Annotated in this window: 50 protein-coding genes (2 of these 50 only partly in view); 28 read left to right on the top strand and 22 right to left on the bottom strand. The window is 72.3% G+C overall.

Going from position 1 to position 57,406, the window contains the following annotated elements; genetic code table 11:
• Positions 1–482 carry the 3' portion of an isocitrate lyase gene (gene aceA, locus AB0K28_RS08800; protein WP_345402404.1) on the top strand. The gene continues 805 nt to the left of window position 1, outside the view, so the window shows 482 of its 1,287 coding nt (coding positions 806–1,287); the start codon falls outside the window, past its left edge; its stop codon occupies positions 480–482.
• A gap of 102 nt (positions 483–584) precedes the next feature.
• Here the strand turns inward: aceA and AB0K28_RS08795 are convergent, their stop codons facing one another.
• From AB0K28_RS08795 to AB0K28_RS08785, 3 genes are all read right to left on the bottom strand, one after another.
• Complete coding sequence (locus AB0K28_RS08795; RefSeq protein ID WP_364366868.1) at positions 585–2,198, bottom strand: protein kinase; 1,614 nt, start codon at positions 2,196–2,198, stop codon at positions 585–587.
• 202 nt (positions 2,199–2,400) lie between these two features.
• Positions 2,401–3,237 (bottom strand): siderophore-interacting protein, encoded by an 837-nt coding sequence (locus tag AB0K28_RS08790; RefSeq protein WP_364366865.1) that lies wholly within the window; start codon positions 3,235–3,237, stop codon positions 2,401–2,403.
• 93 nt (positions 3,238–3,330) lie between these two features.
• A complete protein-coding gene (locus AB0K28_RS08785) occupies positions 3,331–4,308 on the bottom strand; it encodes an alpha/beta hydrolase (protein WP_364366862.1) in 978 nt (325 codons plus the stop codon).
• Between the two features lie 313 nt (positions 4,309–4,621).
• Here AB0K28_RS08785 and AB0K28_RS08780 point away from each other — a divergent pair, with 313 nt between their 5' ends.
• The 3 genes from AB0K28_RS08780 to AB0K28_RS08770 are packed head-to-tail and all read left to right on the top strand — an operon-like array spanning position 4,622 to position 6,847.
• A complete protein-coding gene (locus AB0K28_RS08780; protein ID WP_364366859.1) occupies positions 4,622–5,317 on the top strand; it encodes an ABC-2 family transporter protein in 696 nt (231 codons plus the stop codon).
• On the top strand, positions 5,310–6,098 hold the full coding sequence (locus tag AB0K28_RS08775) for an ABC-2 family transporter protein (RefSeq protein ID WP_364366856.1): 789 nt from the start codon (positions 5,310–5,312) through the stop codon (positions 6,096–6,098). Before AB0K28_RS08780 ends, AB0K28_RS08775 begins: the two co-directional genes overlap by 8 nt.
• Before the next feature lie 2 nt (positions 6,099–6,100).
• A complete protein-coding gene (locus tag AB0K28_RS08770) occupies positions 6,101–6,847 on the top strand; it encodes an ATP-binding cassette domain-containing protein (protein WP_364366853.1) in 747 nt (248 codons plus the stop codon).
• Here the strand turns inward: AB0K28_RS08770 and AB0K28_RS08765 are convergent.
• Positions 6,841–7,323 (bottom strand): hypothetical protein, encoded by a 483-nt coding sequence (locus tag AB0K28_RS08765; RefSeq protein WP_364366850.1) that lies wholly within the window; start codon positions 7,321–7,323, stop codon positions 6,841–6,843. The two genes, AB0K28_RS08770 and AB0K28_RS08765, sit on opposite strands and share 7 nt — an antisense overlap.
• Positions 7,324–7,442: 119 nt before the next feature.
• Here AB0K28_RS08765 and AB0K28_RS08760 point away from each other — a divergent pair, with 119 nt between their 5' ends.
• Positions 7,443–7,979: an MFS transporter gene (locus AB0K28_RS08760; RefSeq protein ID WP_345402385.1), complete on the top strand. Its 537-nt coding sequence runs from the start codon at positions 7,443–7,445 to the stop codon at positions 7,977–7,979.
• A gap of 48 nt (positions 7,980–8,027) precedes the next feature.
• Positions 8,028–8,780, top strand: coding sequence for a YcnI family protein (locus AB0K28_RS08755; protein ID WP_364366847.1), 753 nt, complete (start codon positions 8,028–8,030; stop codon positions 8,778–8,780).
• 51 nt (positions 8,781–8,831) lie between these two features.
• Here AB0K28_RS08755 and AB0K28_RS08750 read toward each other — a convergent pair whose 3' ends face one another.
• From AB0K28_RS08750 to AB0K28_RS08740, 3 genes are read right to left on the bottom strand one after another with little or no spacing between them, the layout of a single operon-like run.
• Positions 8,832–9,947 (bottom strand): ABC transporter permease subunit, encoded by a 1,116-nt coding sequence (locus AB0K28_RS08750; RefSeq protein ID WP_364366844.1) that lies wholly within the window; start codon positions 9,945–9,947, stop codon positions 8,832–8,834.
• A complete protein-coding gene (locus AB0K28_RS08745; RefSeq protein WP_364366841.1) occupies positions 9,934–10,911 on the bottom strand; it encodes an ABC transporter ATP-binding protein in 978 nt (325 codons plus the stop codon). The genes AB0K28_RS08750 and AB0K28_RS08745 overlap by 14 nt, the downstream gene beginning before the upstream one ends.
• Positions 10,908–12,071, bottom strand: coding sequence for a DUF2092 domain-containing protein (locus tag AB0K28_RS08740; RefSeq protein ID WP_364366839.1), 1,164 nt, complete (start codon positions 12,069–12,071; stop codon positions 10,908–10,910). Before AB0K28_RS08740 ends, AB0K28_RS08745 begins: the two co-directional genes overlap by 4 nt.
• Positions 12,072–12,216: 145 nt before the next feature.
• On the opposite strand from AB0K28_RS08740, the gene AB0K28_RS08735 reads away from it, so the two are divergent.
• The gene (locus tag AB0K28_RS08735; protein WP_364366836.1) at positions 12,217–12,891 is read left to right on the top strand and encodes a response regulator transcription factor; all 675 of its coding nucleotides are present in this window, start codon (positions 12,217–12,219) and stop codon (positions 12,889–12,891) included.
• On the top strand, positions 12,884–14,230 hold the full coding sequence (locus AB0K28_RS08730; RefSeq protein ID WP_364366833.1) for an ATP-binding protein: 1,347 nt from the start codon (positions 12,884–12,886) through the stop codon (positions 14,228–14,230). Before AB0K28_RS08735 ends, AB0K28_RS08730 begins: the two co-directional genes overlap by 8 nt.
• Before the next feature lie 394 nt (positions 14,231–14,624).
• Here AB0K28_RS08730 and AB0K28_RS08725 read toward each other — a convergent pair whose 3' ends face one another.
• Positions 14,625–15,494, bottom strand: coding sequence for a LysR family transcriptional regulator (locus AB0K28_RS08725; RefSeq protein WP_364366831.1), 870 nt, complete (start codon positions 15,492–15,494; stop codon positions 14,625–14,627).
• 460 nt (positions 15,495–15,954) lie between these two features.
• Between AB0K28_RS08725 and AB0K28_RS08720 the strand changes: the two genes are divergently transcribed.
• Positions 15,955–17,091 carry a neutral zinc metallopeptidase gene (locus AB0K28_RS08720; protein WP_364366828.1) on the top strand — a complete coding sequence of 379 codons (1,137 nt, stop codon included), beginning with the start codon at positions 15,955–15,957 and terminating at the stop codon, positions 17,089–17,091.
• Between the two features lie 824 nt (positions 17,092–17,915).
• Positions 17,916–19,265, top strand: a complete 1,350-nt coding sequence (locus AB0K28_RS08715; protein ID WP_364366825.1) for an LCP family protein — start codon at positions 17,916–17,918, stop codon at positions 19,263–19,265.
• A gap of 38 nt (positions 19,266–19,303) precedes the next feature.
• Here the strand turns inward: AB0K28_RS08715 and AB0K28_RS08710 are convergent, their stop codons facing one another.
• From AB0K28_RS08710 to AB0K28_RS08690, 5 genes are all read right to left on the bottom strand, one after another.
• Positions 19,304–20,515, bottom strand: a complete 1,212-nt coding sequence (locus AB0K28_RS08710) for a cytochrome P450 (RefSeq protein WP_364366822.1) — start codon at positions 20,513–20,515, stop codon at positions 19,304–19,306.
• A gap of 27 nt (positions 20,516–20,542) precedes the next feature.
• Positions 20,543–20,932, bottom strand: coding sequence for a hypothetical protein (locus tag AB0K28_RS08705; protein WP_364366820.1), 390 nt, complete (start codon positions 20,930–20,932; stop codon positions 20,543–20,545).
• Between the two features lie 208 nt (positions 20,933–21,140).
• Positions 21,141–23,180 (bottom strand): spermidine synthase, encoded by a 2,040-nt coding sequence (locus AB0K28_RS08700; protein WP_364366817.1) that lies wholly within the window; start codon positions 23,178–23,180, stop codon positions 21,141–21,143.
• 259 nt (positions 23,181–23,439) lie between these two features.
• Positions 23,440–24,168 carry an ABC transporter permease gene (locus AB0K28_RS08695; RefSeq protein ID WP_364366814.1) on the bottom strand — a complete coding sequence of 243 codons (729 nt, stop codon included), beginning with the start codon at positions 24,166–24,168 and terminating at the stop codon, positions 23,440–23,442.
• Complete coding sequence (locus AB0K28_RS08690; RefSeq protein WP_364366811.1) at positions 24,165–24,920, bottom strand: ATP-binding cassette domain-containing protein; 756 nt, start codon at positions 24,918–24,920, stop codon at positions 24,165–24,167. The genes AB0K28_RS08695 and AB0K28_RS08690 overlap by 4 nt, the downstream gene beginning before the upstream one ends.
• Before the next feature lie 55 nt (positions 24,921–24,975).
• Here AB0K28_RS08690 and AB0K28_RS08685 point away from each other — a divergent pair, with 55 nt between their 5' ends.
• Positions 24,976–25,617 carry a TetR/AcrR family transcriptional regulator gene (locus AB0K28_RS08685; RefSeq protein WP_364366808.1) on the top strand — a complete coding sequence of 214 codons (642 nt, stop codon included), beginning with the start codon at positions 24,976–24,978 and terminating at the stop codon, positions 25,615–25,617.
• A 53-nt stretch (positions 25,618–25,670) separates the two neighbouring features.
• On the opposite strand, the gene AB0K28_RS08680 is transcribed toward AB0K28_RS08685, so the two are convergent.
• Complete coding sequence (locus tag AB0K28_RS08680; protein ID WP_345402327.1) at positions 25,671–25,979, bottom strand: DUF4190 domain-containing protein; 309 nt, start codon at positions 25,977–25,979, stop codon at positions 25,671–25,673.
• Positions 25,980–26,095: 116 nt separating this feature from the next.
• On the opposite strand from AB0K28_RS08680, the gene AB0K28_RS08675 reads away from it, so the two are divergent.
• Positions 26,096–26,989: an ion transporter gene (locus AB0K28_RS08675; RefSeq protein ID WP_364366805.1), complete on the top strand. Its 894-nt coding sequence runs from the start codon at positions 26,096–26,098 to the stop codon at positions 26,987–26,989.
• Between the two features lie 28 nt (positions 26,990–27,017).
• Here the strand turns inward: AB0K28_RS08675 and rpsD are convergent, their stop codons facing one another.
• Complete coding sequence (gene rpsD / locus AB0K28_RS08670) at positions 27,018–27,632, bottom strand: 30S ribosomal protein S4 (RefSeq protein ID WP_345409737.1); 615 nt, start codon at positions 27,630–27,632, stop codon at positions 27,018–27,020.
• 78 nt (positions 27,633–27,710) lie between these two features.
• Between rpsD and AB0K28_RS08665 the strand changes: the two genes are divergently transcribed.
• A complete protein-coding gene (locus tag AB0K28_RS08665) occupies positions 27,711–28,412 on the top strand; it encodes a DUF2470 domain-containing protein (RefSeq protein ID WP_345402321.1) in 702 nt (233 codons plus the stop codon).
• Positions 28,413–28,414: 2 nt separating this feature from the next.
• Here the strand turns inward: AB0K28_RS08665 and AB0K28_RS08660 are convergent, their stop codons facing one another.
• Entirely contained in the window at positions 28,415–29,035 is a 621-nt protein-coding gene (locus tag AB0K28_RS08660; protein ID WP_364366802.1) for a TetR/AcrR family transcriptional regulator C-terminal domain-containing protein, read from the bottom strand.
• A 72-nt stretch (positions 29,036–29,107) separates the two neighbouring features.
• Between AB0K28_RS08660 and AB0K28_RS08655 the strand changes: the two genes are divergently transcribed.
• Entirely contained in the window at positions 29,108–30,682 is a 1,575-nt protein-coding gene (locus AB0K28_RS08655) for an ATP-binding cassette domain-containing protein (protein WP_364366799.1), read from the top strand.
• Here the strand turns inward: AB0K28_RS08655 and AB0K28_RS08650 are convergent, their stop codons facing one another.
• On the bottom strand, positions 30,683–31,894 hold the full coding sequence (locus AB0K28_RS08650) for an ROK family transcriptional regulator (protein ID WP_364366797.1): 1,212 nt from the start codon (positions 31,892–31,894) through the stop codon (positions 30,683–30,685). It lies immediately after the preceding gene.
• Between the two features lie 142 nt (positions 31,895–32,036).
• On the opposite strand from AB0K28_RS08650, the gene zwf reads away from it, so the two are divergent.
• The 5 genes from zwf (at position 32,037) to AB0K28_RS08625 (ending at position 40,452) form a co-directional block, all read left to right on the top strand.
• Positions 32,037–33,530: a glucose-6-phosphate dehydrogenase gene (gene zwf / locus AB0K28_RS08645; RefSeq protein WP_364366794.1), complete on the top strand. Its 1,494-nt coding sequence runs from the start codon at positions 32,037–32,039 to the stop codon at positions 33,528–33,530.
• The gene (gene edd / locus AB0K28_RS08640; protein WP_364366791.1) at positions 33,527–35,470 is read left to right on the top strand and encodes a phosphogluconate dehydratase; all 1,944 of its coding nucleotides are present in this window, start codon (positions 33,527–33,529) and stop codon (positions 35,468–35,470) included. The genes zwf and edd overlap by 4 nt, the downstream gene beginning before the upstream one ends.
• 120 nt (positions 35,471–35,590) lie before the next feature.
• Positions 35,591–36,556 (top strand): glucokinase, encoded by a 966-nt coding sequence (locus AB0K28_RS08635; RefSeq protein ID WP_364366788.1) that lies wholly within the window; start codon positions 35,591–35,593, stop codon positions 36,554–36,556.
• Positions 36,557–36,648: 92 nt separating this feature from the next.
• A complete protein-coding gene (eda, locus tag AB0K28_RS08630) occupies positions 36,649–37,260 on the top strand; it encodes a bifunctional 4-hydroxy-2-oxoglutarate aldolase/2-dehydro-3-deoxy-phosphogluconate aldolase (RefSeq protein WP_364366785.1) in 612 nt (203 codons plus the stop codon).
• A 39-nt stretch (positions 37,261–37,299) separates the two neighbouring features.
• Positions 37,300–40,452, top strand: a complete 3,153-nt coding sequence (locus AB0K28_RS08625) for an NACHT domain-containing protein (RefSeq protein ID WP_364366783.1) — start codon at positions 37,300–37,302, stop codon at positions 40,450–40,452.
• On the opposite strand, the gene AB0K28_RS08620 is transcribed toward AB0K28_RS08625, so the two are convergent.
• Complete coding sequence (locus tag AB0K28_RS08620; protein WP_345402300.1) at positions 40,453–41,361, bottom strand: LysR family transcriptional regulator; 909 nt, start codon at positions 41,359–41,361, stop codon at positions 40,453–40,455. It lies immediately after the preceding gene.
• Positions 41,362–41,446: 85 nt separating this feature from the next.
• Here AB0K28_RS08620 and AB0K28_RS08615 point away from each other — a divergent pair, with 85 nt between their 5' ends.
• The 7 genes from AB0K28_RS08615 (at position 41,447) to AB0K28_RS08585 (ending at position 50,339) form a co-directional block, all read left to right on the top strand.
• On the top strand, positions 41,447–42,310 hold the full coding sequence (locus AB0K28_RS08615) for a xanthine dehydrogenase family protein subunit M (protein ID WP_345402297.1): 864 nt from the start codon (positions 41,447–41,449) through the stop codon (positions 42,308–42,310).
• A 1-nt stretch (position 42,311) separates the two neighbouring features.
• Positions 42,312–42,779, top strand: a complete 468-nt coding sequence (locus AB0K28_RS08610) for a (2Fe-2S)-binding protein (RefSeq protein ID WP_345402294.1) — start codon at positions 42,312–42,314, stop codon at positions 42,777–42,779.
• Complete coding sequence (locus tag AB0K28_RS08605; RefSeq protein WP_364366778.1) at positions 42,776–45,124, top strand: aerobic carbon-monoxide dehydrogenase large subunit; 2,349 nt, start codon at positions 42,776–42,778, stop codon at positions 45,122–45,124. The genes AB0K28_RS08610 and AB0K28_RS08605 overlap by 4 nt, the downstream gene beginning before the upstream one ends.
• Positions 45,121–45,867, top strand: a complete 747-nt coding sequence (locus AB0K28_RS08600; protein ID WP_364366775.1) for an XdhC family protein — start codon at positions 45,121–45,123, stop codon at positions 45,865–45,867. The genes AB0K28_RS08605 and AB0K28_RS08600 overlap by 4 nt, the downstream gene beginning before the upstream one ends.
• Before the next feature lie 135 nt (positions 45,868–46,002).
• Positions 46,003–46,794 carry an IclR family transcriptional regulator gene (locus tag AB0K28_RS08595; RefSeq protein WP_364366773.1) on the top strand — a complete coding sequence of 264 codons (792 nt, stop codon included), beginning with the start codon at positions 46,003–46,005 and terminating at the stop codon, positions 46,792–46,794.
• 136 nt (positions 46,795–46,930) lie between these two features.
• A complete protein-coding gene (locus AB0K28_RS08590; RefSeq protein WP_364366770.1) occupies positions 46,931–48,076 on the top strand; it encodes a cytochrome P450 in 1,146 nt (381 codons plus the stop codon).
• 184 nt (positions 48,077–48,260) lie between these two features.
• Positions 48,261–50,339 (top strand): protein kinase, encoded by a 2,079-nt coding sequence (locus tag AB0K28_RS08585; RefSeq protein WP_364366767.1) that lies wholly within the window; start codon positions 48,261–48,263, stop codon positions 50,337–50,339.
• 24 nt (positions 50,340–50,363) lie between these two features.
• On the opposite strand, the gene AB0K28_RS08580 is transcribed toward AB0K28_RS08585, so the two are convergent.
• Positions 50,364–51,269, bottom strand: a complete 906-nt coding sequence (locus AB0K28_RS08580) for a D-isomer specific 2-hydroxyacid dehydrogenase family protein (protein WP_364366764.1) — start codon at positions 51,267–51,269, stop codon at positions 50,364–50,366.
• 230 nt (positions 51,270–51,499) lie between these two features.
• Here AB0K28_RS08580 and AB0K28_RS08575 point away from each other — a divergent pair, with 230 nt between their 5' ends.
• Positions 51,500–52,699 carry an MFS transporter gene (locus AB0K28_RS08575; protein ID WP_364366761.1) on the top strand — a complete coding sequence of 400 codons (1,200 nt, stop codon included), beginning with the start codon at positions 51,500–51,502 and terminating at the stop codon, positions 52,697–52,699.
• Here the strand turns inward: AB0K28_RS08575 and AB0K28_RS08570 are convergent.
• From AB0K28_RS08570 to AB0K28_RS08560, 3 genes are read right to left on the bottom strand one after another with little or no spacing between them, the layout of a single operon-like run.
• Positions 52,691–53,557 (bottom strand): PfkB family carbohydrate kinase, encoded by an 867-nt coding sequence (locus tag AB0K28_RS08570; protein WP_364366758.1) that lies wholly within the window; start codon positions 53,555–53,557, stop codon positions 52,691–52,693. The two genes, AB0K28_RS08575 and AB0K28_RS08570, sit on opposite strands and share 9 nt — an antisense overlap.
• Entirely contained in the window at positions 53,554–54,579 is a 1,026-nt protein-coding gene (locus AB0K28_RS08565) for a LacI family DNA-binding transcriptional regulator (protein WP_364366755.1), read from the bottom strand. The genes AB0K28_RS08570 and AB0K28_RS08565 overlap by 4 nt, the downstream gene beginning before the upstream one ends.
• The gene (locus tag AB0K28_RS08560; protein ID WP_364366752.1) at positions 54,576–56,057 is read right to left on the bottom strand and encodes a glycoside hydrolase family 13 protein; all 1,482 of its coding nucleotides are present in this window, start codon (positions 56,055–56,057) and stop codon (positions 54,576–54,578) included. Before AB0K28_RS08560 ends, AB0K28_RS08565 begins: the two co-directional genes overlap by 4 nt.
• Before the next feature lie 242 nt (positions 56,058–56,299).
• On the opposite strand from AB0K28_RS08560, the gene AB0K28_RS08555 reads away from it, so the two are divergent.
• Positions 56,300–57,406: the 5' portion of an ATP-binding cassette domain-containing protein gene (locus AB0K28_RS08555; RefSeq protein ID WP_364366749.1), read on the top strand. Its footprint extends 186 nt past the window's final position; only the first 1,107 of its 1,293 coding nucleotides appear in the window; its start codon is at positions 56,300–56,302; its stop codon lies off the right edge, out of view.

Genomic DNA, 57,406 nt, shown 5'->3' with positions numbered 1-57,406 from the left:
CGCGCGGCCTGGCGTACGCGCCCTACTCCGACCTGCTCTGGATGGAGACCGGCACGCCCGACCTCGACGTGGCCCGCGCGTTCGCCGAGGCGATCAAGGCCGAGTACCCCGACCAGATGCTCGCCTACAACTGCTCGCCGTCCTTCAACTGGAAGGCGCACCTGGACGACTCCACCATCGCCAAGTTCCAGCGCGAGCTGGGGCACATGGGGTACAAGTTCCAGTTCATCACGCTGGCCGGGTTCCACGCGCTGAACTACGGCATGTTCGACCTGGCCCAGGGGTACGCGACCGACGGCATGAGCGCGTACGTCGAGCTGCAGGAGGCCGAGTTCGCGGCCGAGGCGCGCGGCTACACCGCCACCCGGCACCAGCGCGAGGTCGGCACCGGCTACTTCGACCTGGTCAGCACCGCCGTGGCGCCCGACTCCTCGACGACGGCGCTCAAGGGGTCGACGGAAGAGGAGCAGTTCGCCCGCTGACTCCACACAGGCTCGCCGGCACACGTCCTAGGGCATGGGACGGTTCCCCGGCGACCGGGCCGCGCCGGCCCCACCACCGGCGCGGCCCTCACCCCTTCGGCGTCACGGGGTGGGGGTGCTGGTCGCCGGGGTCTCCGAGGGGGTCGGGGACGGGCTTTCCTGCTCGCCGGGGCCGTCCTGAGGGATGGTGCTGATCGAGGACGACGGAGTGGGGCAGGCGCGGCGAGGGACCGGGCGGCGGCCAGGGCCTGCGCAGGTCTGCGGCTCGTCGGCGCTGCCGCCGTCGCCGCCCCCGCCCCTGCCGCCGTCCCTGCCGCCGTCGCCGTCCCGGCCGCCGGGGCCGAAGGTGCGGGTGCGGGGTTGCCTGAACGGGCTGCCGGAGGACGGCATGAGCGTTCTGACCGGGCCCTTCGTCATCGTCTGCGTGACGATCACCGTGGACGTGCCCGGCGGCGGAGCCGTCGTCGCCGGGCGCACGACCGGCACCCCGCGCCCGGCCGACGCGGTGGGCCTGATGGTGGAGTGGGCGCTGCCCGAGGTCTGCACCACGGCGGGCAGGTCGCCGGGCGGCAGCGCGCCGCCCTCGGCGCTCCTGCCGTCGCCGCCGGCGGCCGCGATGACGGTGACCGCCGCGATGGAGACGGTCGCCAGCGCGGCGAAGCCCGCGTGACCGAGGTGCGCGCGCTGCCGGGCCCGCCGGCCGTGCCTGGCCGGCCGGGAACGGTCCACCCCGGCCGTAGGCCCCGCGAGCCCGTCCCCGGCGGGAGTCAGGGCCGGCTCGCCCCCGTCCGGGAGGGCGGCAGGACCGCCGCCTTCCGCGTGGTCGTCCCCGAGCCGGTGCGGGAGCGGGGTCCAGATCTTGGAGAGCACCTCGGCCACCGCCTGGCGCAGGTCCCAGGGGGCGCCGACGCCGCCGGACGCCAGCAGCGCACGGAGCAGGGCGGCGGAGTCGGGGCGTGCCGCGGGATCCTTGGCCAGGGCGGCGGCGACGGCCGGGCGCAGCAGCGCGGGGACACCGTCGAGGCGGGGCGGCTCAAAGAGGATGCGGCGGGTGATCACGTCGTCGTCGCCGCCGCCGAACGGGTGGTGCCCGGTGGCGGCGAAGGCCACCACGCAGCCCCAGGCGAAGACGTCGGACGCGGGCAGCGCGGCCCCGCCGGTCAGCCGCTCGGGCGCGACCCATCCTGGGCTGCCCATGACCTGCCCGGCCTGGGTGTGCGCGGCGGAGACGTCCACGTCGCGGGCGATGCCGAAGTCGATGACCCGCGGCCCGCCGGGGGACAGCAGGACGTTCGCCGGCTTGAGGTCGCGATGCACGAGACCGGCCTCGTGCACGGCCACCAGCGCGGCGGCGGCGCCGAGCGCGACGCCGTACGCCAGGTCGGGCGTCAGCGGCCCGCCTGCCAGGACGACCTGGGAGAGCGCGGGGCCGGGGATGTACTCGGTGACGAGGTAGGGGCGCTCCCCCTCGGCGTCGTCCTCGATGACGGCGGCCGTGCAGAAGGGCAGCAATCTGCGGGAGAAAGCGACTTCCTCTGCGAAGCGGGCGCGTAACGTGGCATCGTTGAGATGCACCGGATGCGGGGTTTTGAGGGCGACCAGGCCACCTTGTGGGTGTTCGGCCAGGTAGACGATCCCCATCCCGCCCGTTCCCAGGCGGCCGAGTAGCAGGTAGCGGCCGATGATGACCGGGTCCCCCACCGTAAGCGGTCGCACGCCGGGAGGCATGCCGCTCGCACCACGCGCCATCCGGGCCGCCTTCCCCTGATCGGTGTCCTGGCACAGCACACTGTGGCGGCATCCGCGGGGGCTTTCCGCATGTCTTACATAAGGGGTATTGGAGGTAAGGCGGTCGTACCCTCTAGGTGAGTAAGTGCAGTGACATAGCGGTCTGAAGTGGCACAGCGCATCCCGGGGGTCAGGACGCGATGGCCGCCGCCTCCTCGGCCTCGACCTGCCGGTTCCAGTCGCTCTTGACCGCGCGCCACGCCTCGTCGTCCACGCCGAGCCGCCAGTAGCCGGAGATCGACAGCCGGTCGAGGCCGACGCCCCGCTCCAGCCGCAGGAAGCGGCGCAGTTCCTTGACGAACCCGGCCTCGCCGTGCACGAACGCGTGCACGTCACCGCCGGGGAACTCCAGCGCCCGCACGGCCGCGACCAGCGGCTCGCCCACCGGCCGGCCGCCCCGGTAGAGCCAGGTGATGTGGGCGTCGGCGGCGGTCTCCAGCTTCAGCTCGTCCTCGGGGGCGTCCACCTCGACGAACACGTGCGCGGGCGCGCCCTCGGGCAGCGCCTCCAGCGCGGCGGCGATGGCCGGCAGCGCGCTCTCGTCGCCCACCAGGAGGTGCCAGGCGGCGTCGGGGTCGGGCGCGTAGCCGCCCCCAGGGCCCAGCATGATCAGCTCGTCGCCGGGCGCGGCCTGCGCGGCCCACGGACCGGCCAGGCCCTCGTCGCCGTGCACGACGAAGTCGAGGGTGAGCTCAAGCGCGTCGGGGTCCCACGCGCGCACGGTGTAGGTGCGCAGCCGCGGCCAGTGCGCGCGCGGCATCGTCTCGCGGCAGGTCTTCATGCTGAACGGGCGCGGATAGTCGACGTCCTCGTACGGGAACACGAGCTTGACGTAGTGGTCGGTGCACCCGTCGGTCGAGAAGTGCGCCAGCCCTTCGCCCCCCACCACGACGCGCACCATGTGACGCGAGATGCGCTCGGTGCGCTGGACGATCCCCTGGTGATGGTCGACCCTGGTATCCGGCATGAGCTGTCCCCCTGAGCAAGTTAGGTATACCTAACCTTACACTGCTCTCTTTCTCCTGCGTATGCCATTGCCCCCAAATAGGACGGGTAAAAATCAGGCCGCCGCCGTGTCCCCCGTGGCGGAACCCGTCGTCGCCACCTCCTTCAGGAAGCGCGCCATGTGACGGAACGCCTGCCGCGCCTCCGGCAGCACGTCGGCCAGGATCGGGAAGACGTGCGGCATCCTGGGCCACTCCTCGTACCGCACGGGCACCCCGGACTCCCGCGCCCGCGCGGCCACCCGGTGCGCCTCGTCGCGCAGCACCTCCGTCGACCCCGTCACGATCATCAGCGGCGGCAGCCCCGTGAAGTCCCCGTGCACCGGCGAGACCAGCGGGTCCCACGGGTCGAGCCCCGAGGTCCACCGGCGGGCCAGCCAGCGCACCCGGCCGGCCGGCAGCATCGGGTCCTGCCAGCGGTTCTCCCTGCGCGGGATGTCGGTCAGGTCGGCCCACGGCGACAGGCAGATCGCCGCGGCGGGCAGCGGGCGGCCCGCGTCGCGCAGCGCCAGCAGCGTCGCCAGCGTCAGGTGACCGCCCGCCGAGTCGCCCGCCAGCACGACGTCCTCGGGCGCGTACCCCTGGCGCAGCACGCAGTCGTAGGCGTCGAGGGCGTCGGCCAGCGAGTCGGCCAGCTTGTGCACCGGCCCCTGGCGGTAGTCGAGCGCGAGCACGGGACGCCCGGCCGCCGCCGACAGCCGCCAGGTGATGGACCGGTGCGTACGCGGCGAGCACGAGAAATAGCCGCCCCCGTGGAAGTAGAGGACCATCTTGCGCTCGTCGAGCCCCTCCCCCGCGCGCACCCACTCGCCCCCGCACGCCGAGAACGCCGCGGGCGCGAGCGCGACGTGCTCGGGGCACGGCACCCGCACGACCCGTCCGAGCTCGCCCAGCCGAGCGGCGCCGGCCAGCGCTAGCGGGTGGCGCATGAGCAGGCTGGAGACCGGTTTGACGGTGCCCCACATCAGGCCGGTGAGCGCGCGGGCCTGCCAGCTCAGGGGGTAGTCGGGAACCACGTCCGTATCGATCCGCATTGTGTGACCCTCCAAGGAAGTCCTTCCCTGGAGATCGCGTTCCTACCGGCCAGTAAGTAACTCATCTCTTACCGGCACATTTCGGCCCGGCATCCGGGCACAGAAAACGCGTTGCGCGCCCACGCCGCCGCAACGGATAATTCCGTGCTTCCCGACCGCAGACCCGTGCGCGGGTCCAGGCACGGACCGTCACCGTGCCATCACCCCCCGGAGGTGCCAAACCTTCCCGCTCTACGCCCGGCTCGTCCGCTACGGCTTCCGCAAGCACGCCACCTACGTCTGGGCCGCACTCGCCGGCGCCTTCACCAACAGCGTGTTCGGCGTCCTGCGCGCCTACATCCTCATCGCGCTCTGGCAGGCCCGCCCCGGGCTGGCCGGCTACGACGTGGCCGACGCCGTCACCTACTGCTTCCTCACCCAGGCGTTCATCGCACCTATGCAGCTCTTCGGCGGCGGCCTGGCCATCCCCGAGCGCATCCGCAGCGGCGACATCGCGCTCGACCTCGTCCGCCCGGCCTCCCTGCAACTGTGGTCGCTCGCCGAGGACCTCGGCAGGGCCTCCTACCTGTTCCTCGTCCGCGGCATCCCGCCGATGCTGCTCGGCGCGGCCCTGTTCGGCATCAAGGTCCCCACCGACGCAGGACGCTGGGCCGTGGTGCTGGCCGGCCTGTCCATCGCCGTCGTCGCCAGCTTCGCCTGGCGCTACCTGCTCGCCCTGTCGGTCTGCTGGCTCCTCGACGACCGCGGCGTCGCCGTGCTGTCGATGGTCCTGATGACCTTCTTCTCCGGGATGATGGTGCCGCTGCCCCTCTTCCCCGGCCTGCTCGGCGACATCGCCGCCGCGCTCCCCTGGGCCGCCATGGTGCAGGTGCCCGCCGACCTCTATCTCGGCAAGACCGACCCCGCGCAGGCGCTGGCCTTCCAGGCGTTCTGGGCGGCCGTCCTGCTCGGGCTCGGCGCGCTCGGCACCCGGGCGATCCGCCACAAGGTGGTGATCCAGGGTGGTTAGGACGTACCTGCTGCTCATCTGGACGTGGACCCGCGCCGCCGCGGCCTACCCCGCCTCGTTCGCCATGATGACCCTGCTCGGCTTCGTCACGGCCGCGATCGACGTGGGCGTCATGATGGTCGTCTTCGCCAACACCACCAGCCTCGCCGGCTTCTCCCGCGACGAGGTGCTGTTCCTGTACGGCGCCGCGAGCCTCTCCTTCACGATCTGCGACACGTTCGTCAGCAACCTCGACCGGGTCAGCCAGCACATCAAGGCGGGCACCCTCGACACGATCCTGATCAGGCCGGTCGGCGCGTGGCTGCAACTGGCCACCGACCGCTTCAACGCCACCAGGATCGGCCGCATCCTGCAGGCCGCGCTGGTGCTCGGCTACGCGATCGCCGCACTCGGCGTCGACGTGCGGCGGGCCTGGATGATCCCCGTCATGGTGGTCACCGGCATCGTCATCTTCGCGGCGCTGTGGACGCTGGCCGGCGCCCTGCAGTTCGTGCTGACCGACGCGCCCGAGGTGGTCAACGCCTTCACCTACGGCAGCCAGCAGCTCAACCAGTATCCGCTCAGCATCTACGCCCGCGACCTGGTGGCGGGCGTGACGTACGTGCTGCCGCTGGCGTTCGTCAACTGGCAGCCGGGCCTGTACGTGCTGGGCCGTGCCGACCCCTTCGGCACGCCCGAGTTCATGCGCTTCATCGGGCCGGCCGCCGCGCTGGCCCTCGCCCTGCTGGCCGCGCTGGGCTGGCGGCAGGGCGTCCGCCACTACCGATCCACGGGGAGTTGACGATGATCGAGCTCGATCGGGCCGGGCGCTCGTTCAAGGTGCGCAGGAACGTCGTGCACGCCGTACGCGACCTGTCGTTCACCGTGTCGGCCGGCGAGTTCGTCGGCTACCTCGGGCCCAACGGCGCGGGCAAGTCCACCACGATCAAGATGCTCTGCGGCATCCTCACCCCCACCTCGGGCACGGTCCGGGTGGCCGGGCTGGAGCCGTCGCGGCGGCGTACGACGCTGGCGCGGCGCATCGGCGTGGTGTTCGGGCAGCGCACGACGCTGTGGTGGGACCTGCCGCTCAAGGACAGCTTCGAGCTGATCCGGCACCTTTACAAAGTAGATCGCACGGCGTTCAGGGCCCGGCTGGCCGAGCTGACCGACACGCTCGACCTGGGCGCGTTCCTGGGCACGCCGGTGCGCCAGCTCAGCCTGGGCCAGCGCATGCGCGGCGACCTCGCGGCGGCGCTGCTGCACGCGCCCGACGTGCTGGTGCTCGACGAGCCGACGATCGGGCTCGACGTGGTCAGCAAGGCCGGCATCCGCGACTTCCTGCTGCGGCTGAACGCCGAGCGCGGCACCACCGTGCTGCTGACCACGCACGATCTCGGCGACATCGAGCGGTTGTGCCGGCGGGTGATGCTCATCGATCACGGGCGGCTGGCCTTCGACGGGACGCTCGACGACCTGATGGCCACCGCGCCCGGCCAGTCGTCACTGGAGGACGTCGTCACCCGCCTCTACACGGGCGCGGGTCAGTAGTAGCCGCCCTCGGGGCTGGTCTCGTAGTCGTCGTCCAGATCGTCCTGGCGCCTGGACCATCTGGACGGCATCAGCACGGGGATGAACAGGGCGACGCCGAGCAGCGCGTACACGCCGCTGGTCAGCAGCGTCTTGGCGCCCACTCCTGCTTCGAGCACGATCTGGTTCACCGACTGCCCGGTGGGGATGAGGGAGAGCGCCCTGTTGACGTCGAGCGCGTACACGACCGTCCAGGCCAGCAGCACCATCGACGGCACGAACGTCGCGAGCGGCGAGATGCGGCCCGCGGTCACGAGACCCACGACCAGCCCCACGGCGGCCATCGAGCTCAAGGCGATCCACATCGTCTTCTCGTCGGCCGTGGTCGCCGCCGCCACGTCGAGCGCGTGCCGCACCGCCCACCCGCCGCCTCCGAGCACGGCCGCCGTCACCACTAAACCGACGAGCAATCCAGCTAAGTGCCGCAACGTTCTCACCTCTATGTCGACGTGGTCGGCACGACCCTAGCGACAAATGCCATTTTCGGCCCAGCCATCGGGCAGCTTGGAATCGGAGGTCTCACGAGAGCCTGCCCCGTGAGACCATGAGCACACCCATGCGTGCGCAACTCCCGTTGAGGATCGCGCGGACGGCCGCCTTCGCCGCCGTCTGCGTGGCGCTGGCCGCGTTCGCCCACGTGCTCGGCGGCGGTTCCGCGCCGGCTCCGTGGGCCGCGGCGCTCGGCCTCGCCGGGGTCTCCCTGCTGGGGCTGGCGCTGTGCGGCAGGGAACGCTCGGCGGGCACGATCAACCTCACGCTGGTCGGGGCGCAGATCGGGCTGCACGAGCTGTTCGCCGGCGAGGGCGCCTCCTACGTGTCCGTCCACGGGCACGCGCAGGGCGGGCTCGCCGTCAACGCCGGCATGCTGCTCACGCACCTGACGGCGACCGTCATCACGGGGCTGTGGCTGGCGCGCGGCGAGGCCGCGCTCTGGTCGGTGCTGCACCGGCTCGGCCGCCGGTTCACGCTGCTCGTCCCGCCCGCACCGCCGGTGCGGCCGCGGTGCGCGCCGCCCGTCGTCACCAGGGTGATCCCGCTGTGCCCCGCCTTCCGGCACAGCGTGGGCAGGCGCGGTCCTCCACTTCCCGCCTGACCGTCTGACACCCCTGTTTCATCCCCCCGATACAAGTGGAGTTCCCGCATGTCCTTCGTACGCCGTTCCGTCACCGTGCTCGCCGCCGCCACCGCCCTCACCGCCGGCCTGGCCTTGCCCGCGCTGGCCCACGTCACCATCCAGCCAGGCTCGGCCGAACAGGGCGGATTCACCAAGGTCGCCTTCCGGGTGCCGAACGAGCGCGACAACGCCTCGACCACCAAGATCGAGGTGTCCTTCCCCACCGACCATCCGCTGGCGTTCGTGTCGGTCAAGCCGGTGCCCGGGTGGGACGTCAAGGTCACCGAGGGCAAGCTGCCCAAGCCGGTCACCACCGAGTACGGCGAGCTGGACGAGGCCGTCACCAAGGTCGTCTGGTCCGGGGGCAAGGTCGAGCCCGGGCAGTTCCAGGAGTTCGAGGTGTCCATGGGCAAGCTGCCCGAGGGCGTCGACTCGCTGATGTTCCCGACGAAGCAGACGTACTCCAACGGTGAGGTCGTCGACTGGTCGGAGGCGCCGAAGGCGGACGGCTCCGAGGCCGAGCACCCGGCGCCGCTGCTCAAGCTGACGCCCGCCGCCGCCACTGCGAACGGCACGGCCGGCACCACCACTCCCGCCACCGCCCCCGCCACCGCCCCCGCCACCGCTCAGGCCGCCGCCGCGCCGTCGGTGGCGGCGGTGGCGGGCTCCGGCGCGACGTCCGACGGGACGGCGCGACTGCTCGGCGGGGCCGGGCTGGTGGTCGGCGCGATCGGCCTCGTGGTCGGCTTCCTCGGCCTGCGCCGCCGCCCGTCCGCCTGATCTCCTGACCCTGCGGCGCTCCGGGAGGCTCTCCCGGAGCGCCGCGCGCACTCAGGAGGTGATGTCCTTGCCCGAGAAGCGCGCCCAGGCGATCGACCCGAACAGCAGGATGTACGCCCCGAACGCCAGCAGCCCGTCGCGCAGCACGGCCACGTCGATGGGGCTGCGCAGCACCGCGTCGAAGTCGGTGAACCTGGTCGGCAGCAGGTAGGGCGCGACCGCGTCCAGCTCGGGGATCGCGCGCAGCACCTGGCAGACGATGATGAGCACCATCGTGCCGGCGATGGCGCCGATGGACACCTCGGTGAACACCGACAGCGCCAGCGCGACCGCGGCCAGCGCGGCCATCCCGGCGCCGACGTACCCGACGCAGATCGCGATCCGCAGCAGCCCCTCGGCCATGCTGATGGTGGTCCCCGACAGCAGGGTCACCGGCCCCGCCGGGAACAACAGCAGCCCCGTCACCAGCGCCGACAGCGCCACCACGGCGGTCACGGCGTAGGAGTAGACGGCCGCGTTGAGAAACTTGACCACCAGCAGCCTGGTCCGCCCCGCGGGCGCGGCCAGCAGGTACCGCAGCGTGCCGGCCCCCGCCTCCCCCGCCATCGCGTCCCCCGCCACGACGCTCACGGCCACCGGCATCAGCAGCAGCGTCAGGAACGAGAACGACAGGAACGTCAGCATCAGGCTGTTCCCGGCGACATCCTGCACGATGCCGCCCATGCCTTCATCGCCGCCGACGGCGCGCAGCGTGACCCCGATGACCACCGGCACGACAGCCAGCACGGCCAGGATCACCAGATTCCGCGGCCGCCTGAAGGTCAACCCCAGCTCAGACCCCAGCAACCGCCAGAACGCCCCGACGGCGCGTCCCGCCCCAGCCGCCCCCGTAGCAGCGGTGGCCCTCCCCGCGGTGCCGGTGGACGCCCCGCCACCTGCGGACCCCGTCGGCGCGGTGCCGGTGGGCGCGGTGCCGGTGGACGCGGTGCCGGTGGGCGCGGTGGCTCCGGTCCCCGCGGCGGCCTCGGACGCCTCGCCTGCCCCATTCGGCCCGGTGCGTTCGGTGGTGCGGAGGGTTTCGGTCACCGGGACCAGGCCGGGGGTGCGGCGGGCGCGGCCGCCCAGTGTGGAGGTGCCGGCCGGTCCTCCGTTCTCAGCCGTCGACATCGAAGCCCTCCCCTGTCAGTCCCACGAACACGTCCTCCAGGCTCGGCCGTACGACGGCCAGCCCGCGTACGGCGATGCCGTCCTCGACCAGGGCGGCGTTGACCCGCTCCGGCGCGTGCCCGCCCAGCTCCGCGGTGACCTGCGCGCCCTCGTCCCGCACGTCGGTGAGCCCCAGCCGGTCGAGCACCCGCGCGGCCCCCGCCGCGTCCGGCGTCTCGATCTGGATGCGGACAGCGAGCCCGGCGCTGAGCGAGGCGATCGTGCCCTGCGCCACCAGCCGCCCGGTACGCATGATCGCCGCGTGCGTGCACATCTGCTCGACCTCGGCCAGCAGATGGGAGGAGACGAACACGGTGGTGCCGTCGGCGGCGATCTCCTTGACCAGGGCGCGCACCTCGCGGGTGCCCTGCGGGTCGAGCCCGTTGGTGGGCTCGTCGAGCACGAGCAGCTCGCGCGGCCCGAGCAGGGCGGCGGCGATGGCGAGGCGCTGGCGCATGCCGAGCGAGTAGTTGCGGTAGCGCTTGCCGGCGGCGCCCGACAGCCCGACCCGGTCCAGCGCGTCGGCGACCCGCCGCCGGGCGGTGGCGCGCGGCGCGGTCGGGTCGGCCGCGTCGAAGCGCATGAGGTTGGCGGCGCCCGACAGGTACGGGTAGAAGGCCGGCCCTTCGACCACCGCCCCCACCCTGGGCAGCGCCTGCACGGGCGGCATCCCGAGCACGGTGTGCGCGCCCGCGGTGGGCGCCACGAGGCCGAGCAGCATGCGGATGGTGGTGGTCTTGCCCGAGCCGTTGGGCCCGAGGAAGCCGAACACCGAGCCGCGCGGCACGGTCAGGTCGAGGGCGTCCACGGCGACCTGGCCGCCCTTGAAGCGCTTGGTGAGCCCCCGGGTCACGATGGCCGCGTCCGCCCCGGAGGGCGGGGCCGCCCCGGAGGGCGCCCCCGCTTCGTGCATGACTGCGGTCACTTGAGGCCCGCCGCCTTGGTGATCTCCTCCGGGGTGACCGCGCCGACCAGCAGGCGGCCGTCGTCGGTCAGCAGGGCGGTGACGAGCTTCGTCTTGATCAGCTTGCCGGAGCCCCACGTGCCGCTGACCGGGGTGGCGCTCTGCAGCACGCCGTCGATCAGCGCCTGCGGGTCGGCGTCGGCGCCGAACCCGTCAGGACCGTGCTGGTCTCCGGACTCGTTCCCGGAAGCCTTCGCGGCGTCCTTCTGGGCGTCCTTGGCGAAGGTGTCGGCGTCGAACGGCAGCACCGCCACCGTCGCCCAGCCCTCGCCGACGACCTTCGCGTCGCCCGCGACGTCCTCGGCGTGCTCGGCCCGCTGGTCCTTGCCGTTCTCGAAGCCGATCTCCTGCTCCTCGACCTTCGCGCCCGCGGGCGGGGTGAAGGTGAAGTTCTCGGCAGCCGGCGGCGTGAACGTCACCTGCGTGAAGCCCACCTGGTACGCAGGCTCTGCCGAGCCCTTGGCGTAGACCTGAACCTGGAGCGGGACGTACGTCTCGCCGTCGAGGGCGATGCGCACTTCCTGCACCAGCGAGCCCTCCTCCTTGGGCGAGAGCACGAGCTGGTAGACCGGGCGACCGGCCACCTCCGCCGTGTTGATCACCCGGATCGCGGTGTGCTCGCCGGCCGCGTCCAGCAGCCGCTGGGCCAGCTGCTGCGGCGTCAGGTCGGTCTGCTGCGGGACGGGCGTGGCGGGCCGCTCGGGGGCGCCCTCCTTGATCTTCAGCTTGGTGGCGGTGTTGGTGGCGCTGTCCCAGTACCACGCCTGGCCGCCGTTGATGACCAGGTTGGTCTCGTTGAGCTGGGTCGGCATGGCCACGCGCAGCTTGTCGGCGGCGCCGTACCAGACCTTGACCTCGTGCGAGCCCGACAGCAGGCTCAGCGGCGAGGAGCCGCCGGTCGCCGGCAGCGCGGGGATGCCGAGCGAGGCCGTCTGCTGCACGGTGCCCGACATGGGCGGGATGCCGCCCTCCTTGTGCGTGGCCGCCACGGCGTCGGCGAGCAGCTGCTCGGCCGAGCGCTCGGGGAGCACGGGTTCGCCGCTCACCGCGGCGATGACGGGGCCGGCGCCGATCGCGGCTCCGATCACGGCGGCCGCCGCGACCGGGACCCCCCACCTCACGAACGTGCCTCTTCGCATCTCACTCCTTAACGGTATGTCGATGCTCAGAGCCTGCGTCACGGATCCTGTGGTGGACCTGAGACAGTCTGAGACGGCTCTCAGCCTTCTCAGCGTCGTCTCAGCGCAGGAACGGGAGAATCGCCACATGAGAGTACTTGTCGTCGAGGACGAGCGCCGGATGGCCGCCGCGCTCCAGCGCGGGCTGCAGGCAGAGGGGTTCGCCGTCGACCTCGCGCACGACGGCGAGGACGGGCTGCACGCGGCCAGGCAGGGCGACTACGACGTCATCGTGCTCGACATCATGCTGCCCAGGCTGTCCGGCTACAACGTGTGCAAGCAGCTGCGCGCGGAGGAGAACTGGGTGCCGATCCTGATGCTCTCGGCCAAGGACGGCGAGTACGACATGGCCGACGGGCTCGACCTGGGGGCCGACGACTACCTGACCAAGCCGTTCTCGTACGTGGTGCTGGTGGCCAGGCTGCGGGCGCTGATGCGGCGCGGCGCCGGGCGGCGGCCGTCGGTGCTGCTGGCCGGCGACCTGTCGCTGGACCCGGCCAGGCGCAGGGTGGAGCGGGGGCAGCAGGCGATCGAGCTGACGCCCAGGGAGTTCGCGCTGCTGGAGTACCTGATGCGGCGGCGGGACGAGGTGGTGTCGAAGTCGGAGATCCTGGAACACGTGTGGGACACCTTCGACACCGATCCCAACGTGGTCGAGGTCTACGTCGGCTACCTCCGCCGCAAGATCGACGCCCCGTTCGGCAGGAACGCGCTGCAGACCGTGCGCGGCGCGGGCTACCGGCTGGCGGGCGACGGTGGCTGAGTCGCCGCTGGTCTGGTGGCGGCGGCAGGGGCTGCGTTTCCGGCTCACGGCGGCGGCCGCGGCGGTGCTCGCGCTGGCCCTCGCGCTCTCGGCGTCGGTGCTGCTCAGCGTGCTGGACCGGGCGCTGATCTCCACCGTCGACGACACGACCATGCAGCACGCCCAGGCCGTGCGGGTGGCGGCCGACGCGGGCACGCTGACCAGCCCGATCACCACGAACGACGGCACGATCGTGCAGGTCATCGACGCGCGCGGGCGGATCACGCACGTCACGTACGGCACCGACCGGCTGGTCCCGCTGCTCGACGCGCCCTCCAGGGCCAAGGTGCTGGCGAGCGGGCAGGCTGCGCTGCTGGACGGGCGGCCGTACGCGATGCCCGGGTTCCTGCGCGTCGTCGTGCTCAGCGCGGACCGCGGGCAGACCGTGGTGGCGGCCAGGCCGATCGGCGAGATCCAGACGAGCTTGGCCACGGCCGGGCGCGTGCTGTTCGTCGGCACCCCCGCGCTGATCGTGCTGCTGGCGGTGGCCAGCTGGCTGATGATCGGCCGTACGCTGCGGCCCATCACCGCGCTGCGCAGGGGCGCCGCGGAGATCACGCACACGGCGCGGTCGCGGCGGCTGCCGGTGCCGCAGTCGCGTGACGAGGTGCACTCGCTGGCCACCACGCTCAACGACATGCTGGCCCGGCTGGAGGAGGCCGAGCAGCGCCAGCGGGCGCTGGTCTCCGACGCCGCCCACGAGCTGCGCAGCCCGCTGGCCAGCATCCGGCTGCAGCTGGAGGTGGCGCTCGGCCACCCCGACGGGCAGCACTGGCAGGAGACCGCCGAGGGCGTCCTGGAGGACACCCTGCGGCTGTCCCGGCTGGCCGAGGACCTGCTGGCGCTGGCCAGGCTGGACGAGCGCGGCGGCGTGCCGGCCCGGCGCGAGCCGGTGGACCTCGGCGAGGTCGTACGCCAGACCATCGACCGCTATCCCGAGGCCCGGCTGGCCGCCTGCGAGCCGGTCGTGGTGACCGGCGACGCCCTCGACCTGAGCCGGGTGCTGACGAACCTCATGGACAACGCCGTACGCCACACCACCTCCAAGGTCGAGGTGGCGCTGAGCGGCGACGGCGTGCTGACCGTCACCGACGACGGGCCCGGCATCCCCGAGCAGGACCGCGAACGGGTCTTCAACCGGTTCACCCGGCTCGACTCCGGCCGCAGCCGCGACGAGGGCGGGGCCGGGCTGGGCCTCGCGATCGTCCGGGAGACCGTGCGGGCGCACGGCGGGACCGTCCGGCTGGAGGACGCGTCACCGGGGCTGCGGGCGGTCGTCTCGCTGCCGCCGGCCCGCTAGCCATACCCGTTGTCATGCATGAGCGGCCGGGGCCCTTCTCAACGCGGGGCTCCGCGTGTTACGCACGGGTCATGCGTGCGGCACGCGACCGGCTCGCCGGGCTCGTCCCGAGCGCCGCCTCCATGGCGGCGCTCGCTTCCTCGCCCGTGCCCGCGCCGCGATCCGAGGGCGTACCTGAGCACAGATCAGGATCCGCGCATGCCGCCGGAGCATGCGCGTATGACGTCCTCGCGGGGATCAGCAGGGGGTTCCGGGAGTTCCGGGATTCATCGGGGGGTGGGGATCGTCCGCTGACGGAGCTCCCGCGCTCGTGGTGCCGTCACCTCAGGGGCGGGCGGCGTCACCGGGACGGCGTGGCTCGTCAGGCGGAAATGGATCGTTCCAGATGCGTGTGTCAGGCGGCGGTTCCTTTCTCCGCGGTCGTCAGGAAGTCCTGCGCGATGAGCGGGAGCCGGCGGCGGGCGTGCACGACGGCGATGACGCGACGCACCGCGGGTTCGAGCGAACGCACCACCAGGCCCGCGCGTGCGGCCTGCTCGGCCATGCCGCGGTACCACAGCAGGGAGGCCTGCCCGGCGCGTACGGCGTTGAGCCAGCCGTTGCGTTCGTCGGTCTCGACCACGACCACCGGGGTGACCGCGTACTTGCCGAACATCGCGTCGAGCTCCCTGCGGCGCAGGCTTCCCCGTGCGGGCAGGGCCAGCCGCATGCCGTGCAGCTTGCCCATGGGCACCGGGTTGGGAAGTTCGAGCCCCGGCGGGGAGATCAGGACGATCTCCTGGCGTTCGAGTGGATGGGTGATGAGATCGGTGGGCACCGGCAGGTCGGTGAGACCCAGGTCGGCGCGCTGATCCCGGATGGCGCTGACGACGCCGTCACGGCCGTCGCAGCGCACGATGTGGACGCGTACGCCCGGATGCTCGGCCGCGTAGGCGGGCAACAACCGCCCTGCGAGGCCGGGCTCGAGGCTGGGGGTGGCGGCGATGCGGAGCTCCGCCTCGGTGACCGTACCCTGGTTGGCCAGGCCCTCGATCTCGTGAACGGCGTCGAGTGCCTCCTGGGCCAGCTTGACCACCCGGCGTCCCTGCGCGGTGACGACCACCCCGCGTCCGGAACGAGCGAAGAGCGTCATGCCGAGCTCCCGCTCGAGATCGCGGATCGCGCGGGACAGCGCAGGCTGCGCGATATAGAGCGATCTGGCCGCATCGGTCATGGTGCGGTGCTCCGCAGTCGCGACCACATAGCGGAGCTGCTGGAGATTCATGCCAAAGAAGCTAGGACACCGCCCGCCGTCGGGACCGGGAGATAGCGGAGATCACCTCGAATGATTTCGGACTGTAACCGAGCGCTGCTACATCCGTGACGGGTGATACGTCAGTATGCTTTTGCCCCAAATTTGGCAAGGGTCCGTCAAGCCGTGCGACAAACCATGGCAATGCAGACATCAAGCTGAACGGGGAGACAGGTTGACAGGGAACGGGCATTATCCACCCCCGCCTCAAGGGCCAGGGCAGCCCCAGAGGCCACCCTCGCGGCCCTGGCCGCCGCCGGGCTACCGGCAGCCGCCGCCGCAGGGCAGCCCGTACCCGCAGCAGGCTCCGCCGCCCCCGCAGTACCCTCAGCCGCATCCCCAGGCGCATCCCCAGGCGCATCCCCAGGCGCATCCGCAGCAGCCCCCCGCGCCGCCGCAGGCGCCGCCTCATACGCGGCCCTACACGCAGCCGATGCCGCAACCGATGCAGCAGCCGCCGTACGGGCAGCAACCGTACCGGCAGCAGCCGCCTCCTCCTCCCCCGCCGCCGCCGATGCCGCCGCAGCAGTGGCACCGGCCGCCGCCCAAGAAGCAGGGCATGGGCGTGGGGGGCGTGCTCGGTGTGGTGTTCGGGTCGCTGGCGGCGCTGTTCGTGCTGATCGTGGTGGGCGCGGTGCTGCTCGGCGGGAAGTCGAGCACGGAGACGACGAGGCCGGTGGCGATCCCGACGTACGAGCCGTCCGAGGAACCCTCCGCGGATCCCTCTGCGCAACCCTCGTACGACCGCTCGGACCCGCCGTCGGAGCGGCCCACCACCAGCAGGGAGCCGACGGAGCGGCCTGACACCACGGTCACGCCGCCCGCCCGGGTGCAGCTCAACACGAGCCTGAAGAGCAACACGATGTACAAGGCCGGCATCCTGCCGCGCCTGAACTGCCGCAGCGGGAACGTCAACATCTACAACCACAGCCAGACCAAGGCGCTGATCCTGAAGACCGGGAAGTGCATGGACCGGGCGTGGGAGTCGATCCTGGAGAAGCAGGGCATCCGGTTCAGTGCGCCGCGCTGGGCCATCGTGGCCGGACGCGGGCGCGGCGCGTGCGGCGACTATCCGCAGCCGGGCAACATCGTGCCGTACTACTGCCCGCGCAACAACACGATCTACGCCTCCACCTCGGCCATGGCCAGGGGGAACGGCAGGTCGATGGGCTACGGCCAGCTCCTGAACTGGCACGGCGGCATCATCAGCATGATGGCCCACGAGTACGGGCACCACGTCCAGAACATCACCGGCCTGATGGACTCCTGGTGGCGCCAGACCCTCGACTCCAGCAGCCAGAACACCAAGCTCGCGCTCAGCCGGCGGCTTGAGCTGCAGGCCACCTGTTTCGGGGCCATGTGGATGCGGTCGGTGGCGGCGTCGTACCCGGTCAGCACGGCCAACCGGAACCGGCTCTTCTGGTTCTACGGACAGGTGGGCGACTACCCGGGCCGGCCGCCGGACCATGGCAAACCCGTGAACAACAATCGCTGGTTCCGCCAGGGGTGGGAGAAGAGCAAGGCATACCAGTGCAACACGTGGATGGCGCCCTCTTCGACCGTCTCCTGACAGCCCCCTGACGTTCATCTCAGGTTGAGCACATGTCTCGGTTGTCCAGATATGGGGACTAGAATCCTGGCAATCTTGTGCCCAACGGGGGGCAAACGTCAGTTTTGCCTGGTAGGCGGTCAAAGGAGCCGGGTGTGAGCAATCGCGATGGGGAAGACACCGTGCCAGAAGGCAGGAAACGGCGCCCCCAGCGACGGTCGCGCACGAGCGGCAAGGGGGAGCCGGGGGCGGCGAGCCAGGACAAGCACGTGGCGGGCCCGGCTCCGTCGCGCTCGTCCGGGCCGGGGGCGGCCGGATCCGGGTCGTCCCAGCCCCGGTCGTCCCAGCCCCGGTCGTCACAGCCCCGGTCGGGCTCCAGGAGCCGCTCGGAAGGCGCAGGGACAGAGAGCCGCTCCGAAGGTCCTGCCGGTTCCCGAGGCCGCTCGGAGGGTCCCGCCGGATCCCGAGGTCGCTCGGAGGGTCCCGCCGGAGCCAGGAGCCGCTCAGGAGCGCCCGCAGGGGGCAGGGACCGCTCGGAGGGTTCCGCCGGAGCCCGGAGCCGCTCGGAGGCTCCCTCCGGCTCCCGGAATCGCTCCTCGGAAGGTGCGGGGCCGGGGTCCAGGGGCCGCTCGGGAAGCCCCGCCGGCGCACCGTCGGCGACGCGTCCCGGCGCGGCCCGTCCGTCCGGCAAGAAGGGCCGTCCCGGCCGTAAGCCCGGCGCCGGGTCCGCCGCGCCGCGCTTCGCCAAGCCGCTGACCCCCGCCTCCTTCCTCGGCTGGACCGCTCTCTCCGCCATCCTGCCCGGCGCCGCTCACCTGCGGGCCGGGCATCGCCGTACCGGGCTGGTGCTGATCAGCGTGTACGCGGTGCTGCTGCTCGCCCTGCTCGCCTACGGCCTGAGCGTGGCCGGCGACCTGTCGAACGCGACGTTCCTGGCCGACGACGCGGCGATGGGCACGGTGATCGTGCTCGCCGCCGTGTTCGCGCTGGCGTGGTTCGCGCTGCTGGTGACCTCGTACATCGCGCTCGGGCCCAGCCGGCTGCCGCAGCAGGGCCAGGTGCTGACCGGCATCGTGGTGGGCGTGCTGTGCGTGGCGGTGATGTCGCCGTTCGCGCTGACCGCCAACTACGTGGTCGCCGCCCGCGACTCCATCGGGGCCATCTTCCCCTCGCACCCGGACGCCGAGGTGCCCGCCGCCGCCAAGGACCCCGAGAACCCGTGGGGCGACAAGGAGCGGGTGAACTTCCTGCTGATCGGCGGTGACGCGGCGGGCAACCGTACCGGTGTGCGTACCGACAGCATGAACGTGGCCAGCGTCGACCTGAAGACCGGCGCCACCGTCCTGTTCAGCCTGCCGCGCAACCTCCAGCACGTCCGCTTCCCGGCCGGCTCTCCGCTGCACAAGCAGTTCCCGAACGGCTTCATGGCCGAGCTGCCGAACGGCGGCCTGCTCAACGAGGTCTGGCAGTACGCCAACGACAACCCGCAGCTCATGGGCGGCCGCAACAAGGGCCCCCGCGCCCTGATGGACGCCATCGGCTACACGCTCGGCCTGAAGATCGACTACTACATGCTGATGAACATGTACGGCTTCGCCGACCTCGTGGACGCCATCGGCGGGCTGAAGATCCGGGTCGAGCAGGACGTCAAGTGGGGCGGCCTGTACGGCACCGCCGGCACCATCAAGGCCGGCTACCGGAAGCTGAGCGGCGAGGAGGCCCTCTGGTACGGCCGCTCGCGCGTCGGCAGCGACGACTTCTCCCGGATGGCCCGCCAGCGCTGCGTCATCGGCGCCTTCGCCCAGCAGGCCACCCCGACCGTGATCCTCACCAGGTTCGAGAAGATCGCCAGCGCGGCCAAGCGGCTGGCGCAGACCAACATCCCGCGCCACCTGGTGCAGCCGCTGGTCGAGCTGGGGCTCAAGGTCAAGAACGCCAAGATCACCAGCCTGCAGTTCGTGCCGCCGGAGTTCTACTCGGGACGTCCCGACTGGGTCAAGATCCGCCAGGCCACCAAGAAGGCGATCACCGACTCGATGCGCCCGGCCCGCCGCGCCCAGACCGCGAACGTCTCCGCCTCCCCCAGCGGCACCCGCCCCAGCCCGACGCGTACGCGTGCCATGTCCCCCACCCAGACCCCCACCAAGAACCCCCAGAAGGGCGCCCAGTCCATCGACGACCTCTGCGGCCTCTGACCCACCTCGGGAGCGGCGGGAGGCTCGCGCCCTTCCTCTCAGCGGGTGAAGGTGATGGGGAGGGTGCGGGGGCCGCGGACGGTGATGCTGCCGCGCCAGTGGAGGGTTTCCGGGGGGACTGCCAGGGCGAGGCCGGGCAGGCCGACGATCTCGGTGAGGGCGGCGCGGGCCACCAGGCGGGCCAGCTGGGCCCCGAGGCAGTGGTGGGGGCCGTGGCCGAAGCTGAGGTGGAGGTTGTCGTCGCGGGTCAGGTCCGGCAGGTCTGGACAGGCGAAGCGGTGCGGATCGCGGTTGGCGGCGGCCAGGGCCACCAAAACGGGCTGGCCGGGTGCCAGGCGTACGCCGCCCAGCTCCACGGGCTCCAGCGCGAAACGCCAGGTGGCCAGCTCGACGGGGCTGTCGAAGCGGAGCAGCTCCTCCACGGCCTGCTCCATCAGCTCGGGTCGCGCGCGCAGCCGCTCCAGCCGGTCGGGGTGGCGCAGCAGCGTGTACGTGCCGAGCGCGATGAGCCCGACGGTGGTCTCGTAACCGGCGACGAGCAGCAGGAACAGCATCGACAGCAGCTCGTCCTCGCTGATCCGGTCACCGTCCACGGCCGCAGCGGCGACGGCGCCGATCACGTCGTCGCCCGGCGCCTTGAGCTTGGCGGCCACCAGGTCGCGCGCGTACGCGGCCAGCTCCCGCATCGCGGCCGGCCTCGCCTCCCGTTCCCCCGGCTCGGACGACACCACGGCCGTCGTCCACCTCCGGAAGTCCGTACGGTCCCCAGGAGGGATCCCGAGCACGTCGCAGATGACGCCCGCTTGCAGTGGTGAGGCGAAGGCGGCGACCAGGTCGTCCCCGGGGGTCAGGCCGAGGGCGAGGGTGCGGGCCTGGTCCTCGATGCCCTCGCGCAGGCCGGCCAGCCGCCGGGCGGTGAAGTAGCGGGAGACCAGGCGGCGCAGGCGGGTGTGCTCGGGCGGGTCGGTGGTGAGCAGGTGCGTGCCCAGCCCCGACCGGTCCTCGAGCGGCCGGCCGCGCCCCGCCTCCTGCCAGTCGCGGGGCGCGTTACGGGGGTCCTTGCTCAGCCGGGGGTCGGCCAGCGCGGCGCGGGCGTCGTCGTACCGGGTGACGAGCCACCCGTACAGACCGCTGCGCAACCGCACGAGCCGCGGCGCCCCCTCCTCCCGCAACCGGGCATAGGCCGGGTACGGGTCGGGCATCGACGCCCAGCTCTCCGGCGTCTCGGGTGTCGGTCGTCGCTCGATCATGCGGCTCCCCCGGCTCGAGGTACGTCCTCATCCTGCCGCCGGACGGGCCTGCTTGCCGAGCCGGCCCACGATCCAGTCGGCCAGTGCGCCGGTCACCTGGCCGTGTTCGGTGTTGTGGGCGTCGCAGTGGTAGTCGTCGAGCTGGCTGTGCTCGGGCGACAGCGAGGTGATGTCCGTGTACAGGTCCACCGGCCACTCCCCCGGGTCGCGGTGCAGGGCGACGGCGCTCACCGACGGCACGAAGCAGGCCGAGCGGAAGCGGGCGTCGAGCCGCCGCCGGAGCCCGCGCGGGTCGCTCGGCCCGTGACCGAGGTCGTCGGCGAGGATCAGCGGCCGGACGAGCCGGTCGTGTCCTGCGCGTAGTGGACGGCGGCGGGCGAGCTCGACGTCGATTCTCGCCGCCCCTCGTGCCGCCACGATTCACACCTTTTCTCGCGGGTTTACCGGACGTCACCCCCGACCTCTCAACCTCCGTTTCCGAACGGCCGGATTTCCGTTTCCAGATTCACCTTTCCGGCCGGTCACGGCCAGGCTGATACCTCCACCTCACCTCGCATTTCACGACAAAGCAAGCCATTCCTCCGTCCACCGGTCAAGGAAAAGCAGAAACGCTGTCCGGCGATTGTCAGGCGGCGACGGAGTTACGGCGCGGCAGCAGGGCGAGAGCGCCGAGGTAGAGCACGGCGGCCACGATGAGCAGGCCCTTGTAGCCGACGACGAGCGCGACGTATTCGAGGCAGCCGCCGACCATGGCGCCCAGCAGGTTCGCGCCGAAGGAGGTGGTGGCGTCGGCGGTGTCGGCGAAGCGCTTGGCGAAGACCACGTTCGCGGCGAAGATCGGCAGGAACGCCACCGTGACGGCGGCCACCGCGCGCAGCGGCACCGGCAGGGCCAGCAGCCATTCGTTGGGCACCAGCCAGGCCAGCAGCAGGCCGGCGAAGAGCACGGCGTACATGACGGGCAGCGGCGGGGTGCGGAAGCGGCGGGTCACCTCGACGGCGGCGAGCACCGCGACCAGGACGCCGGCGAAGACGATCGCGTTGACCACCCACGTGGTGCCGAACAGCAGCGCGAACCCGGTGATGCTCTTGGTCTCCAGCAGCATGAAGCCGACGCCGAGCAGGAACAGGTCGGCGTACGGCCGCATCCGCCGGTACGGCCCCGCCACGGCGCGCACGGCGAGCAGGCTGACGAGGAGGATCAGACCGAGCGTGATCACGTAGATCGGCGGGATCGTGGCGTCCTTCAGGTAGAGGAACGGCCGGTCGTCGCCGGCGGGCTCGGGCGTGCCCGGCGCGGCGCCCGGCCACTCGCTCGCGCAGCGCTGGTCGGCGGCGGTCACCCCGGCGGTGATGACGGCCTGCTGCCCGGCGGTGCTGACGACGTCGACGCACGGCCGGTGACCGAAGGCCCGCTGCATGGTGGCGGCCAGGCGGTCGACGAGCCAGCTCTCGCGGTAGTAGTTGTACATCGAGAACGTGCCGCCCGGCTTGAGGTGGGCGCGGGCGGCCCGCATGGCCTCTTCGGTGAACAGGTAGCTCTCCAGCCGCAGCGAGCTGGCGCCGGAGACGAGGGTGAGCGAGTCGGGCAGCGCGAAGAGGATCAGGTCGTAGCGGTCGCCGCTGCGCTCAAGGAAGGCGCGGCCGTCGGTGACGTGGGTGGTCACGCGCGGGTCGTCGTAGGGGCGGTCGGGGTGGGTGGAGCCGCCCAGCTCGCGCAGCTTGGGGTCGATCTCGACGGCGTCGACGCGGGTGGCGCCCTTGGACAGCGCGATGGCCACGTCGGTGCCGCTGCCCGCGCCGACGATGAGCACGTCCTTCGGCGGCTTGGTGGTGCGCTCGTACGGGAGCCCGTACTGGGCCTCCCACTGCAGGCGGGCGGCGGCGGGCACGGCCTGCTGGTGGGGGATGCCGTTGACGGCGATGTCGGTGACGGGGATGCCGAGCTGCACGAGTTGCTTGGTGGTGACCTTGTAGTAGGGCGACCAGATGGCGCCGGCGGTGAGCGTCTCGGCCAGCAGCAGCCCGACGACGGCCACGGCGGGCACGACGACGAGGCCCGCGTAGAGGGCGGGCGGCTTGGGCACCAGCAGCACGGCGTAGCAGCCGGCCGCGATCAGCCCCCAGAAGACGGGCGGCGCGCTGACGAACGACAGCAGCGTGAACACCGCGATGCCGGTGAGGCTGCCGATGAGGTCGTAGCGGTAGGCCTCGAGGCGGGGCAGCTCGGGGAAGCACCGGCCGACGAGCTCGGCGGGGCCCATGAGGATGACCGCGGCGGCGCAGAAGATGACCGGCAGGATCGCCCAGGCGGGCGGCCCGCTGGTGGACAGGCTCGTCCAGTAGAGGACGCCCTCGGTGTTCCTGTCCACCGTGACGGGGAAGGCCAGCACGACGATGACCAGCAGTGCGAGCACGACGGGCGAGTAGTAGGGCTGCCGTTGTGACCGACCGACGCGCAGGAAGCCGAGCCCGATGCCGAGGAAAGAGCCCAGCAGCACGAAATTGGTGAAATAGCTCAGATGGACGATGTTGGAGCCGGTCCACCGGATCAGTGCCAGTTCGAGGAAGAGCATGAAGGCGCTGGCGAGGACGAGCCTCGGCCGCACCGCCAGCCAGTGGGCTTTCTCACCGTCGTGAACGGGCTTTTGCGCCTGCAGCGTCATAAGCCCTCACCGTAGTGAACGGATGGGGAACACGGAAGCCTGACGCCGCCGGGGCGATGTCTAGGGATATGCCCGGTATGCCATATTTGCGCAGGTCAAAAGCCGCAGAATGGCCGGCGTGCTTAAGGGGCAGGGCAGGAATGTTACGGCGATCGTTTCATTTCACTGCTCGCCCAGAGTCCGCCCGCCCTGAGTCCGCCTGCCCTGAGTCCGCCTGCCCTGAGTCCGCCTGCCCTGAGTCCGCCTGCCCTGAGGCGGCTCACGCCTGCTCGCGGTTGAACACGCGGGTGCCGATCGTGAGGCTGAAGACGGCGAAGGCGACGGTGACCGCCGCGCCGGCCGCCACGGTGCCGGTCAGGTAGTGGCCGTGGAACAGGTCGCGCAGCGCCTCCAGGACGTACCTGAACGGGCTGACGTGCGAGAGCGCGTCGAGCCAGCCCGGCGCCATCGACATCGGCAGGAACGAGCCCGACAGCAGCACCAGCGGCACCACCGCCGTCGTCATGACGGGCGGGAACAGGTGCTCGTCGATGGTCAGCGCGATCGCGTACGAGAGCGCGGCTAGGCTCGCGCCCAGCACCACGACCAGCACGAACGAGCCGAGCACGCCCGCGAGCGGCGCCCGCAGGCCGAAGGCGTAGGCCACGGCGAGCAGCAGCACGGTCTGCAGGACCAGCGTCACCACGTTGTTGAGCACCCGCCCGAGCAGCAGCGCCAGCCGGCTGGCCGGCGTGACGCGCAGCCGTTCGAGCACACCCCCGCGCTTGTCGAAGACGATCCCGAACCCGGCCATGCCCGCGCTCATCAGCCCGAGCTGCACGATCAGCCCGGGGACCAGCGTCTCCCAGGTGCCGATGGTGACGAAGACGGGCCCGAACAGCACGAGGAACAGCAGCGGCTGGATCGCCCCGATGACGATGCCGATCCGCTGTCCCAGCGTCACGCCCAGTCCGTGGCGGAACAGCACCCAGGTGTCGCGCAGCATCATGCCCCCTGCCCGATCGTCGCGTTCTCCTCGCGCAGCGACCTGCCGGTGATGTCGAGGAAGACGTCGTCCAGCGTGCGGCCGCCGGTCTTGAGCTCGGCGGGCGCGCCCTGGGCGACGATGCGGCCCCGGTCGATGATCATGACGCGGTCGCAGAGCGCGTCGGCCTCGTCCAGGTAGTGGGTGGTCAGGAACACGGTCATGCCCTGCCGGTCGCGCAGGGAGCGGATGTGGTCCCAGAGGTTGGCGCGGCTCTGCGGGTCGAGGCCGGTGGTGGGCTCGTCGAGGAAGAGCAGCACGGGGTCGTGCAGCAGGGCGAAGGCGATGTCGAAGCGGCGGCGCCGGCCGCCGGAGAGGGTGGCGGGCGCCTGGTCGGCGAGCCCGGCCAGGTCGAGCCGCTCCAGCACGCCGGGGATGCGGGCGGCGGCGTCGGCGCGGCTGAGGCCGTAGAGCATGCCCTGCACCTCCAGCTCGCCCCTGATGGGGGTGACGGGTGGCAGGCCGCTGCCCTGGGCGACGTAGCCGATGCGGCGGCGCACCTCGCGCGGCTCGCGTACGAGGTTGTGGCCGGCCACGGTGGCGGTCCCCCCGGTAGGGCGCAGCAGGGTGGTCAGCATGCGCATGGTCGTGGTCTTGCCGGCGCCGTTGGGGCCGAGGAAGCCGACGATCTCGCCGGGCCGCACGGTCATGTCCACGCCGTCGACGGCGTGGACGCCGTTGTCGAAGGTCTTGCTCAGACTTCTGGTTTCGATCACAAAATTTAAGTAACCACAATTTTGGTGTCACTGCAAACTTGGTACGATGGCGGGCATGACGGAAGGGCTGCGGGAGCGGAAGAAGCGCGAGACGCGGGAGCGCATCTCCGACGTCGCGATGGGCCTGTTCATGGCCAGGGGGTTCGACAACGTGACGGTGGCCGAGGTGGCGCGGGCCGCCGACGTCTCGGTCAACACGGTCTTCAACTACTTCAGCACGAAGGAGGACCTGTTCGCCGACCGGCAGGACGCGGTGGTGGAGCTGCCGCCGACGGTGCTGCGCGAGCGGCGGCCGGGCGAGAGCGCCGTGCGCGCGTTCCTGCGCGACTACCTCGACGCGATCGACACCCGCCACTGGCGGCACGGACTCAACGAGGGCGCCGACGTCTTCGCCAAGATCGTCGCGGACAGCCCGGCGCTGACGGCGCGCATGCGGCAGGTGCACGTCGAGCGGGAGGAGGCGCTGGCGCGGGCGCTGGCCGACGAGCTCGACGCCGGCGCCGACGACCTCACGCCCCGCCTGGTGGCGGCGCACCTGCTCGGCACCACGCGCATACTCAGCGAGCGCGCGATGGCCATGATGACGGCGGGCGAGGGGTGGGAGCGCATCGCCCCCATGCTGCGCGAGCAGGCCGAACTCGCCTTCGGCCTGCTGGAGAAGGGCTTGGAGGCCGTCGGCTCAGGGCCGCGGGAATGACGAGAGCCCGGCGCGGCAGGCGGTGACCTGCGCGGCCGGGCTCCGCATGAACGTCAGTAACTGCTGAAGCTCGCGACGAGGCCGAGGACGAGGGCGAGGGCGAAGAGCACGACGAGGAGGATGAGCCAGATCGAGCCGATGATGCCGCAGATGCGCCCGGCCTGGATCTGGCCGCGGTTCTCGTAGACGTAGCCGCTGGAGTCGATCTCCTTGAGCGCCTTGTTGCCCATCACCCACGCGAACGGGCCCAGGACGCCGCACACCACCAGGCTGAGGATGCCCAGCACGAGGATGGTCGTGCCGTTGGGGTGGCTCTGCGGCGGCGGGCCGTAATAGCCGGGGCCGTAATCGCTGTAGGACATGCTGGTAATGGTCCCCTCACGTGGACAAGGTCAGGTGGGTTTATACCACAGTCCGCCTCTTGATCATGTTGCGTCATCATGGTGAGGCACATGTCCACCCCTGAGGAGTCTCCCCCGTGCGTGACAGCATTCGCGCCTTCCTCGCGCACCCGTATTTCCAGCGCTTCATCGTCGGCGTCATCCTGATCAACGCCGCCACCCTGGGTCTGGAGACCGTCCCCGCCGTGGTCGAGAGCTACGGAACGCTGCTGACCGTGGTCGACCACGTCGCGCTCTACATCTTCGCCGCCGAGCTGGCCGGCAAGCTCTACGTCGAGCGCACCGCCTTCGCGCGCGACCCCTGGAACATCTTCGACACCGTCATCGTCGCCATCGCCTTCGCCAGCACCAACGGCGGCCTGTCGGTGCTGCGCTCGCTGCGCATCCTGCGGGTGCTGCGGCTGCTGTCGGTCGTGCCGAGCCTGCGCCGGGTGGTCTCGGCGCTGCTGCGGGCGATGCCGGGCATGAGCTCGATCGTGGTGCTGCTCTCCCTCGTCCTGTACGTGGCCGCCGTGATGGCCACCAAACTGTACGGAGAGACCGCCCCCGACCGCTTCGGCAGCCTGCCGGACTCGCTGTTCACCCTCTACCAGACGATGACGGGCGACGACTGGGGCAACATCGCCCGCGAGGTGATGACCCGCCACCCCACGGCGTGGATCTTCTTCGCCTCGTTCATCCTGGTGTGCACCTTCGTGGTGCTGAACCTGTTCCTCGCCGTCGTGGTGAGCGCCATGGACGAGGAGAACGCCGAGGAGCGGGCGGCCCTTGAGCAGGACGCGGCCGCGCATTCCGAGCGCATCCTGGCCGAGCTGACCGCGCTGCGCCAGGAGGTGGCCGAACTGCGGGCGCTCCAGACGGCGGTGCCGGCGGGCGCCGCGCCGCCCAGGCGCGACGACCAGAACCGCAACGGCCAGAACCGCAACGGCCAGAACGGCAACGGCCACCGCACCAAGAAGGGCCGCCGGTGACGCCGGCGGCCCTTGCACGAAAGCCCGGTCAACGGGAGTAGAACTCCACCACGAGCTGCTCGTCCACGGGAACCGCGATCTGCTCGCGCTCCGGCCGGTGGGTGAGGGTGAAGCGCAGGTCGGGCAGCTCGACCGACAGGTACGCGGCGGTGCGCTCGTCGGCGTACACGCCTTCCGCGGCGGCCACGAAGGGCTGCATCCTGCGGGAGCGCTCGCGTACCGAGACGACCTGGCCGGGCTTGACCAGGTAGCTGGGGATGTCCACCTTGCGGCCGTCCACGGCGATGTGCCCGTGGGCGATGTACTGGCGGGCCGCGTAGATCGACGGGGCCAGGCCGGCACGCAGCACGAGCGAGGCGAGGCGGCTCTCCAGCAGCGTCACCAGCTCGGTGCCCGACGCGCCCGGCTTGCGCACGGCGAGGTCCCAGTAGCGGCGGAGCTGGCGTTCCGAGACGTCGTAGTACCAGCGCAGCTTCTGCTTCTCCATCAGCCGCAGCCCATAGTCGCCGGTGGTGCGACGGTTGGTCTTGCGGCCGTGCTCGCCCGGCGGGTAGGGGCGCTGCTCGAAGTAGCGGACGGCTTTCCTGGTCAGCGGGACGCCCGCGCGACGCGACAGTCGCACCTTCGGGCCGGTGTAGCGCACGTTCACCTCAATGTGGTTAGGTAATCCTTACTTAGGTAAGGCTAACCTATAGACGCTGCCGCCCTCAAGGAGACGCCCATGCTCCCGATCCCCGAGCGGGTCCGCACCCTCGCCGCGACCTCGAACGTCGCCAAGCTGTCCGTGGACGGCGCCCCCTCGCCGGCGCGCGGCGGTGTGGACGAGCGCGGGCGTCCGGTGCTGCTGGTGCTGCCCGGCGAGACCCTGCACGGGGTGCGCGAGGACGCCGTCGCCGCGGTGAACCTGACGGCGATGCGGCAGCTCGGCACCGTGACGCATCCGCGCGGGCTGATCGAGGTGCAGGGATGGGCGGAGCCGGTGCCGCGGGACGAGGCCCGCGCGGCGGCGATCGCCGTCGCGGCGCACTGCCCGGACGAGAACCTGTTCGACGCGCTCGAACGCTTCGGCGCGCCCGACGCGGCCCGGCTGCTGCGCCTGGACGTGGGCCAGGTCGTCTACCTGACCGGGCAGGAGTCGGGGCTGCTCGACGCCGACGACTACCTCGGGGCCGCGCCCGACCCGCTCACCGACGTCGCCGAGCGGGTGCTCGCCCACGTCAACTCCTCGCACCGGGCCCAGCTCGCCGCGGGCGTGTCCCGCCAGCTCGGCGAGCCGGCCGGGGAGGTGTGGCTGTGGGAGCTGGACAGCCACGGCGCGACCGTACGGGCGGACGAGTCGCTGATCCGCTTTCCCTGGCCGACGCCCGCGCGGTCCGGGGTGTGCCTGGAGACCGCGCTGCGCGGCCTGCTCTGCACCTGCTGACATCAGGACATGCCGGCGAGCAGGTAGCCGAGACCCTCCTCGAACGTCGCGTCCCAGTCGTGCTCCAGGCCGTGCGCGGCCAGGGCGGGATAGTCGCCGGCCCGCTCGCGCAGGTAGCCGCCGACGTCGGCGTCACTCCGCGCCCAGGTCACCTGCATGATGACCGACCCCATCACGTAGTTGGACAGGCTGTACGCGGCCGTCGTCGGCGCGGCGAACCCGGCCGCGATCAGCGTCTCGTACAGGAACTCCGTGCGTGAGAGCGCGTTCGGCCCGAGCAGCGGGCGGTCGAGCAGCGTGGCCGACCACGGATGCCGCAGCAGCGCCGCCCGCCAGCCGCCCATCAGCGCGCGCACCCCCGCCCGCCAGTCCTCCCCCGCGCCGCCGTCAGGCAGGCCGACCTCGCCGAAGACCGCGTCCATGGCCAGGTCGAGGACGTCGTCCTTGGTCTTGACGTGCCAGTAGAGGGTGGTCGAGCCGGTGCCCAGGCGCTCGGCGAGCCGGCGCATGGTGAGGCGGGCGACGCCCTCCTCGTCCAGCAGGGCGAGCGCCTCCGCCACGATCCGGTCGAGCGTGAGCCGCGGCTTGGGCTCCGTCCTGCGGCGTGACCACACGGTGTCCATCCGGCGATATTACGTTGTACGAGAACCGGATCGTTGGTCTAGTAGAAGAACAACGATCGAGCGGGAGGTCTCGTGGGGCACGTGGACGTGAGCGGGGTGACGTACCTGCTGCCCGATGGGCGGCCGCTGCTGCTGGAGGTGTCGTTCAAGGCCGGGCCGGGCGTCAAGGCGGCGCTGGTGGGGCCGAACGGGGCCGGCAAGAGCACCCTGCTGCGGCTGATCGCCGGGGAGCTGACGCCCGCCGACGGCCGGGTGACGACCGGCGGCGGGGTGGGCGTGATGCGGCAGTTCCTAGGTTCGGGCACGGTACGCGACCTGCTGCTCGGCGTCGCGCCGCAGCGCGTCCGTGCGGCGGTCGCCGCCGTCGAGGAGACCGAGGCGGCGCTGGCCGCGCACGACGACGAGCCGCACCAGCTCGCCTACGCCCAGGCCGTCGCCGACCACGCCGAGGCGGGCGGCTACGACCTCGAAGTCGTGTGGGACGTGTGCACGACCGAGGCGCTCGGCCTCCCGTACGACGAGGTGAAGGGGCGGAGCCTGGCCACGCTGTCCGGCGGCGAGCAGAAGCGGCTGATGCTGGAGGCGCTGCTGCGCGGCCCCGACGAGGTGCTGCTGCTCGACGAGCCGGACAACTTCCTCGACGTGCGGGGCAAGCAGTGGCTCGAACGTGCGATCAGCGCATCGGGCAAGACCGTGCTGCTCGTCTCGCACGACCGGCGGCTGCTGGCCGAGACCGCCGACCGGATCGTCACCGTCGAGGGGCGCACGGTGTGGGTGCACGGCGGCGGGTTCGCCGGCTACGCCGAGGCCCGCGCGCGGCGCAGAGAGCGCCTGGAGGAGCGCCGGCAGCGCTGGGAGGAGGAGCGCGACCGGCTGCGGCGGCTGGTGCACACCCTGCGGCAGCGCTCGGCGCACAACGACGCGCTGGCGGGGGCGTACAAGTCGGCGGTGACCCGGCTTGAGCGCTTCGAACGCGAGGGGCCGCCGCAGCGGGCGCCGAAGGAGCAGAACGTCCGCATGCGGCTGCGCGGCGGGCGTACCGGCAAGCGCGCGGTGGTGTGCGAGGAGCTGGAGCTGACCGGGCTGCTGCGGCCGTTCTCGACGGAGATCCACTACGGCGAGCGGGTCGGCGTGCTCGGGATGAACGGCACCGGCAAGTCCCACTTCCTGCGCCTGCTCGCCGGCGAGCCGATCGCGCACACGGGCGTGGCCCGCCTGGGCGCGCGGGTGCGTCCCGGCGCGTTCGCCCAGACGCATCTGCGGCCCGACCTGCGCGGGCGCCCGGCGGCCGAGGTGGTCATGGCCGCCCGCCCGATGACGAGGAACGAGGCCATGGCCGCCCTCGCCAGGTACGAGCTGGCGCCGGCCGGCGCTCAGCCCTTCGAGACGCTGTCGGGCGGCCAGCAGGCCAGACTGCAGATCCTGCTGCTGGAGCTGTCGGGCGCGACGCTGCTGCTGCTCGACGAGCCGACCGACAACCTCGACCTGCACAGCGCGGAGGCGTTGCAGCGCGGGCTCGCCGGGTTCGAGGGGACGGTGCTGACCGTCACGCACGACCGCTGGTTCGCCGACGACCTCGACCGGTATCTGATCTTCGGCGCGGACGGCCTCGTACGGGAGAGCGCCGAGCCCCGCTGGGACGTGTGATCAGCCGGCGGTCGCGGTGGCGCGGTCGCGGCGCAGGGAGGTGAGCGTCATGGTCTCGTCCACGGCCTCGGGCGAGAGCACGTGGTCGAGCACCATCACCGCGCATCCGCTGATGCCGGCCCCGGCGCCGAGCCTGCTGGGCTCGATGCGCAGGCGGCGGGTGGCGAGGGCGGTGGAGCGGCGGTAGACGACCTCGCGGATGCTGGACACCAGGGGCCCGAACGCCTCGGCGACGTCGCCGCCGAGCACGACGACCGACGGGTTGAGTATGTTGACCGCGCCCGCGAGGACCTCGCCGATGCGCCGGCCGGCCTCGCGCACGGTGGCCATGGTCTCGGCGTCGCCGGCCCGCACCAGCGCCGTGACGTCGGCGATGGTCGCGACGTCCTTGCCGATGGCGCGCAGGTCGCGCAGCAGGGCGGTGCCGCTGGCGACGGAGTCGACGCAGTCGTGGTTGCCGCAGCGGCACAGCACGCCGCCCCCGTCGATCACCGGGATGTGGCCGATCTCGCCGGCCGCGCCGAGCGCGCCGCGCAGGATGCCGCCGCCGGCGATCACGCCCGCGCCGATCCTGGTGGAGATCTTGATGAACATCAGGTCGTCGAGGTCGGGGTAGACGCCGCGGTGCTCGCCGATGGCCAGCACGTTCACGTCGTTGTCCACGAGCACGGGCACGGGGAAGCGCTCGCGGATGATCGGCGGGATGACCACGCCGGTCCACGAGGCCATGACGCGGGCGCTCTCGGTGCGGCCCTGCGCGAACTCGACGGTGGCGGGCACGCCCATGCCGACGCCGCGGATCATCGAGCGCGGCCGGTCGCCGAGCAGGTCGTCCCAGGTGTCCATGAGCAGCGGCAGCACGCTGTCGGGCCCCTGCTCGACGTCCATGGCGAACTCGCGCCCCGCCAGCTCCTCGCCGGCGAGGTCGCAGACGGCGACCCTGGTGCGGCTGGCGCCGAGCGCCGCCACCAGCACGACGCCGCCCGAGGCGTTGAACTCCAGCCGGACCGGCGGGCGCCCGCCGGTGGAGGGGGCGTCGGTGCGCTCGACGACGAGCCCGCGTTCGAGCAGCTCGCCGACGCGCAGCTGCACCGCGGGCCGCGACAGGCCGGTCACCCTGCCGAGGTCGGCCCGTGTCACGGCCTCTCCGGTGCGGATGAGGCGGAGCACCTCGCCGCTCGTGGCGAGGGCGGAGGCGGTACGTCGAGGCATCGCCCAAGTGAACCACACAGGGTTCTGTCATGAAAAGTCGTGACTTTTTTATCTCAAATGCCAAAACTCCGCTTGTGTACGACCCAAACTCTCGTTAGTGTCCGTTCTGTCCCTGCTTGGTAGATCGTTCGGAGTCCCTACCGTGTCCCCCTCCGTCCCAGAAGCCCTCGCATCTGCGGAAGCCACCGCCTACACCGCCGATCTCGTCGTGTTCGGCGGCACCGGCGACCTGTCCATGCGCAAACTGATCCCCGCGCTCTACCACAGCGACCGTGACGGCCGCCTGGCCCCGGAGACCCGGATCATCGCCATGTCCAGGGGCGGGCTGACCGACGCCGACTTCCGCGGCAAGGTGGACGCCGAGGTACGCGGCCAGGTGCCCGACGACGACCCCGACGGCTGGCAGCGCTTCCTGGGCCGCCTGCACCACGTCTCGGTGGACGTCGGCGGCCAGAACCGCTCCGGCTGGAGCGCGCTGAGCCGCCTGCTCGCCGGGTACGAGCAGCGCGACCGCGTCTTCTACCTGGCCAGCCCGCCGCGCACGTTCGGCCCCTTCTGCCGCGAGCTGCGGGACGCCGGCCTGGTGACGCCGCGCTCGCGGGTGGTGCTGGAGAAGCCGCTCGGCAACGACCTGGCCAGCGCCCAGCGCATCAACGACGAGGTCGGCGCCATCTTCGACGAGCACCAGATCTTCCGCATCGACCACTACCTGGGCAAGGAGACGGTGCAGAACCTGCTGGTGCTGCGCTTCGCCAACGCCTTCCTGGAGCCGATCTGGAACTCGCTGTGGATCGACCACGTCCAGATCACCGCCGCCGAGACCGTCGGCACGCCCGGCCGGCGCGGCTACTACGACCACGCGGGCGCGCTGCGCGACATGGTGCAGAACCACCTGCTCCAGCTCCTCACGCTGACCGCGATGGAGCCGCCGGCCCGCAACGACCGCGAGGCCATCCGCGACGAGAAGGTCAAGGTGCTGCAGTCGCTGCGGCCGATCGCGGGCGGCGAAGTGGACCGTTTCACCGTGCGCGGGCAGTACACCGGGGCCGGTGAGATGCCGGGCTACCTGGACGAGCCCGCCTCCACGCCGCCGACCGAGGAGTCACGCAGGGTGGAGACGTTCACCGCGATCAGGGCCGAGATCAAGAACTGGCGCTGGGCCGGGGTGCCGTTCTACCTGCGTACCGGCAAGCGCATGCCGTACCGGCGCTCGGAGATCGTGGTGCAGTTCAAGGACGTGCCGCACTCCATCTTCCCCGGCGGCTCGCCGAACCGGCTGGTGCTGCGGCTGCAGCCGGAGGAGGGCATCGAGCTGCACATCATGGCCAAGGAGCCGGGCGCGGGCGAGGTGACGCTGAAGCCGGTGCCGCTGTCGCTGAGCTTCGGCAAGACGTTCACGGCGCGGGTGCCTGAGGCGTACGAGCGGCTGCTGACCGACGTGCTGGCCGGGAACCCGACGCTGTTCATGCGGCGCGACGAGGTCGAGGCGGCCTGGCGCTGGATCGATCCGATTCTGGAGGCGTGGAAGGCCGACCCCGCGCTACCCGAGCCCTACCCCGCAGGAACCACCGGCCCCGCCGGAGCCCACGAACTGCTCGGCCGCAGCGGTCGCGCCTGGCACGAGGAGGAACTGTGAACCCCGTCATTCAGGAGATCACCGACCGCATCGCCGCGCGGAGCGCCGCCAGCCGGGCCGCCTACCTGGAGCGGATCCGCCGCGACGGCGAGGCCGCGCGCGCCAAGGGCCCGGCGCGGGCCCACCTCGGCTGCGCGAACCTCGCCCACGGCTTCGCCGGCGCGTCCGCCGAGGACAAGCCGGCCCTGCGCGGCACGGCCAAGCCGGGTGTGGCCATCGTGACCAGCTACAACGACATGCTGTCCGCGCACCAGCCGTACGAGACCTACCCGCCGGAGCTGAAGCGGGCCGTGCGCCAGGCGGGCGGCGTCGCGCAGGTCGCGGGCGGCGTGCCGGCCATGTGCGACGGCATCACGCAGGGCCGCGCGGGCATGGAGCTGTCGCTCTACAGCCGTGACGTGATCGCCATGGCGACCGCGATCGCGCTGTCGCACGACATGTTCGACGCCACGCTGCTGCTGGGCGTGTGCGACAAGATCGTGCCGGGCCTGTTCATCGGCGCGCTGCACTTCGGGCACCTGCCGGCGATCTTCGTGCCGGCCGGGCCGATGACCTCGGGCCTGCCGAACAAGGTCAAGGCGCGCACCCGGCAGCTGTTCGCCGAGGGCAAGGTCGGCAGGGACGAGCTGCTCGACGCCGAGGCGAAGTCGTACCACTCCCCCGGCACCTGCACCTTCTACGGCACCGCCAACTCCAACCAGGCGCTGATGGAGGTCATGGGCCTGCACCTGCCTGGCTCGACGTTCGTCAACCCGCACACCGAGCTGCGGCACGCGCTCACCGAGGCGGCCGGGCGGCGAGCGGTGGAGATCACCGCGCACGGCGCGGCGTACACGCCGATCGGCGAGCTGGTGGACGAGAAGTCGATCGTGAACGCCTGCGTGGCGCTGCTGGCCACCGGCGGCTCCACGAACCACACGCTGCACCTGGTGGCCATGGCCGCCGCCGCGGGCATCGTGCTGACCTGGGACGACCTGGCCTGCCTGTCGAAGGTCGTGCCGTCGCTGACCAAGATCTACCCCAACGGCCAGGCGGATGTGAACCACTTCCGCGAGGCCGGCGGCATGCAGGTGCTCATCGGTGACCTGCTCGACGAGGGCCTGCTGCACGGCGACGTGATGACCGTCGCGGGCCCCGGCCTCGACCGCTACCGCGAGGCGCCCGAGCTGGTGGACGGCGAGCTGGTGTGGGCGCCGGTCGCCGGCGGCAGCAAGGACCGCGACGTGCTGCGCCCGGTCGCCGACCCGTTCTCCGCCGACGGCGGCATCCACATGCTGGAGGGCAACCTGGGCCGCGCGGTCAGCAAGGTGTCGGCGGTCAAGCCGGAGCACCTGGTGATCGAGGCGCCGGCCAAGGTGTTCGACGACCAGCTCGACCTGCTGAAGGCGTTCGAGGCCGGCGAGCTGGACGGCCAGGACTTCGTGGCGGTCATCCGCTACCAGGGCCCGAGCGCGAACGGCATGCCGGAGCTGCACAAGCTCACCCCGCCGCTGGCCGTGCTGCTCGACAGGGGGCAGCGGGTGGCGATCGTCACCGACGGCCGCATGTCGGGCGCGTCCGGCAAGGTGCCCGCCGCCATCCACCTGTCGCCCGAGGCCGCCGACGGCGGTCCGATCGCGCTGGTCCGCGACGGCGACGTGATCAGGCTGGACTCCGCGCAGGGCACGCTGGAGCTGCTGGTGCCGGCCGAAGAGCTGGCCAGGCGGACGCCCGAGGGCCGGCCGCTGAGCGACGCGCAGTGGGTCGGCACCGGCCGCGAGCTGTTCGCCACGTTCCGCCGCATGGCGGGCCACGCCGAGCAGGGCGCCGGCATCTTCGGCGTCAGCGGCGCCGAGTCGCCCGACCACGGCCCCGGGCTGGGCTTCCCCGCCCAGGCGGGCTCCTCGCACCTGGAGACGGGCGCGCCGGTCGGCGCGCGGCCCGCTGGACTGGCCCGGTGACCGTTCCTCCCGCCGTCCGCCGGTGCGCTCACGACCCCCTCTGGGGCGCCGTGAGCTCCCGTGGCATCCTTCGGGGGAACGGCTGCGATCTTGACGCCGCCCTGAACGCCGGAGGTATGCGTGAGTGCCTTTGACCTTCCGTGGCTCGTCGCCGACATCGGGGGGACAAACGCCAGGTTCGGCCTGGTCACCTCGCTCGGAGCAGGCCCGTCGCACGTGGCGGTGCTGGCCGGCGCCGACCACCCGACGCTGCCCGACGCCGTGACGGCCTACCTCGCCCAGCATGCGGGCGGGGTGCGGCCGGGCGCGGCGTGCCTGGCGCTGGCGGGGCCGATCGAGGGCGAGCACTACCGGCTCACGAACTCAGCGTGGGCCGGCTCCGTCCGCGATCTCGGCATCCCGTACGTCCGGCTGCTCAACGACTTCGAGGCGCTGGCCGTGTCGCTGCCCCACCTGGAGGGCGGCGACCTGGTCTCGCTGGGCGGCCCGCCGCCCGGCGACGGCGTCAAGGCGGTGCTCGGTCCTGGAACGGGGCTCGGCGTGGGCGCGCTCGCGCCGTCCGAGCACGGCTGGATCCCGGTCCCCGGCGAGGGCGGGCACGTCACGGTGCCGGTGGTGGAGCCGCGCGAGTTCGAGGTGGTCCGCGCGCTGCGCTCGCAGGGGGTGCCGCACGTCGTGGCCGAGCACCTGCTGTCGGGGCCTGGCCTGGTCCGGCTGCACCGGGCGCTGGCCCTGGTGAACGGCGTCACCGCGCCCGGCCTGACCGCCGCCGACATCGTGGCCAGGGTCGACGACTCGCTGTGCGCCGAGACGGTCGGGATGTTCTGCGCGCTGCTGGGCGGCTTCGCCGGGAACGTGGCGCTGACGCTCGGCGCCCGGGGAGGGGTCTACCTCGCCGGGGGCGTGCTGCCCCGTATCGTGGAGCGCGTGTGCGGCAGCGCCTTCCGCTCGCGGTTCGAGGCCAACCCCGACATGGCCGCCTACCTGGCCGGCATCGGGACGTCGCTCATCGTGGCCGCCCAGCCGGGCATGACCGGCGCGGCCGCCTGGCTGAGTCAGCGGGCCCGCCGGGAGCTGGTGGGCTGACCACGACGTCGGCGTCGGCACGGCATCGGCATGGTTCCGGCACATTGACACGGCTCTCCTGCGGGAGTGCCGATGAGGAGAGAGAAAATCCCATGAGCTTGCTCGATCTCGCCCCCGTGGTCCCCGTCGTGGTGATCGACGACGCGGCGACCGCCGTCCCGCTGGCGCGGGCGCTGGTGGCCGGCGGGCTGCCGGTCATCGAGGTGACCCTGCGCACGCCCGCCGCCCGCGAGGCCATCGCCCGCATCGCGGCCGAGGTGCCCGACGCCACGGTGGGCGCGGGGACGGTCAGGACGACCGACGACATCGCGGCGTCGGTGTCGGCCGGCGCGAAGTTCCTCGTCTCGCCCGGCACCACGGCGTCGCTGGTGGAGGCGCTCGACTCGAGCGGGGTGCCGTACCTGCCCGGCGCGGCCACCGTCTCCGAGGTGATGGCGCTGGCCGAGCGCGGCATCAAGGAGCTGAAGTTCTTCCCCGCCGAGGCGGCGGGCGGCGTGCCGTACCTCAAAGCGATCGGCGGGCCGCTGCCCGACGTGCGGTTCTGCCCGACCGGCGGCATCCGCCTGGCCACCGCCCCCGACTACCTGGCGCTGCCCAACGTGGGCTGCGTCGGCGGCACCTGGCTCACCCCGGCCGACGCGCTCGCGGCCGGCGACTGGGGCCGCGTCGAGAAGCTGGCCGCGGAGGCCGCCGCGCTCCGCTGACCCGGCTTCCAGGGGCGAGATCACCGGGATAATGGCGGGGTGGCTTTGGAGACGGCCGCCCTGAAGGTGGGCACGGCGGTCGGCGAGCGTGCCGTGCGCGCCTGGCTGACCGCCCGATCGACCGGCGAGAGCAGCCGCCTGCCGCTCGTCGAGCTGATGCGTACGCACTTTCCCGACCAGCTCGTCCGCCGCAAGGCGCGGCGGCAGATCGACGACATCGCCGACGCCGTGACCGCACGCGTCACCAAGCTGTGCGGTCACGAGTTCCCCGGGCTCGGCGACGACGACCGGCTGGTCGTGCTGGCCGAGGTGACCGACGCGCTGGCGCGGGCCGACCTGTCCGACCGTGCGCTGTTCGCCGCCGACGCCGACCCCGTACGCCTGGCGCGCGAGCTGCGCAGGGCGCTGCCCGCGTCCAGGGACCTGGGTGAGGCGCAGGCGCGGCTGTACGAGGTCGTGCTCGACGAGTGCTGCGACTGCCTGGTCAGGGTGGTGCGGCACCTGCCTGAGTTCCAGCCGCGCGCCGCGGCCGAGACGCTGTCCCGGCTGACCGGCCTCGGCGACCAGCTCGCCGCGATGCTGGCCCGGTTACCCGCGCGCACGCTGCTGGCGCCAGAAGGGTCCGACCTCGACGCCGACTTCCGCCGCCGCTACCTCGAACACGTCGCCCGCACGCTCGACAACCTGGAGCTGCTGGGCGTACGGGTCGAGCGGTTCCGGCCCAGGATGTCCCTCAGCGTCGCCTACATCAGCCTGTCGGTGACCGCGTCCCGGGCCGCGAGCGGCCTGCACGCCGCCTGGCACGACGTCCCCGACGAGCCGGCCGCCATGCGCGTGGAGAGCGCGCTCGGGCAGGGCCGCCGCATCCTGCTGCGCGGCGAGGCGGGCGGCGGCAAGAGCACGCTGCTGCGCTGGCTCGCGATCACCGCCGCCAAGAGCGGGTTCGAGGGCGAGCTGGCCGGCTGGAACGGCTGTGTGCCGTTCCTGGTGAAGCTGCGCAGCTACGCCGACCGCGAGCTGCCGCGGCCCGAGCAGTTCCTCGACCTGACCGCGGGAGCGCTGGCCGGGCTGATGCCGGCCGGCTGGGCGCACCGGCAGCTCGCCTCCGGTCAGGCGCTGCTGCTCATCGACGGCGTGGACGAGCTGACCGGCGCGCAGCGCAGGGCGATCAAGCCGTGGCTGAGCGGGCTGCTCGCCGAGTTCCCCGCCGTGCGGGTCCTCGTCACCAGCCGCCCGTCGGCCGCGTCCGCGTCGTGGCTGGAGGAGGACGGCTTCGCGCCCGCGTTCCTCGAACGCATGACGCCCGCCGACACGCGGGCGCTGGTCGAGCACTGGCACGAGGCCATCAGGAGCAGCGCCGGCCTGCCCTGCTCGCCCGAGCAGCTGCCCGTGGTGCGCGAGCGCCTGCTGTCGCACCTGGAGAACGCGCCCCACCTGCGCGCCCTCGCCGCCACCCCGCTGCTCGCCGCCATGCTGTGCGCGCTCAACCTCGACCGCACCTCGCAGCTGCCGCCCGACCGCATGGGCCTGTACGCGGCGGCGCTGGAGATGCTGCTCGAACGCAGGGACGCCGAGCGGGTCATCCCCAGCTACGGCGAGATCCACCTCAACCGCGCGCAGAAGCTCCAGGTTCTGCAGGAGCTGGCCTGGCAGCTGTCCGTGACGAACCGGGTCGAGCTGCCCAAGTCGGCGGCGCGGGCCTGGGTGGACCGGGTCGTGGCCACGATGCCCCGGGTGCGCGCGGACGGCGGCCAGGTGCTCGACTACCTGCTCGCCCGCAGCGGCGTCCTCCGCGAACCCGTCGAGGGCCGCATCGACTTCGTGCACCGGACCGTCCAGGAATACCTGACGGCCCGCGCGGCGGCCGAGGTCGGCGACGTCGAGCCCCTCGTCTCGAACGCCCACCGCGACCAGTGGCGCGAGGTGGTGGTCATGGCCGCCGGCCACGCCAACGGCCCCACCCGCGAAGCCCTCCTGGACGGGTTGCTGTCCCGCATGGCCGGCGAACCCCGCCGCGCCCGCCGTCTGAAGATCCTGGTCTGCGCCTGCCTGGAGACCCTCCCGTCGGTCCCTGAACGCCTCCGCGACGCCGTGGACCAGTGCCTGGACGACCTCATCCCGCCGAGGGACATGGCAGCGGCCGGCACTCTTGCCTTGGCCGGCCAGGTGGTCCTCGACCGCCTCCCAAGACAGCTGAGCGCCCTCTCCCCCGCCGCCGCCAAAGCATGTGCCAGAACCGCCCAGCTGATCAACGGCCCTGCGGCGCTCGACCTCCTGGCGGGATATGCCAGTGATGACCGGCTGCAGGACGAGCTGGTGCGAAGCTGGCGGTACTTCGAGCCGCACACCTACGCCCAGCGGGTGCTCTCCGTCATGACGACTCCGCCGCGGCTCTTCGTGACCACGGCGGGGCAGATGGAGGCCCTACGCGCGCTGCCTCCGCAGCGGGACATATTGATCATCTCGGCGGCGGTGCGGGATCTCAGCCCGCTCCTCGCCCATCGCGAGTCCCTGACCGACCTCAACCTGGCCGGCGCGATCGACGAGGCGGCCGGCTCCGTCGTGCGCCGGCTCAGCGCTCTGAAGGAACTCAGCGTGGACAGTGTTCACTCCTTCGAATTCCTGACGGCCCTGCCTCATCTCTCCCTCGTCGAAGTCGCCGACACATCCCGGTTCCCGGACTTCAACGCCCTCGGCGGGGCCACGGAACTGCGGGCCCTGCACCTCAGGAAAGCCACTTCTCTGACCTCGTGGGACTCGTTGCCTCCGCTCGATCGGCTGCGCGACCTGTCGCTGACCCGCACGCCGCTGGCGACCTCCGCGCGCGAGATCGTCCGCCGTGCTCCCCGCCTGGAATTCCTCATGGTCGGGGACAACGACCACGTCACCGATCTGGACGCGCTCAGCGAGATCGGTCTCACCTCGCTCGTCCTGTGGCGCATCCCTCTGCTGGAGGACCTCTCGCCGCTCGCGGGCTGCCGGTCGCTGCAAACGCTGCAACTCGTGGACACCGCGGTGCATGACCTCTCACCGCTGGCGCACCTGCCGGAGTTGCGCTTCCTCTATCTGTCCGACTGCTCTCCTGATCTCGACCTCGCTCCCCTCGCCGGCAACGTCCGTCTGGAGGTGCATCTCTTCCAAGGTCAGAAGGTCCGCAACGGGCACCTGTTCGGGAGACGGTTGCGGCGGTGATCAGCTCCAGATGGAGACGTGCACGGCTGGGCGGAAGCGGCTTCTCGGGACGCCTTCGTCTGGGGTGCGCATGACCTGGGTGGCGGCCGGGGTGGTCAGGAAGTGGAGGAAGGTGTCGGCGGCCGTGGAGCGGGTCCCCTGGTCGAGGGTGGTGGCGTACCAATAGGTGGCCAGTGGGGTGGCGGGCGTGTCTATGGTGGTCAGCTCGCCCTTGCGTAATGCCGCCGCCACCAGATGAGCGGTCGCGGGGGCGACGCCGGCGCCTTCCGCGGCGGCCTTCCAGGCGGCGGTCTGGTTGGCGAAGACGCGTACCTGGGACTCCTGGACGCGGAGGAGGCGCAGCAGGCGGCTGGTGTCGCTGGCCGGGTCGGCGGCCGAGGGGCCGACCAGCCAGTGGTCGCGGCGGCCGCGCGGCGAGCCGACCACGATGAGGCGGCAGCGCAGCACCGGCCGGCAGGTCAGGCCGTCGCCGGTGACCTGGGCGCCGAGCGCGACGTCGGCGAGCCGGCTGGTGAGCAGCAGCGGGATCTCGGCGGCGTCGGCGACGCCGGTGGTGGCGTCCACGGGCTTGCGCTGGGTGAACAGGCAGAGCAGCGGGCCGGCGACGTACTCGGCGAGTCCTGCGTCCATGACGACGTGCAGGCGGGCCGGGCGGCCCGGCTGGACGGCGGCGACGGCCTCGGCGCCGAGCGCGACGATCCTGGCGGCGATGCCGAGCAACCGGCGGCCGCCCTCGGTGAGCTCCATGCGGTCGCCGCTGCGGGTGACGAGGGGGTCGCCGAGGTGCCGGCGCAGCTGGGCGAGCGACTGGGAGACGGCGGGCTCGCTGACGCCCAGGGCGCGGGCGGCGGCCTTGACCGAGCCGAGGCGGGCGACGAAGACGAACGCGCCGAGCTGGCTGAGTGTCACCTCCTCTTCATAGTTCGCGCCCCCGCATTAAGGAATCCCTTATTTCGCGATTGATGCGACAAATCGGTAACAGCACTGTGCTCTCATGCAGGTTCCCGCGACGTTCGAATACGAGAGAGCCGACAGCGTCACGCACGCGCTCGAACTTCTGGCGCGCTACGGCCCCGAGGCCAGGATCGTGGCCGGCGGCCACAGCCTGATCCCCATGATGAAGCTGCGCCTGGCCCAGCCCGAGGCGCTGATCGACATCAACGGCCTGGCCGCTGAGCTGGGGCGGATCGCGGTCGAGGGCGACGAGCTGGCGATCGGGGCGCTGGTGCGGCACACGGAGTTGCTGGAGAGCGGCACCGCCACCGACCTTTTCCCGATATTTCGGGATGCGGAGCGGGTTATTGCCGACCCGATCGTCCGAAATCGGGGGACCGTTGGCGGTTCCTTATGTCAGGGAGATCCGTCGGAGGATTTGTCGGCGGTGTTCACCGCATTGCGCGCGACGGCCGTCATCCAGGGCCCAGGCGGCACCCGTACGGTGCCGGTCAGGCAATTCCACCGAGGTCCTTACGAGACCGCCGTCGAACCCCACGAACTCCTCGTCCAGCTCCGCGTGCCGATCACGGCGGGCACCGGCAGCGCGTACGAGAAGGTCGAGCGGCGCGTCGGCGACTGGCCGGTGGCGGCGGCGGGCGCGGTGCTCACGGTCGCGGACGGCGTCATCAGGCAGGCCGGGATCGGGCTGACCGCCGTCGGAGCCGACCACTTCTGCGCTCCGGAGGCCGAGGAGTACCTGCTGAGCCGGGCACCCGGCGACGAGGTGTTCGCCGAGGCGGGACGGATCGCCGCCGAGCACTGCGAGCCGCACGCCGACCAGCGCGGGCCCGCCGACTACAAGCGCCATCTGGCCGCCGAGCTGACCAGGCGCGCGCTGGCCGCCGCCGCGGGGAGGATCTGACATGCGGATCACGGTCACGGTGAACGGGCAGCCGTACACCAGGGACGTCGAGCCGAGGCTGCTGCTCGTGCACTTCCTGCGCGACGAGCTGGGCCTGACCGGCACCCACTGGGGCTGTGACACCTCCAACTGCGGCGTCTGCACGGTGCGGCTCGACGGGGTGCCGGTCAAGTCGTGCACGGTGCTGGCCGTCATGGCCGACGGCCACGAGGTGACCACGGTCGAGGGCCTGGAGCGGGACGGCGAGCTGGACGTCGTGCAGAAGGGCTTCGTGGAGTGCCACGGCCTGCAGTGCGGGTTCTGCACACCGGGCATGCTGCTGACCGCCCGCGCGCTGCTCGATCGCGACCCCGACCCCGACGAGGGCCGGATCAGGGAGGCCATCTCGGGCCAGCTGTGCCGGTGCACGGGCTACGAGAACATCGTCCGCTCGATCAGGTGGGCCGCCGAGAGGGAGGCGAGGTCATGAGCTACGGGCGCATGCACCGCAAGGAGGACGCCAGGTTCATCCGGGGGCGCGGCAATTACACCGACGACGTGCGGCTGCCCGGCATGCTGTACGGCGCGGTCCTGCGCAGCCCGCACGCCCACGCGCGCATCGTCTCGGTGGACACGAGCGCGGCCGAGGCGCATCCGAAGGTGAAGGCGGTCATCACCGGCGAGACGCTGGCGGGGCTGAACCTGGCCTGGATGCCGACGCTGTCGCAGGACACCCAGGCCGTGCTGGCCACCGACAAGGTGCGCTTCCAGGGGCAGGAGGTGGCGTTCGTGGTGGCGGAGGACGCGTACTCGGCCCGCGACGCGCTGGAGCTCATCGACGTCGAGTACGAGCCGCTCGACGCGGTCATCGACGCCAGGAAGGCGCTCGACGCGGCCGCCCCGGTGATCAGGGACGACCTCGAAGGGCGTACCGACAACCACATCTTCGACTGGGAGGCCGGGGACCGGGCGCGTACGGAGGAGATCTTCGCCGGCGCGGAGGTCACGGTCGCGCAGAACATGCTCTACCCGCGCGTGCATCCCGCGCCGCTGGAGACGTGCGGCGCGGTGGCGGACTTCGACAAGGTGACGGGCAAGCTGACGGTCTGGTGCCCGACGCAGGCGCCGCACGCGCACCGGACGCTGTACGCGATGGTCGCGGGGCTGCCCGAGCACAAGATCCGGGTGATCTCGCCGGACATCGGCGGCGGTTTCGGCGGCAAGGTCGGGATCTATCCGGGATACGTCTGCGCCATCGTCGGCTCGATCGTCACCGGCCGCCCGGTCAAGTGGATGGAGGACCGCTCCGAGAACCTCATGAGCACCGCCTTCGCCCGCGACTACCACATGCGCGGCGAGATCGCCGCGACCAGCGACGGGCGGATCCAGGCGATCCGCGTCAAGGTGCTCGCCGACCACGGCGCCTTCAACGGCACCGCGCAGCCGACCAAGTTCCCGGCCGGTTTCTTCCACGTCTTCTCCGGCTCGTACGACATCGAGGCCGCCCACTGCGAGGTCACCGGCGTCTACACCAACAAGGCGCCCGGCGGCGTCGCCTACGCCTGCTCCTTCCGCATCACCGAGGCCGTCTACCTGGTCGAGCGCCTGGTGGACGTGCTGGCCGCCGAGCTCGGCCTGGACCCCGCCGACCTGCGCATGCGCAACCTGCTCAAACCCGAGCAGTTCCCGTACCACTCCCCCACCGGCTGGGAGTACGACTCGGGCGACTACCCGAAGGCGCTGCGCCTGGCCATGGACCTGGCCGGCTACGACAAGCTGCGCGCCGAGCAGGCCGACCGGCGGGCCAGGGGCGAGCTGATGGGCATCGGCATCAGCTTCTTCACCGAGGCGGTCGGCGCGGGCCCGCGCAAGCACATGGACATCCTCGGCCTCGGCATGGCCGACGGCGCCGAGCTGCGCGTGCACCCGACCGGCAAGGCGGTGCTGCGGGTGTCGTGCCAGTCGCAGGGCCAGGGGCACGAGACCACGTTCGCGCAGATCGTCGGGCAGGAGCTGGGCATCCCGGCCGACGACGTGGAGGTGGTGCACGGCGACACCGACCAGACGCCGTTCGGCCTCGGCACGTACGGCTCCCGCTCCACCCCCGTCTCCGGCGCCGCCACCGCGATCGTGGCGCGCAAGGTGCGCGACCGGGCCAAGATCGTCGCGGCGGCCATGCTGGAGGCGTCGCCGGACGACCTGGAGTGGGCCGACGGGAAGTGGTCGGTGGTTGGCGACCCGGCCACCGGCAGGTCGATGGCCGAGATCGCACTGGCCGCCCACTCGAACCTGGAGCTGCCGGACGGCGTCGAAGGCCACCTGGACGCCGTCACCGTCTACAACCCGCCCAACCTCACCTATCCGTTCGGCGCCTACATCTGCGTCGTGGACGTCGATCCCGGCACCGGGCAGGTGAAGGTGCGCAGGTTCGTGGCCGTGGACGACTGCGGGGTGCGGATCAACCCGATGATCGTCGAGGGGCAGATCCACGGCGGCCTGGCCGACGGGGTCGGCATGGCGCTCATGCAGGTGATGGCGTTCGACGAGGACGGCAACCACCTGGGCGCCTCGTTCATGGACTACCTGCTGCCGACCTCGATGGAGTGCCCGTCGTGGGAGCTTGGCGAGACCGTGACGCCGTCGCCGACGCATCCGATCGGCGCGAAGGGCGTCGGCGAGTCGGCCACGGTGGGCTCGCCCGCCGCCGTGGTCAACGCCGTGGTGGACGCGCTGCGCCCGTACGGGGTGCGGCACGCCGACATGCCGCTGACCCCGGCGAACGTGTGGCGGGTCACCAGGGGCGAGCCGTTCCGCACCGACCTGGCGATCCCGTGAGCGAGTTCCTCGGCATGCCGGCGCCCCCGCCCCGGCCTGGAACCTCGCGGGCGCCGGCGGCCAGGGATCTGGACGCGCGGGTGGCCGGGCTGCGGTCGGGGCGGGAGCCGTACGTGCTGGCCACCGTCGTCCGCGCGCAGCGGCCGACCAGCGCGAAAGCGGGCGACCGCGCGGTGGTGCTGCCCGACGGGACGATCGAGGGCTTCGTGGGCGGGGTGTGCGCGACCGGCACCGTACGCGCCCAGAGCCTGCGCCTGCTGAGCGCCGGCGGCACGACCCTGCTGCGCATCACGCCGGAGCAGGCCGCGCCGCACGAGGAGGAGGGGCTGGTCGCGGTCGGCCAGCCCTGCCTGTCGGGCGGCACGCTGGAGATCTTCCTGGAGGCGGTGCTGCCGCCCGCGCTGGTCCGCGTGCACGGCGACGGCCCCATCGCGCGGGCGCTCGCCGCCGTGGGGACGGCGATGGGCTGCAACGTGGACACCGGCGCAGGGCCGCTCGCCGACGACACCACGGCGGTGCTGGTCGCCTCGCACGGCGTGGGCGAGGAGCCGGTGCTGCGGGAGGCGCTGCGGCGCGGGGTGCCGTACGTCGGGCTGATCGCCAGCCGCAGGCGGGGCGCGGCGGTGCTGGCCGGCCTGGAGGGAGGTGAGCGCGTGCACGCCCCCGCCGGCCTGGACATCGGCGCGCGGACGCCCGGCGAGGTGGCGGTCTCCGTGTACGCGGAGATCATCGCTCTTCACTGAGCGTGGTATCACCGGGCGGCGGCCGGGTAGGTCAGCGGTTGGAAACAGCAGCCCCAACAGCAGCCAAAGACCGCAGTCCACACCGCAGCCCCCCGGGAAGCCCCTTCTGCTCCTCGGAGAGCGAAAGGGACATCGATGCCGACGGAAACGATCAGTCAAGCGCGCATGGTGCGGCGCGAGCGGCCCGCGTCCCAGCCGGGCAGCCTGGAGCGGGGCATCGACATCCTGCTCGCGCTCAGCGCGGCCACCGGGCCCGTCACGCTGTCGCAGCTGTGCCGCAGCACCGGCCTGCCGAAGTCGACGGCCCACCGCATACTCGGCGTGCTCTGCTCGCGAGAGCTGGCCAGGCGGGTGGGGAGCGCGTACCTGCCCGGTGAGCTGCCGGCGTCGATGGGCGGGGCGACCAGGCCGCGCATCCCCGGCTCCCGCAGGCGCGTGCTGCCCTACCTCCTTCACCTGTACGAGGCCACCCGGCAGACGGTCAACCTGGCCGTGCCCGCCGGGCCCGAGGTCCGTTACGTCGAGCGCGTCTACGGCCACGACCGGGTCCGCTCGCGCTCCGACGGCGACGACCGGGCGCCGCTGCACTGCACGGCGGCGGGCAAGGCGCTGCTGGCCTTCGACCCCAAGCTGCGCCACGACCTGCCGGCGCACGGCCCGTTCGAGCGGCTGACCCGCCGCACGGTCACGAGCCTCGCGGCGCTCGACCGCGAGCTGGCCCAGGTGCGCAGGCAGGGCCTGGCCTGCTCGCAGGAGGAGTACACCGAGGGCGTGGCCTGCGTGGCGGCGCCGGTGTTCGGGCCCGGCGGGCGGGTGTGCATGGCGGTGTCGGTGGCCGCGCCGGCCCAGGTGGTGCCGCTGGGGCCGCTCGGCATCTCCGTACGCGGCGCCGCCCAGGCCATCTCCGCCGCCCTCCTCGGCCGGTGAGCGTTCCGGCCACCGGAACACCGACCGATCTCGCAGCCGGATGTGTTCCATTGGCCGAAACCCCGCATTGCGGCGCCGCCCCGGGGGCGATCACATCGATCCATGACCTACCCACCCGCTCCGCGGCAGGCAGCGCGTGCCTAGGGGGCTGCCCAGGACGACCGTGCTGGAGAGCCTGCGCCTGACCGCCCTGCTCCTCCCCCCGGGCAGCATCCCCCACGTCACGCACGGCCGCGACCTGCTGCGCTCCCGCCCCCTGCTGGCCGCCCTCGAGACCCGCTACGGCGGCCGTCCCGTCCTCGTCCGCCGGCCGCGCCGCCCCGCGCTGCTGGTGCTGTCCAAGCGCGACGCCGTGCGCGTGCTGGCCGGGAACGACGCCTCCTACGCGCCCGCGCTCGACGAGCGCCCCTTCGGCCTGCCCACCGACGTGCTGCGGCCGCGCTTCATCGAGATCGCCAAGGAGGAGGCCGCGGACCTGGCCAGCGGCGTGGTCGACCACTCCAGGCTCAACGCCTGCTGGCAGCGGGTGGCCAGGCGCTGCGTCTACGGCGACGGCGCCACCCGCGACGAGGAGCTGACCCGGCTGCTGGAGGGCCTCACGCGGGCCGGGCGGTGGCGGGCGAGCCGCCGGCAGGAGATCCTGTCCGGCCGCTACGACGCCCGCATCATCGACCACCTGCGCAGGGCCGAGCCGGGCAGCCTGGCCGGGCTCATCGCCGAGACCCCCGAGCCGGAGGCGCGCGGGCTCATGCAGGCGGCGTACTGGCTCATGGGCTTCGGCTGCGCCGCCGCCGGGCTGACGCAGACGCTGGCGCTGCTCGCCGCGCACCCCGGCCACCGCAAGACCGCCCGCTCCGATCCCGACCACCTGCGCGCCTGCCTGCGCGAGGGCCTGCGCCTGTGGCCGTCCGTGCCGGCGCTCGCGCGGGTCACGACCACCGAGACCTCCTGGTACGGCAGCGCCGTGCCCGCCGGCACCCCCGTCCTCGTGCCGGTCGCCGCCCACCAGCGCAGCCCGCGCCTGCCGTACGCCGACACCTTCGCCCCCGAGATCTGGCTGGACGGCACCGCCGCCACCGAGTGGTGGGCGCGGCCCGGCTGCGACGGCGTGAACCTGACGCTCGCCGTCGGCACCGCGTTCCTCGGCGCCATCCTGCGCACCGCCCGTCCCAAGCCCGTCGGGCGGCTGCTCTCGCCCCACCGGCCGCTGCCGCACGCCATCGATCTCGCCCGGTTGCGGGTCTCCATGCGTCCCCTGCGCCGCGACCCCGCCAGGGGCTGACGACGGGACAGCCCGATGCGGCCATGCGCGGACTACTCGCCACCGGGCATCGCCTTCCTCCGTTAGAGTCTGGGGTACAAACGGGATGCCGGGCGCGGGACAGTTCGGGTTGTCACACGAAACGAACCGGCGGGAGGAACGGTTCGGGTTGCGACGGGATGACGACGGCGAGAGGACGGCGACGTTGGGGCGCTCCGCAGGCACTCCTCTTGAGCCGGAAGACCCGCCGGCGATCGGCCCCTATGAGCTGATCAGCCGTCTCGGTTCCGGCGGCATGGGCGTGGTCTATCTCGCCAGGGCCGCCGACGGCTCCAAGGTCGCGGTCAAGGCGATCCGGCGCGACTTCACCGCCGACCCCGTCTACCGCGCGCGCTTCCACGAAGAGGTGTCCAACGCGCGCAAGGTCGCCTCGTTCTGCACCGCCCGGGTGCTCGACCACGGCGAGGACCGCGGGCGGCTCTACCTCGTCACCGAGTACATCGACGGCATCTCGCTCGAAGACCACCTCATCGAGCACGGCGCGCTGTCGCCGTCCGTGCTCCACGCCGCCGCCGTCGGCGTGGCCGCCGCGCTCACCGCCATCCACGCCGCCGGGCTCGTCCACCGCGACCTCAAGCCGGCCAACGTGATGCTGACGCTGGCCGGGCCGCGGGTGATCGACTTCGGGCTGGCCCGCTCCACCCACGTGCACTCCCGCCACACCAACGCCGGCATGGTCATGGGCACGCCCGGCTGGATCGCTCCCGAGCAGGTCTTCGAGGGCCAGACCAGCCCGGCGGGCGACGTGTTCGCTTGGGGGTCGCTCATCGCTTACGCGGGGCTCGGCGGGCATCCGTTCGGCGAGGGCGACGCGTACGTGATGGCGGCCAGGGCCCGGCAGGCGCCGCCCGACCTGCGGGGGCTGCCCGCGCCGCTCGACCGGCTGGTCGCCGCGGCCATCCACCCCGACCCCGCGCGGCGGCCCGCCGCCCGGCAGCTGCTGCTGGAGCTCGTGGGGGCGGCCGACGAGCCGGCCGCGCAGCTCGCCGCCACCAAGCATCTGACCAGCGCGTGGAACCCGTCGGAGTTCGGCCCCCTCATGCCGCCCCGGCCCGACCGCGCGGGCCCGGCTCCTCATGGCACTCCCGGCCCTGGGCACGCGCCGCAGCCGGCTCCCGGCTCCTCGCACGCCGGCCCAGGTCCCGCACACGCACCCCATCCCGGGCCGAATGCCGCGCGGGCGCCCCAGCCCGGACCCGGCTCCTCGCACGCGCCGCAACCCGAGGCGGCGCGGTCGCCGCAACAGGTCGGGCCGGGAGGCGGGCACGGGGTGCCGCAGCCGCCGCCGGCCGAACGCACCGGACCGCGTCCCGGCGTCTCGCAGCAGCCGTCGCCCGCCGAGCGCACGGGGCCTCGGCCTGGGTCGTCACATCAGCCACAGCCGCAGGGCGCCCAACTGCCGCCGCCCGCCGAGCGCACCGGCCCCCGGCAGGGCGGCTCGCCGTTGCCACCGCCCGCCGAGCGCACCGGGCCGCTGCCCGGGGCGTCGCATCAGCCGCCGCCGGCCGAACGCACCGGGCCTCGGCCTGGGGCGTCACATCAACCGCCACCGGCTGAGCGCACCGGACCTCGGCCTGGGGCGTCACATCAGCCGCAGCCGCAGGGTGCGCAGCTGCCGCCGCTGGTCGAGCGGACCGGGCCGATGCCGCGGGTGCCCATGCCGCCTCAGGGCGGGCAGGGGCCGATGCCTCATCAGGCGGGGCCGCACCACTCGACGACCGGGCAGGGCCCGCTCCCCGGCTACCCGGCGCGGCCCAAGCGCGGGGTGCTGTCCGGCTGCCTGATGGCCGCGGTGATCGTCATCGTGCTGCTGGTGCTGCTGGTGACAGCGGTGTCGTGGTTCCTCCGCTCGACGGGCGTCGGCGCGGACGGGCCGGTGCAGGACGGCAAGCTGCGGTTCGCGGTCACCAGTACGAAGTGCCCCAAGCCGGGCAGAGCGGCGACCATGCGCACGTGCGAGGTCGGCGTCCAGGTCAGGAACGTCGGCCAGGAGGCCCGCGTCCTCGACCCCGGCCGGCAGAAGCTGATCGACGAGGACGAAGCCCTGCACGGCGGCACCAGGCTGCTCGACGCCGACGGCAAGGAGATCACCCCGGTCCGCGTCGAGGCGGGCCGGACGTTCAGGGGCTCGCTGGTGTTCGAGCTGCCGAAGGACCTCGACCCGCTGGGCCTGGAGGTCCACGACTCCGGCCAGAGCAAGGGCGCCCGCCTCAACCTCGACTGAGCACCCCCCGCTGCGGCAGGTGCGTCAGAAGCCCTGCTTGGGAGAGGCCACGCCTTCGAGGGGCTCGCCGGCGCCGAAGTGGCGGACGTTGGCGGTGACCCGGTCGGCCAGGCCGCGCCAGTATGCGGGGCGGGGGTTGGCGCTGTGGGGGGTGATGAGGACGTTCTCCATGGTCCACAGCGGGTGGCCGGCGGGCAGCGGCTCGGGGTCGGTGACGTCGAGGGCGGCGCCGCCGATGACGCCCGCGCGCAGCGCCTCGACCAGCTCGCCGGTGACGACGAGGCTGCCTCTGGCGACGTTCACCAGCCAGGCGTCCTTCTCCATCAGCTCGAACTCGCGCGTACCGAACATGCCCCTGGTCTCGGGAGTGGCGGGCGCGGCGACGACGACGTAGCCGGCGCCGGGCAGCGCCTCGCGGTAGCGGGCGCGCGGCAGGATGGCGTCGGCGCCCGGCACCTCGCCGCGGTCGCTGACCGCCACCACCCGGCAGCCGAACGGCTCGAGCAGCCGGGTCAGCGCCCGCCCGATGCCGCCGGCGCCGACGATGGCGACCGTCGAGCCGGCCAGCATCCGGGAGTCGTTGCGGCCCCAGGTGGTGGCCCTGGCGTGGCGGTGCAGGTCGCGGGCGGCGGCCAGCATGAGGGCCAGCGCCTGCTCGGCGACGGCGGGGCCGTAGGAGCCGGTGGCGGCGGTGAAGACGGGGTGCTCGGTGATGACGCCGGCATCGGCCCACCGCTCGATGCCGGCGTGCGGCAGCTGCACCCAGCGGATGCCCTCGTGCAGCATGCCGCGCAGCTCGGCGGGGTCGTCGCTGCCGAAGTAGACGATCGCCTCGGCCTGCTCAAGAGGCACGACCCGGCCGCCGCCGCGTTCGACGGCGTCGATGAGCGCGGGGACGGGTTCGGGACCGACGTGAACGGCAACGGTCATCGGGGCAGCCTCCCGGAGGTATGCAAGGACACGCATGTCAGGGCCATGAGCCTATCCGCCCCCGTTCGTCGCCTCGCTCCCGCCATCGCACATTTCCCGACTTATAGGCTTTCGGGCGCATAAGCGGCGTGATCATCTGACTTATCGGACTATGACTCTAAAAAGGGGGCGCTTGACCATAAGGCGCCCATGAGCAACGCTGAAGCGACAACCGTTGCCGGGGGCATCGCGTGAGGCGTCCATTCATCACCTTCCTGGCCGCCAACGCCTTATCCGTCACCGGCAACATATTCTCCATCCTCGCCGTCCCCTGGTTCGTGCTGGAGACGACCGGCAGCGCGGTGCTGACGGGGCTGGCCTCGTTCGCGACCACGTTCCCCATCGTGATCTCCGCGGCCTTCGGCGGCACGCTGGTCGACCGGTTCGGCTACCGGCTGACGAGCGTGGTGTCCGACCTGGTCAGCGGGCTGATCGCGCTGGCCGTCCCGGCGTTGTTCCTGACGACAGGGCTCAGCTATCCGCTGCTGCTGCTGATGCTCTTCCTGCGCTGGCTGGTGACCACGCCGGGCGAGACCGCGCGCAAGGCCATGCTGCCCGACCTGTCGCTGGCGGCCGGGGTGCGCATCGAGCGGGCCACGGCGGCGTACGACGGCGTCTGCCGGGGCGCGGCCATGGTCGGGGCGCCGCTGGCCGGGGTGCTGATCCTGTGGATCGGCCCGCACCTGCTGCTGTTCGTGGACGGCGTGTCGTTCCTGCTGTCGGCGCTGCTCATCGGGGCGGGCGTGCCGCGCGTACGGCGGAACGCCCGCGACTCGGCCGGCTACCTCGGCGACCTGCGGGCCGGGCTGAGCTTCCTCTGGCAGGACCGGCTGCAGCTCAGCGCCACCGCCATGGTCGTCGTGGTCAACCTGCTCGACACGGGCGTCACGCAGGTGCTGCTCGCGCTCTACGCGCGCGAGGTGGTGGGCGACCCGCGCGCCTTCGGCCTGCTCACGGGTGTGCTGGGGGCGGGCGCGGTGGCCGGGACCATCGTGTACGGGGCGGCCGGCGAACGATTACCGATGCGGCTGACGTACGGGCTGTGCTTCCTGCTGGCCGGGGTGCCGAGGGTGCTGGTGCTGGCCCTGGACGCGCCGTTCCCGGTGGCGCTGGCGGTGACGGCGCTGTCGGGGTTCGCCGCCGGCGCGATCAACCCCATCCTGGGCATCCTGCAGTACGACAGGATCCCCGTCCGGCTGCGGGCCAGGGTGATCGGCGCGATGACGGCCGCCGCGTACGCCGGCATGCCGGTCGGCGGCCTGCTGGCGGGCTCGCTGAGCACGCTGACCGGCCTGGACGTGACGCTGCTCATGTTCACCAGCGTCTACGTGCTGATCTCGGCGCCGCCCTTCGTCTTCCGCGCCTGGCGCGAGCTGGACCGCTCACGGTGAGCGGGCGAGCAGCACCGCCTCGGTGATCGGGGACTCGTGGGTGCCCGGCACGGTGCAGGCGTGGGCCCCTGCGACGGCGCCGAGGCGTACGCACTCCTCCAGGGGCCTGCCGCGCAGGGTGCCGTACAGGAAGCCGGAGACGAACGCGTCGCCGGCGCCGTTGGTGTCGGCGATCGGCCCCGGCAGTGGCGCGGCGGGGAAGGCGCGGACGGCGGAGCCGCGCGTCAGCACCAGGCAGCCGAGCGCCCCGCGCATGCACACGACGGTGTGGGCCCGCCCGCGCCCGACGACCTCGCGCATGGTGGCGGCCGGGTCGGGCAGCGCGGCGGCGGACAGGAACACCAGGTCGGCCTGATGGGCGAAGTCGCGGTGGTAGTCGTTGACGCCGTCCCAGTCGTGCAGGTCGGTGGAGACGGGCGCACCGCCGAGATCGGCGAAGACGTCGCGGCAGGCGTCGATGATCGACACGTGCGCGTGCCTGACCGGCACGCCGGCGTAGAGCTCGCGGGGCAGCCGCTCGCCCGGCGTGACCCGCGCGTCGTGCAGCGAGGTGCGGCGGCCGTCGGGGTCCACGAGCAGGACGCTGCGCCGGGTGCCCGCCGCTGCGCGGCCGAAGCGGCAGTCGAGGTCGCGCAGCGCGTCGCGGATGAGCGCGCCCTGCGGGTCGTCGCCGATGAGGTCGGCGAAGACGACGCCGAGGCCGAGCGCGTGGCAGCCGAGCGCGACGCCGGCGCCGGTGTTGCCGATGCGGTCGGTGACGGGCGGCACGTGGTGGGTGTCGCGGTAGGGCAGCGGCAGCTCGGGGACGTAGACGGTGGTGTCGACGCCGGAGCCGCCGAGCACGAGCAGGTCGCTCACCGGTTGACCAGCGGGCCTGATCCGGTGGAGCCGCGCACGACCAGCTCGGGCTGGAAGATCAGCTCGACGTTCTTCGCGGGCGCGCCGTTGACCTCTTCGAGCAGCGTCTGCACGGCGGCCGACGCCATGGCGCCGATCGGCTTGCGTACGGTGGTCAGCGGCGGATCGGTGAACGCGATGAGCGGCGAGTCGTCGAACCCGACCACCGACACCTCCCCCGGCACCGACATCCCCTTCTCCCTGCACGCCCTGATCGCGCCGAGCGCCATGAGGTCGCTGGCGCACACGATGCCGGTGCAGCCCCGGCTGAGCAGCTGCGCGGCGGCGGCCTGGCCGCCCTCGACGGAGAACAGCGAGTGGGCGATCAGCTCTTCGACGTCGGCCGAGCCGAGCAGCTGCGCCATGGCCTGCCGGTAGCCCTCGATCTTCCTGATCACGGGGACGAACCTGCGCGGCCCGAGCGCGAGGCCGATGCGCTCGTGGCCGAGGTCGACGAGGTGCTGCACGGCGAGCCTGGCGGCCATGCGGTCGTCGGGCGAGATGAAGGGCGCGGCGATGTGCTCGCTGTAGCCGTCGACCAGCACGATCGGCAGACCGCGGTCGGTCAGCCGGGTGTAGCGGTCCATGCGGGCGGTGGTGTCGGCGTGCAGCCCCGAGACGAACACGATGCCGCTCACGCCGCGGTCGACGAGCAGCTCGGTGAACTCGTCCTCCGGCGCGCCGCCGGGCAGCTGGGTGCAGAGCACGGGGGTGTAGCCGTGTTGCGTCAGCGCCTTCTCGATGGCCTGGGCGAAGGCGGGGAAGATCGGGTTGTCCAGCTCAGGGGTCACGAGGCCGACCAGCCCGTTGCTGCGCTGCCGCAGGCGGGGCGGGCGTTCGTAGCCCATGAGGTCGAGTGCGGCCATCACCGACTGCCGGGTGCTCGCCGAGACGCCCGGCTTGCCGTTGAGCACCCTGCTGACGGTGGCCTCGCTCACCCCGGCCTGGGCGGCGATGTCGGCGAGGCGAGCGTGACCGTTCATGGCTGACACTTTACTTTCCACCAGGCCGCGGAATCCCCTGCTCCAGGGACATCCGAGGCGACGAGCAGCGTGCCGTCCACGCCGAAGTCGACGGGCGCGGCGGTGAGGTTGACGGCGCACACGACCGGCCCCCTGGAGAACATCAGCGTGCCCTCGGGAGAGTCGTGCCAGACCAGGTCGCCGGTGAGGTCGCCGGTGAGGTCGCGGCGCAGCCGCAGCGCCGCACGGTACAGCTCCAAGGTCGAGCCGGGCACACCTTCCTGGGCCTGCACGCTGAGCTCCGCCCAGCCGGCGGGAATGGGCAGCCAGGGGTCGCGCCAGCCGCCGTCGCGCGTCCAGGGCAGCGGCACGCGGCAGCCGTCGCGGCCGCTGCCGGGGTCGCGCAGCCGCTGCGGGTCCTGGCACAGCTCGGGCGGCAGGTCGAGCACCTCGGGCAGGCCCAGCTCCTCGCCGTTGTAGACGTAGGCCGAGCCGGGCAGCGCGAGCGTGAGCAGCGCGGCGGCGCGCGCCCTCGCCAGGCTGCCGTAGCGGGTGACGTGCCGCTTGACGTCGTGGTTCGACAGCACCCAGGTGGTGGGGGCGCCGGCCGAGGCGGACGTCGCGAGCGAGGCGTCGATCACCGCGCGCAGCTCGGCGGCGTCCCAGGAGGCGAACAGGTAGTGGAAGTTGAACGCCTGGTGCAGCTCGTCGGGGCGCACGTAGTTCGCCAGCCGCTCGGGCGTGGGCGCCCACGCCTCTGCCACCCCGATGCGCTCTCCCGGGTACGAGTCGAGCACCCGCCGCCAGGAGCGGTGGATCTCGTGCACCTCGTCGTTGTCGAAGAACGGCACCGGCTCCCTGCCGACCATCGTGGCCTGGTCGCCGCGCCCGATGTCGGGCAGGCCGCGCGGCTTGACCATGCCGTGCGCGACGTCCACCCGGAAGCCGTCCACGCCCAGGTCGAGCCAGAAGCGCAGGATCGACTCGAACTCGCCGCGCACCTCCTGGTCGTCCCAGTTGAGGTCGGGCTGGGAGGGGTCGAACAGGTGGAGGTACCACTGGCCGTCCTCGACCTGCGTCCAGGCGGAACCGCCGAAGATCGACTCCCAGTCGTTGGGCGTGTCGCGGAAGATGTAGCGCTCGCGGCGCTCGCCGCGCAGCGCCTGCTGGAACCAGGGGTGGGCGGCGGAGGTGTGGTTGGGGACGAGGTCGACGATGATCCGCAGCCCGTGGCCGTGCGCCTCGTCGATGAGCGCCTTGGCGTCGGCGAGGGTGCCGAACAGCGGGTCGACGTCGCAGTGGTCGGCCACGTCGTAGCCGAAGTCGGCCATCGGCGAGGGGTAGAAGGGCGTCAGCCAGAGGGCGTCGACGCCGAGACCGGCGAGGTACGGCAGGCGATCGCGAACGCCGATCAGGTCACCCACGCCGTCGCCGTTGCCGTCGGCGAAGCTGCGCACGTAGACCTGGTAAATCACGGCATTTCGCCACCAGTCGGTCATCGATCTCCCCCGCGGTCTCCCCAGCACGTTCGGACCATGAAATCCCTTTCCGCAAGTTTACGCAACTCCTTCCACGCCCATCAGATCCGGAAATCTAGGCGTTCGGATGCCCAAAACCCCCGTCCGAAACGCCCGCCGAACGAGATTCTTTATGTCAAGGGTGGACATGTACCGTTAAGGCGCGATGTACTACCTCTCCAATAAGCCCCGTCACAGGTGACACGCGCGCAAGGTGTGGGCCCATGAGCTCGGTCGTTCTCGACAAAGTGTCAAAGGTGTATCCGGGCGACTATCTCGCGGTCGACCGGCTGAGCCTTCAAGCGCAAGACGGTGAGTTCCTCGTGCTGCTCGGCCCATCGGGCTGCGGCAAGTCCACCCTCCTCCGCATGATCGCGGGACTGGAGGACATCACCGAGGGCGACCTGTGGCTGGACGGCGAGCTGGCCAACCACCTCGCGCCGCGCGACCGCGACGTGGCGATGGTCTTCCAGAACGGCGCCCTCTACCCCCACAGAACGGTCAGAGGGAACATCGCCTTCCCCTTGGAGATCGCCAAGGCCGACCCCGCGATGGTCCGCGAGCGCGTCACCGAACTGTCCAAGGCGCTGCACATCGACGAGACGCTCGAACGCCGCCCCGGCACCCTGTCCGGCGGCCAGCGGCAGCGGGTGGCCATGGGACGGGCCATCGTCCGCCAGCCCAAGCTGTTCCTCATGGACGAGCCGCTGTCCAACCTCGACGCCGGCATGCGCACCGAGCTGCGCATGGAGATCTCCGCGCTGGTCAGGTCGCTCGGCGTCACCACCATCTACGTCACCCACGACCAGGTCGAGGCGCTCACCCTGGCCGACCGCATCGCGATCCTGAATCGCGGGGTCCTCCAGGACGTCGGCACTCCGGCCCAGATTTACAACGATCCAGCGACCGCGTTCGTGGCCGCGTTCCTCAACTCCCAGCAGTTGAACCTGTTGGCGGCCGGTGTCAGGACGCCGCAGAACCAGTACGTCATGCTCGACTTCGGGCCGCACCGGCTGACGATGCCGTGGAGCGATCCCAGGGCGTACGCGATCTCGCAGCACACCGGCGGGCAGGTGCTCGTCGGGCTGCGGCCGGACGGGCTCGCGCCGGTGCCGGAGTCGTACGAGGGGCCGGCCTTCTACGGGCGGGTGCGGGCGCTGGAGTACCACGGGCACGAGTGGCTGGCGTACCTGGAGTGCGGGATGCCGGCCGTACCGGTGCCTGAGCCGCCCGACCCGCGGCAGCGGCGGCGCTCCGGCGGCGGCGCGAACGGCACGGGCAAGCTGACCGGGCTGGTGCGGCGGCTGTTCTCCCGCGAGGAAGCGGAGTGG

The organism is Nonomuraea sp. NPDC049504 (genome assembly GCF_040676845.1).
GTDB classification, from domain to species: domain Bacteria; phylum Actinomycetota; class Actinomycetes; order Streptosporangiales; family Streptosporangiaceae; genus Nonomuraea; species Nonomuraea salmonea.
The sequence above is the reverse complement of the archived record's forward strand: the minus strand, read 5'-3'. Positions and strand labels throughout refer to the sequence as shown.

Excerpts from the sequence above, each read along its gene's own strand:
- AB0K28_RS08790 (WP_364366865.1), bottom strand. The coding sequence starts at position 3,237 with ATGCCGGATACCAGGGTCGACCATCACCAGGGGATCGTCCAGCGCACC.
- AB0K28_RS08785 (WP_364366862.1), bottom strand. The coding sequence starts at position 4,308 with ATGCGGATCGATACGGACGTGGTTCCCGACTACCCCCTGAGCTGGCAG.
- eda (WP_364366785.1), top strand. The coding sequence starts at position 36,649 with ATGAGCTTGCTCGATCTCGCCCCCGTGGTCCCCGTCGTGGTGATCGAC.
- AB0K28_RS08565 (WP_364366755.1), bottom strand. The coding sequence starts at position 54,579 with ATGAACGGTCACGCTCGCCTCGCCGACATCGCCGCCCAGGCCGGGGTG.
- AB0K28_RS08725 (WP_364366831.1), bottom strand. The coding sequence starts at position 15,494 with ATGAATCTCCAGCAGCTCCGCTATGTGGTCGCGACTGCGGAGCACCGC.
- AB0K28_RS08770 (WP_364366853.1), top strand. The coding sequence starts at position 6,101 with ATGATCGAGCTCGATCGGGCCGGGCGCTCGTTCAAGGTGCGCAGGAAC.
- AB0K28_RS08695 (WP_364366814.1), bottom strand. The coding sequence starts at position 24,168 with ATGATGCTGCGCGACACCTGGGTGCTGTTCCGCCACGGACTGGGCGTG.
- AB0K28_RS08560 (WP_364366752.1), bottom strand. The coding sequence starts at position 56,057 with ATGACCGACTGGTGGCGAAATGCCGTGATTTACCAGGTCTACGTGCGC.
- AB0K28_RS08720 (WP_364366828.1), top strand. The coding sequence starts at position 15,955 with ATGCCGCAACCGATGCAGCAGCCGCCGTACGGGCAGCAACCGTACCGG.
- AB0K28_RS08580 (WP_364366764.1), bottom strand. The coding sequence starts at position 51,269 with ATGACCGTTGCCGTTCACGTCGGTCCCGAACCCGTCCCCGCGCTCATC.
- AB0K28_RS08710 (WP_364366822.1), bottom strand. The coding sequence starts at position 20,515 with ATGATCGAGCGACGACCGACACCCGAGACGCCGGAGAGCTGGGCGTCG.
- AB0K28_RS08610 (WP_345402294.1), top strand. The coding sequence starts at position 42,312 with ATGCGGATCACGGTCACGGTGAACGGGCAGCCGTACACCAGGGACGTC.
- AB0K28_RS08615 (WP_345402297.1), top strand. The coding sequence starts at position 41,447 with ATGCAGGTTCCCGCGACGTTCGAATACGAGAGAGCCGACAGCGTCACG.
- AB0K28_RS08700 (WP_364366817.1), bottom strand. The coding sequence starts at position 23,180 with ATGACGCTGCAGGCGCAAAAGCCCGTTCACGACGGTGAGAAAGCCCAC.
- AB0K28_RS08665 (WP_345402321.1), top strand. The coding sequence starts at position 27,711 with ATGCTCCCGATCCCCGAGCGGGTCCGCACCCTCGCCGCGACCTCGAAC.
- AB0K28_RS08735 (WP_364366836.1), top strand. The coding sequence starts at position 12,217 with ATGAGAGTACTTGTCGTCGAGGACGAGCGCCGGATGGCCGCCGCGCTC.
- AB0K28_RS08595 (WP_364366773.1), top strand. The coding sequence starts at position 46,003 with ATGCCGACGGAAACGATCAGTCAAGCGCGCATGGTGCGGCGCGAGCGG.
- AB0K28_RS08660 (WP_364366802.1), bottom strand. The coding sequence starts at position 29,035 with ATGGACACCGTGTGGTCACGCCGCAGGACGGAGCCCAAGCCGCGGCTC.
- AB0K28_RS08685 (WP_364366808.1), top strand. The coding sequence starts at position 24,976 with ATGACGGAAGGGCTGCGGGAGCGGAAGAAGCGCGAGACGCGGGAGCGC.
- AB0K28_RS08755 (WP_364366847.1), top strand. The coding sequence starts at position 8,028 with ATGTCCTTCGTACGCCGTTCCGTCACCGTGCTCGCCGCCGCCACCGCC.
- AB0K28_RS08750 (WP_364366844.1), bottom strand. The coding sequence starts at position 9,947 with ATGTCGACGGCTGAGAACGGAGGACCGGCCGGCACCTCCACACTGGGC.
- AB0K28_RS08605 (WP_364366778.1), top strand. The coding sequence starts at position 42,776 with ATGAGCTACGGGCGCATGCACCGCAAGGAGGACGCCAGGTTCATCCGG.
- AB0K28_RS08760 (WP_345402385.1), top strand. The coding sequence starts at position 7,443 with ATGCGTGCGCAACTCCCGTTGAGGATCGCGCGGACGGCCGCCTTCGCC.
- AB0K28_RS08680 (WP_345402327.1), bottom strand. The coding sequence starts at position 25,979 with ATGTCCTACAGCGATTACGGCCCCGGCTATTACGGCCCGCCGCCGCAG.
- AB0K28_RS08650 (WP_364366797.1), bottom strand. The coding sequence starts at position 31,894 with ATGCCTCGACGTACCGCCTCCGCCCTCGCCACGAGCGGCGAGGTGCTC.